Origin of the sequence: Actinomadura roseirufa (genome assembly GCF_900659635.1) — a bacterium.
GTDB lineage: Bacteria > Actinomycetota > Actinomycetes > Streptosporangiales > Streptosporangiaceae > Spirillospora > Spirillospora roseirufa.
In genome coordinates, this window is sequence record NZ_CAACVB010000012.1 from 1 (window position 1) to 55747 (window position 55747).

General features: G+C 73.5%; 52 protein-coding genes (1 of these 52 cut by a window edge). 21 read left to right on the plus strand and 31 right to left on the minus strand.

Annotated features, from left to right (window positions below; translation table 11 throughout):
• Nucleotides 1-726 (plus strand): hypothetical protein (locus E1291_RS41765; protein WP_207400548.1); only part of this gene is annotated, 726 nt, incomplete at its 5' end.
• Nucleotides 727-798: 72 nt separating this feature from the next.
• Here E1291_RS41765 and E1291_RS04435 read toward each other — a convergent pair.
• On the minus strand, nt 799-1713 hold the full coding sequence (locus E1291_RS04435) for a hypothetical protein (RefSeq protein ID WP_131736249.1): 915 nt from the start codon (nt 1711-1713) through the stop codon (nt 799-801).
• A gap of 386 nt (nt 1714-2099) precedes the next feature.
• Between E1291_RS04435 and E1291_RS04440 the strand changes: the two genes are divergently transcribed.
• Nucleotides 2100-2672: a flavodoxin domain-containing protein gene (locus E1291_RS04440; protein ID WP_131736250.1), complete on the plus strand. Its 573-nt coding sequence runs from the start codon at nt 2100-2102 to the stop codon at nt 2670-2672.
• Between the two features lie 35 nt (nt 2673-2707).
• On the opposite strand, the gene E1291_RS04445 is transcribed toward E1291_RS04440, so the two are convergent.
• From E1291_RS04445 to E1291_RS04495, 11 genes are all read right to left on the minus strand, one after another.
• Nucleotides 2708-3037 carry a hypothetical protein gene (locus E1291_RS04445; RefSeq protein WP_131736251.1) on the minus strand — a complete coding sequence of 110 codons (330 nt, stop codon included), beginning with the start codon at nt 3035-3037 and terminating at the stop codon, nt 2708-2710.
• Nucleotides 3034-3915, minus strand: a complete 882-nt coding sequence (locus E1291_RS43100; protein ID WP_207400549.1) for a hypothetical protein — start codon at nt 3913-3915, stop codon at nt 3034-3036. The genes E1291_RS04445 and E1291_RS43100 overlap by 4 nt, the downstream gene beginning before the upstream one ends.
• The gene (locus tag E1291_RS04455; RefSeq protein ID WP_242613941.1) at nt 3912-4265 is read right to left on the minus strand and encodes a PadR family transcriptional regulator; all 354 of its coding nucleotides are present in this window, start codon (nt 4263-4265) and stop codon (nt 3912-3914) included. Before E1291_RS04455 ends, E1291_RS43100 begins: the two co-directional genes overlap by 4 nt.
• Before the next feature lie 75 nt (nt 4266-4340).
• Nucleotides 4341-7610 (minus strand): DEAD/DEAH box helicase, encoded by a 3270-nt coding sequence (locus E1291_RS04460; protein WP_131736252.1) that lies wholly within the window; start codon nt 7608-7610, stop codon nt 4341-4343.
• Between the two features lie 202 nt (nt 7611-7812).
• Nucleotides 7813-8631, minus strand: coding sequence for an ABC transporter permease (locus tag E1291_RS04465; RefSeq protein WP_131736253.1), 819 nt, complete (start codon nt 8629-8631; stop codon nt 7813-7815).
• Nucleotides 8628-9581, minus strand: coding sequence for an ATP-binding cassette domain-containing protein (locus tag E1291_RS04470; RefSeq protein WP_207400550.1), 954 nt, complete (start codon nt 9579-9581; stop codon nt 8628-8630). Before E1291_RS04470 ends, E1291_RS04465 begins: the two co-directional genes overlap by 4 nt.
• Nucleotides 9578-10159, minus strand: a complete 582-nt coding sequence (locus tag E1291_RS04475; protein ID WP_131736255.1) for a MauE/DoxX family redox-associated membrane protein — start codon at nt 10157-10159, stop codon at nt 9578-9580. Before E1291_RS04475 ends, E1291_RS04470 begins: the two co-directional genes overlap by 4 nt.
• Nucleotides 10156-10587, minus strand: coding sequence for a lasso peptide biosynthesis B2 protein (locus E1291_RS04480; protein ID WP_131736256.1), 432 nt, complete (start codon nt 10585-10587; stop codon nt 10156-10158). The genes E1291_RS04475 and E1291_RS04480 overlap by 4 nt, the downstream gene beginning before the upstream one ends.
• The gene (locus E1291_RS04485) at nt 10584-10841 is read right to left on the minus strand and encodes a lasso peptide biosynthesis PqqD family chaperone (RefSeq protein WP_131736257.1); all 258 of its coding nucleotides are present in this window, start codon (nt 10839-10841) and stop codon (nt 10584-10586) included. The genes E1291_RS04480 and E1291_RS04485 overlap by 4 nt, the downstream gene beginning before the upstream one ends.
• Complete coding sequence (locus E1291_RS04490) at nt 10838-12658, minus strand: asparagine synthase-related protein (RefSeq protein ID WP_165494958.1); 1821 nt, start codon at nt 12656-12658, stop codon at nt 10838-10840. The genes E1291_RS04485 and E1291_RS04490 overlap by 4 nt, the downstream gene beginning before the upstream one ends.
• A 247-nt stretch (nt 12659-12905) precedes the next feature.
• Complete coding sequence (locus E1291_RS04495; RefSeq protein WP_131736259.1) at nt 12906-13025, minus strand: lasso RiPP family leader peptide-containing protein; 120 nt, start codon at nt 13023-13025, stop codon at nt 12906-12908.
• A 357-nt stretch (nt 13026-13382) separates the two neighbouring features.
• On the opposite strand from E1291_RS04495, the gene E1291_RS41770 reads away from it, so the two are divergent.
• From E1291_RS41770 to E1291_RS04520, 6 genes are all read left to right on the plus strand, one after another.
• Nucleotides 13383-13541 carry a hypothetical protein gene (locus E1291_RS41770; RefSeq protein ID WP_165494959.1) on the plus strand — a complete coding sequence of 53 codons (159 nt, stop codon included), beginning with the start codon at nt 13383-13385 and terminating at the stop codon, nt 13539-13541.
• 487 nt (nt 13542-14028) lie between these two features.
• Nucleotides 14029-15549 carry an APC family permease gene (locus E1291_RS04500; protein ID WP_131736260.1) on the plus strand — a complete coding sequence of 507 codons (1521 nt, stop codon included), beginning with the start codon at nt 14029-14031 and terminating at the stop codon, nt 15547-15549.
• 41 nt (nt 15550-15590) lie between these two features.
• Nucleotides 15591-16724, plus strand: a complete 1134-nt coding sequence (locus E1291_RS04505; protein WP_131736261.1) for an LLM class flavin-dependent oxidoreductase — start codon at nt 15591-15593, stop codon at nt 16722-16724.
• Between the two features lie 37 nt (nt 16725-16761).
• The gene (locus E1291_RS04510) at nt 16762-18039 is read left to right on the plus strand and encodes an acyl-CoA dehydrogenase family protein (RefSeq protein WP_131736262.1); all 1278 of its coding nucleotides are present in this window, start codon (nt 16762-16764) and stop codon (nt 18037-18039) included.
• Nucleotides 18036-19235 carry a GNAT family N-acetyltransferase gene (locus tag E1291_RS04515; protein ID WP_131736263.1) on the plus strand — a complete coding sequence of 400 codons (1200 nt, stop codon included), beginning with the start codon at nt 18036-18038 and terminating at the stop codon, nt 19233-19235. The genes E1291_RS04510 and E1291_RS04515 overlap by 4 nt, the downstream gene beginning before the upstream one ends.
• Before the next feature lie 55 nt (nt 19236-19290).
• Entirely contained in the window at nt 19291-20694 is a 1404-nt protein-coding gene (locus tag E1291_RS04520; RefSeq protein ID WP_207400551.1) for an LLM class flavin-dependent oxidoreductase, read from the plus strand.
• Between the two features lie 36 nt (nt 20695-20730).
• Here E1291_RS04520 and E1291_RS04525 read toward each other — a convergent pair whose 3' ends face one another.
• The gene (locus E1291_RS04525) at nt 20731-22041 is read right to left on the minus strand and encodes an NtaA/DmoA family FMN-dependent monooxygenase (protein WP_131736264.1); all 1311 of its coding nucleotides are present in this window, start codon (nt 22039-22041) and stop codon (nt 20731-20733) included.
• Nucleotides 22042-22104: 63 nt separating this feature from the next.
• On the opposite strand from E1291_RS04525, the gene E1291_RS04530 reads away from it, so the two are divergent.
• Nucleotides 22105-23130 (plus strand): LLM class oxidoreductase, encoded by a 1026-nt coding sequence (locus E1291_RS04530; RefSeq protein ID WP_131736265.1) that lies wholly within the window; start codon nt 22105-22107, stop codon nt 23128-23130.
• 4 nt (nt 23131-23134) lie between these two features.
• On the opposite strand, the gene E1291_RS04535 is transcribed toward E1291_RS04530, so the two are convergent.
• The 4 genes from E1291_RS04535 to E1291_RS04550 form a co-directional block, all read right to left on the minus strand.
• Nucleotides 23135-24355 carry an SfnB family sulfur acquisition oxidoreductase gene (locus E1291_RS04535; protein WP_165494960.1) on the minus strand — a complete coding sequence of 407 codons (1221 nt, stop codon included), beginning with the start codon at nt 24353-24355 and terminating at the stop codon, nt 23135-23137.
• 96 nt (nt 24356-24451) lie between these two features.
• Nucleotides 24452-25567: a hypothetical protein gene (locus E1291_RS04540; RefSeq protein WP_131736266.1), complete on the minus strand. Its 1116-nt coding sequence runs from the start codon at nt 25565-25567 to the stop codon at nt 24452-24454.
• A 118-nt stretch (nt 25568-25685) separates the two neighbouring features.
• Entirely contained in the window at nt 25686-26345 is a 660-nt protein-coding gene (locus E1291_RS04545; protein ID WP_131736267.1) for a response regulator, read from the minus strand.
• A complete protein-coding gene (locus E1291_RS04550) occupies nt 26342-27484 on the minus strand; it encodes a sensor histidine kinase (protein WP_131736268.1) in 1143 nt (380 codons plus the stop codon). The genes E1291_RS04545 and E1291_RS04550 overlap by 4 nt, the downstream gene beginning before the upstream one ends.
• Nucleotides 27485-27780: 296 nt before the next feature.
• Here E1291_RS04550 and E1291_RS04555 point away from each other — a divergent pair, with 296 nt between their 5' ends.
• Nucleotides 27781-29208, plus strand: coding sequence for an MFS transporter (locus E1291_RS04555; protein WP_242613942.1), 1428 nt, complete (start codon nt 27781-27783; stop codon nt 29206-29208).
• A 158-nt stretch (nt 29209-29366) separates the two neighbouring features.
• Here E1291_RS04555 and E1291_RS04560 read toward each other — a convergent pair whose 3' ends face one another.
• Complete coding sequence (locus tag E1291_RS04560) at nt 29367-30572, minus strand: hypothetical protein (protein ID WP_131736269.1); 1206 nt, start codon at nt 30570-30572, stop codon at nt 29367-29369.
• Nucleotides 30573-30813: 241 nt separating this feature from the next.
• Here E1291_RS04560 and E1291_RS04565 point away from each other — a divergent pair, with 241 nt between their 5' ends.
• Nucleotides 30814-31293 carry a flavodoxin family protein gene (locus tag E1291_RS04565; protein WP_131736270.1) on the plus strand — a complete coding sequence of 160 codons (480 nt, stop codon included), beginning with the start codon at nt 30814-30816 and terminating at the stop codon, nt 31291-31293.
• Between the two features lie 5 nt (nt 31294-31298).
• Here the strand turns inward: E1291_RS04565 and E1291_RS04570 are convergent, their stop codons facing one another.
• The 3 genes from E1291_RS04570 to E1291_RS04580 form a co-directional block, all read right to left on the minus strand.
• On the minus strand, nt 31299-31709 hold the full coding sequence (locus E1291_RS04570; RefSeq protein ID WP_131736271.1) for a ChaB family protein: 411 nt from the start codon (nt 31707-31709) through the stop codon (nt 31299-31301).
• 25 nt (nt 31710-31734) lie between these two features.
• Nucleotides 31735-34920 (minus strand): amidohydrolase family protein, encoded by a 3186-nt coding sequence (locus tag E1291_RS04575; RefSeq protein WP_131736272.1) that lies wholly within the window; start codon nt 34918-34920, stop codon nt 31735-31737.
• Between the two features lie 163 nt (nt 34921-35083).
• Nucleotides 35084-35980: an NmrA/HSCARG family protein gene (locus tag E1291_RS04580; protein ID WP_131736273.1), complete on the minus strand. Its 897-nt coding sequence runs from the start codon at nt 35978-35980 to the stop codon at nt 35084-35086.
• Nucleotides 35981-36065: 85 nt separating this feature from the next.
• Between E1291_RS04580 and E1291_RS04585 the strand changes: the two genes are divergently transcribed.
• Nucleotides 36066-36803: a TetR/AcrR family transcriptional regulator gene (locus E1291_RS04585; RefSeq protein WP_131736274.1), complete on the plus strand. Its 738-nt coding sequence runs from the start codon at nt 36066-36068 to the stop codon at nt 36801-36803.
• Nucleotides 36804-36818: 15 nt separating this feature from the next.
• On the opposite strand, the gene E1291_RS04590 is transcribed toward E1291_RS04585, so the two are convergent.
• Nucleotides 36819-37646, minus strand: a complete 828-nt coding sequence (locus E1291_RS04590; RefSeq protein WP_131736275.1) for an oxidoreductase — start codon at nt 37644-37646, stop codon at nt 36819-36821.
• 111 nt (nt 37647-37757) lie between these two features.
• Nucleotides 37758-38501: an SDR family NAD(P)-dependent oxidoreductase gene (locus E1291_RS04595; protein ID WP_131736276.1), complete on the minus strand. Its 744-nt coding sequence runs from the start codon at nt 38499-38501 to the stop codon at nt 37758-37760.
• A gap of 71 nt (nt 38502-38572) precedes the next feature.
• On the opposite strand from E1291_RS04595, the gene E1291_RS04600 reads away from it, so the two are divergent.
• The gene (locus tag E1291_RS04600) at nt 38573-39466 is read left to right on the plus strand and encodes a LysR family transcriptional regulator (protein ID WP_207400552.1); all 894 of its coding nucleotides are present in this window, start codon (nt 38573-38575) and stop codon (nt 39464-39466) included.
• A gap of 108 nt (nt 39467-39574) precedes the next feature.
• Here the strand turns inward: E1291_RS04600 and E1291_RS04605 are convergent, their stop codons facing one another.
• On the minus strand, nt 39575-39964 hold the full coding sequence (locus E1291_RS04605) for a hypothetical protein (RefSeq protein WP_131736277.1): 390 nt from the start codon (nt 39962-39964) through the stop codon (nt 39575-39577).
• A 561-nt stretch (nt 39965-40525) separates the two neighbouring features.
• Between E1291_RS04605 and E1291_RS04610 the strand changes: the two genes are divergently transcribed.
• Nucleotides 40526-41092 (plus strand): hypothetical protein, encoded by a 567-nt coding sequence (locus E1291_RS04610; RefSeq protein ID WP_131736278.1) that lies wholly within the window; start codon nt 40526-40528, stop codon nt 41090-41092.
• Here the strand turns inward: E1291_RS04610 and ppk2 are convergent.
• Complete coding sequence (ppk2, locus tag E1291_RS04615; RefSeq protein ID WP_131736279.1) at nt 41056-41859, minus strand: polyphosphate kinase 2; 804 nt, start codon at nt 41857-41859, stop codon at nt 41056-41058. The two genes, E1291_RS04610 and ppk2, sit on opposite strands and share 37 nt — an antisense overlap.
• Nucleotides 41860-41976: 117 nt before the next feature.
• Here ppk2 and E1291_RS04620 point away from each other — a divergent pair, with 117 nt between their 5' ends.
• Nucleotides 41977-42987, plus strand: coding sequence for an Acg family FMN-binding oxidoreductase (locus E1291_RS04620; protein ID WP_242613943.1), 1011 nt, complete (start codon nt 41977-41979; stop codon nt 42985-42987).
• A 7-nt stretch (nt 42988-42994) separates the two neighbouring features.
• Here the strand turns inward: E1291_RS04620 and E1291_RS04625 are convergent, their stop codons facing one another.
• The 3 genes from E1291_RS04625 to E1291_RS04635 all read right to left on the minus strand — a co-directional run bounded on the left by E1291_RS04625 (nt 42995) and on the right by E1291_RS04635 (nt 45486).
• Complete coding sequence (locus E1291_RS04625; RefSeq protein WP_131736280.1) at nt 42995-44494, minus strand: bifunctional aminoglycoside phosphotransferase/ATP-binding protein; 1500 nt, start codon at nt 44492-44494, stop codon at nt 42995-42997.
• Nucleotides 44495-44506: 12 nt separating this feature from the next.
• A complete protein-coding gene (locus tag E1291_RS04630; RefSeq protein ID WP_131736281.1) occupies nt 44507-44950 on the minus strand; it encodes a universal stress protein in 444 nt (147 codons plus the stop codon).
• A 104-nt stretch (nt 44951-45054) separates the two neighbouring features.
• Entirely contained in the window at nt 45055-45486 is a 432-nt protein-coding gene (locus E1291_RS04635; RefSeq protein WP_131736282.1) for a pyridoxamine 5'-phosphate oxidase family protein, read from the minus strand.
• A 276-nt stretch (nt 45487-45762) separates the two neighbouring features.
• Between E1291_RS04635 and E1291_RS04640 the strand changes: the two genes are divergently transcribed.
• Nucleotides 45763-46671 (plus strand): glutathione S-transferase C-terminal domain-containing protein, encoded by a 909-nt coding sequence (locus E1291_RS04640; protein WP_242613944.1) that lies wholly within the window; start codon nt 45763-45765, stop codon nt 46669-46671.
• 70 nt (nt 46672-46741) lie between these two features.
• Here E1291_RS04640 and E1291_RS04645 read toward each other — a convergent pair whose 3' ends face one another.
• From E1291_RS04645 to E1291_RS04655, 3 genes are all read right to left on the minus strand, one after another.
• Nucleotides 46742-47200: a cupin domain-containing protein gene (locus E1291_RS04645; RefSeq protein ID WP_131736284.1), complete on the minus strand. Its 459-nt coding sequence runs from the start codon at nt 47198-47200 to the stop codon at nt 46742-46744.
• 221 nt (nt 47201-47421) lie between these two features.
• Nucleotides 47422-47856 carry a winged helix-turn-helix transcriptional regulator gene (locus tag E1291_RS04650; RefSeq protein ID WP_131736285.1) on the minus strand — a complete coding sequence of 145 codons (435 nt, stop codon included), beginning with the start codon at nt 47854-47856 and terminating at the stop codon, nt 47422-47424.
• A 77-nt stretch (nt 47857-47933) separates the two neighbouring features.
• On the minus strand, nt 47934-48968 hold the full coding sequence (locus tag E1291_RS04655) for an LLM class flavin-dependent oxidoreductase (protein WP_131736286.1): 1035 nt from the start codon (nt 48966-48968) through the stop codon (nt 47934-47936).
• Nucleotides 48969-49175: 207 nt separating this feature from the next.
• On the opposite strand from E1291_RS04655, the gene E1291_RS04660 reads away from it, so the two are divergent.
• The 5 genes from E1291_RS04660 to E1291_RS04680 form a co-directional block, all read left to right on the plus strand.
• Nucleotides 49176-51911 (plus strand): family 78 glycoside hydrolase catalytic domain, encoded by a 2736-nt coding sequence (locus E1291_RS04660; protein WP_131736287.1) that lies wholly within the window; start codon nt 49176-49178, stop codon nt 51909-51911.
• A gap of 97 nt (nt 51912-52008) precedes the next feature.
• Nucleotides 52009-52983, plus strand: coding sequence for an ABC transporter permease (locus E1291_RS04665; RefSeq protein WP_131736288.1), 975 nt, complete (start codon nt 52009-52011; stop codon nt 52981-52983).
• Between the two features lie 5 nt (nt 52984-52988).
• Entirely contained in the window at nt 52989-53906 is a 918-nt protein-coding gene (locus E1291_RS04670) for an ABC transporter permease (RefSeq protein WP_131736289.1), read from the plus strand.
• Nucleotides 53903-55621, plus strand: coding sequence for a dipeptide ABC transporter ATP-binding protein (locus E1291_RS04675; RefSeq protein WP_131736290.1), 1719 nt, complete (start codon nt 53903-53905; stop codon nt 55619-55621). The genes E1291_RS04670 and E1291_RS04675 overlap by 4 nt, the downstream gene beginning before the upstream one ends.
• A 35-nt stretch (nt 55622-55656) precedes the next feature.
• Nucleotides 55657-55747: the beginning of an ABC transporter substrate-binding protein gene (locus E1291_RS04680; RefSeq protein WP_207400555.1), read on the plus strand. The gene runs 1547 nt beyond the window's last position; the window shows 91 of its 1638 coding nt (coding positions 1-91); its start codon is at nt 55657-55659; its stop codon lies off the right edge, out of view.

The window sequence follows — 55747 nt, forward strand, 5'->3', positions numbered from 1 at the left end:
GCACGTCCCGGCGGCCGTCCGGCCCTGTCCATCCTGCGCGGCGACGGCTCGGCGGCCGCCGCCCCCGTCCCCGGCCACGACCCGCGCAGCGCCCGCGTCGTCGCCGCCCGGGTCGAGCACATCGCCCGATGGACGCTGATCAAGGACGCGCGCGGACCCGCGTCCCCACTGGACGGCACGGTCCGGGTCGAGATCGTGCCCGCCGCCCCGCACGAGACCCTCGCTCCGCGCGCCGGCCGGGCCGTCCCGCCGAACGAGGCCGGTGAGATCGAACTCTCCTACGCCCGGACATCGGAGGGCTGGCGTCCCCCGGAGATCTTCATTCGGGTGCGCAACGACTCCGGACGGAGGCTCTGGTGCGCGCTGCTCGACCTGACCGACCGGTACCGCTGCCACAGCGCCCTGTTCCCCGGTGACTTCGTGGGCGCGGGACGGACGGCCGTGGCGGCCGAGGGCAGGCCCGTGCCGGTCTCCCTGCCCGCGGATCGTCCGATCGTGCCCGGCGCGGTGGTCCGGGACTGGTGCAAGCTCATCGTCTCCGCCGCCGAGATCAACACGCTCCCCTTCACCCTCCCCCCGCTGGACGAGGCGGGACCGTACCGCGGCGACCTCAGAGACCTTCTTGAGACCGGCCTCCGCGATATCGATCCCCACGGCCCTCGCCCGTCCGGAACCTGGTGGACGACGTCCATGACCCCCATCGTCACTCGCGTCCCCATCACCTGACCCACGCGGAGGAGGACCGGTGCCGCCGCCGGGCGCGCACCGATCCTCCGTCCTTGGTGGTCGGCCTCCCGGTCAGGGGACGCGCAGGTAGGCGAGGGCGAAGGTGGAGTCCCCGAGTACCCCCGCCGGCGTGTGGCAGTAGACGTCGATGAAGAGCTGGGGCGGGGCGGAATAGGAGTTGATGTTGCCCAGGTGACAGTAGCCGCCGTTCGTGCCGGTCGCGGTGATCTGGGCGCTGTCTCCCCGTTTTCCGATCCCGGTCCAGGTGAGGCGGTAGTGGCCGGCGGACAGGCGGTTCAGTGTCGGTGTCTCGCCGTTGGTGGTGAAGGTGTGCGCGGCGCTGATCGTCGGAGCGGCGGGGTCGCCGGTCGTGGCGACGTACGCGGCGGGGACGGCCGCATTGTGGTGGAGCCCCGTGTCGCGGACGTAGGACAGGTGCCAGGGGGCGTCGGCGGGCTGGGGAGTCGCGGACGTGGTGACGGCGAAGCACGAGACGGTCAGTTCGATCGCCTTGGTCGCGACCTGCGCGTCGGTGCGGGTGCACCGGACGGGTTCACCGCCGGCGGCGGTGAGCTGGACGTGGCCCGCGTCGGCGGCGAAGGGTTCGCCGGTGAGGGTGACGTGGTACAGCCCCGTGGACTGGCGGACGACGCGGGCAACTCCGCCGGCGGAGTTGAACGTGCGGAGGTTGAGGACGGGGTCCCGGGAGGCGCCGCCGCCGGGCGCGTCATAGTCGATGGTCGCGTAGGGGCCTCCGCCGCCGGTCGGCGTCGAGTCGAAGACGGTGAACCACCAGTCGACCGGCAGCCCCGTGTGGTCGAAGCAGCGGACGCTGACCAGCTCGTCCCCTCCGTCCGGCTCCTGACCCGTGATGGTGCACGTGCGTCCTCGATAGACGGTGCGATAGGGGGTCACGTGCGCGATGCCGGTGACCGATCCGATGCCGGGGAGACGCACCTGGTAGGCGCCGGTGCCGGTGCGGGTCACCGTGGCGCGCCGGCCGGCCGTCGCCGGGTCGAGGCGGGACGCCGCTCTCCACGGCGGACCTCAGCGCTCGTGTGGCCTCGGTCAGCGCCGCGACCTGCTGTTCGAGCGTCTCGATCCGGTGTTCGAGTGCCAATGTGGCCGGGTCGGCGGCCCCGATGATGATCTGCCGCGCCATGGCGAAGCCCCTTCGCCTCGTCGGGCCGCCCCGTGGCGGCCACCGCTCACCTTCCAGCGTCGGCTTCGCCGGGCACGGCTCCCAGGGCCCTTCGTCCCGCCGCCGCGGCCATCCGTCCCGTGCACATCGGACGATGTTCCCTACCCGCGGGGAGCGGCCGTCGAGAGGGTTGACGCATGCGGGCGGCGAAACCGTGTGGGACGGAGAGGTCATGAAAACCGAGAAGAGCGAGCGTTCGCAGGGCGTCACCACGAGGGTCCTGGTCGCCTTCGCCTCCGAGCGCGGAGGCACCGCCGAGATCGCCGAGTGGATCGGCGCCGAGTTGCGACGCGCGGGTGTGGACGCCGATGTCCGTCCCGCCGGAACGGTCTCAACGCTGGACGGGTACGACGCCGTGGTCGTCGGCGGTGTTCTGTACGAGGGGCGCTGGCATGGGGATGCGCGCCACTTCGTCCGCCGTCAGGCCAACGCCCTGGCCCGGCGGCCGGTGTGGCTGTTCAGCAGCGGCCCCTTGGACGACTCGGCGCGGGATCATCGGATCGAGCCGGTCCGGGGCGTGGCCAAGGCCGCCCGCAGGATCGGTGCCGAAGGGCACGTCACGTTCGGCGGCAGGCTGGAGCGCGACGCCCGCGGGTTCATGGCCGCCCAGCTCGCCCAGCGGATGGCCGGCGACCACCGCGACCGCGGCGCCGTCCGGTCCTGGGCGGCCGGCATGGCCGCACACCTCCGGACGCCCGGCAGCGCGCCTACCGGCACCCCGGGAAGAGCCGGAGCTTCGGGATGATCCGCCTCCGGCCCTGGTGGGTCTCGGGGCTGAGGCTACCGGCCGCCCCCGGACGGACCCGGCGGGGGAGGAGACGGGAGCCGAAGCGCGGGCCGGTCGGCCGGCGCCGCCGGGTGGGGCGGTGGGCCCACCGGGTTCACCGTAGGGTTGGGCGGTGCGCCGCGGAGGGCATGGATCACCTGGACCAGGCGGTCCGATCGGCCGGGATCGTCGAGCACCCAGCACAGCGCCCCCAACACGGCGGCGAGCATCACGGCCGCTCCCGACACCGCCGGGCCGCCGGCCATCGCGATCGCCGGAACCAGGGCCGCCAGGGCGCCCACCGCCCCGGTCGCCTTCACCGCGGACTTGACGGCCGGCCTCATGACACCGCCTGGCGTGTGCGGGAGACCTTGAGCTCGATGCGGAGGCTCGGGGCGCGGGTGAGCAGCCTGGCGGCGTAGCGGAACTGCTCGCGGCGGCCGGCGCCGGCCGCGGCCAGCTCCCACAGCTCGCTGCGGAACTCGTCGGAGTAGCGGGGCCGGTCGGCGGCCGGCAGCACCCGCACCGCCCACGCCGCCGTCCGCGCCGCCGCACCGGTCACCACCACGCCGGCCTGTTCCCGCGGCCGGGACGCGCTCGCGGGCCTGGGCAGTGAGCGCGCCTGCGGTCTGGCCATCAACCGGCGCGCGCATCCCACCGCACTGATCAGTTCCTCGTGGCAGCCGCGGGCCAGGCCGAGCGCGCGTGCGAGGGTGCGGGTGAGGATCCCGGCGAGGCCGCGGTCACGGTCGCGGTCGAAGTCGCGGGTCAGGTCGAAGGCGCAGTCGAGGGCGCGGTTGAGGGCCTCGGTGAGGTCGCGGGCGAGGCCGCGGACACGGGCGAGCACGCGCGCGACGCCACCGAGGCCGGCGAGGTCATGGGCGAGGTGGTGGGCCGGGCACGGGTCCAGGCCGCGGGCGGTGGCGTGGACGCGGTCCAGGTCGCGGTCGAGGTCGCGGACCGGGCCACAGGTGAGTTCCAGGGCGCTGATGAGGCCGCGGGCACGGTCGCGGTCACGGTCGTGGACGAGGGCCGGGTCGCGGTCGCCGATGAGATCGAGGTCGCGGGCAAGGTCACGGGCACGGGCCAGGTCGCGGTCGAAGCCGCTCACCAGACCTCTGGCGACGCCGGCGGCGCGGTCGCACGCGCGGGTGAACTGGGCCAGGAGGTCGTTGTCGGGGCCGGTCGGCGCGGCGGTGCGGTCCGGGGGCCGGGGGGTCACGCGGTGCCGCCCGTCGGGCGTGGCCTGAGCACCGGCAGGTCGGTGACCTGGGTGCGGGCCTCGGCCAGCGCGATCCGTGCGCGCTCGGCGCCATCGGTGGTCAGGCGGTAGTAGCGGCGGCGCGGCCGGCCCTCCCGGGCCGGGTCGATGTCCTCCCACCGCGACTCCAGCCAGTCCAGGGCCTCCAGCCTGGCCAGGATGGGATGCACCGTACCCGAGGGCAGGCCGGCCGCCTGCCCGATCTGCAATCCGTAGAACTCGTGTGCCGGCTCGGTCAGCAAGGCCCGCAGTACCAGCTGCGTCGGCAGCGTCATCCGGGGGCCGGACGCCTCGCGTTCGCGCCTACCCATGCACTAACTCTACCTAGCCCTAGGTAGAGAACAAGGGTGATGGGGTGATCGACATCGGCGCGGGCCGGATCCGGCTCAAGGGGTGGTCTGGTCGGTGGGGGTGGCGGGGGTCGCTCCCATGCGGTGGTAGACGCTCAGCCAGCCCGTCGCCTGGTAGTCGCCGCGGCGGCTGAACAGGGCGGCGCCCGGCGCGGGATCGTCCTCGGGGGCGGCGGCCGGGACGAGCAGGGGGAGCTGGTCGGCCTCGACGCGGGCTCGCGTGCGGGCGCGGCCGTTCCAGGTGGTGGCGACGGTTCCCGGGGCCGCGTTGACGAGGGCGTGGCCGGGGGAGAGCGTGAGCGCCGCGCCGGTGAGGCGGTCGCGCAGGAGCGTCCGGTAGCCGGCGGTGTCGAGGCGGCAGCCGGTCGGGGGAGCGCCGGCCGGCCAGTCGGGGTTGTCGACGCCGCGCCGCGTCGCGGCCTGCCACATCTGCGGGACGGCGGTCTCGGCGTGCAGCGGCGTCGCCATCTGCTCGCACATCCACAGCAGGCGGCCCGCGCCGCGCGGCGGCGCGAGCCGGCGCCAGCGGATCCGGCGGGCGAGGTCGGCGGCGACGACCGCGGCCCACGGGTGGACGGTGCCGAGGTAGCCCTGCCCGGCGAGCCAGTTCAGATAGTGGGGCGCCTCGTCGAGGATCGGGTACATCGCCGTCGCGGGGATCCCCGCGATGGTGCGGCGGCGCCCGGTGAAGGCCCCGGGCGAGTTGACGGCGGTGAGCAGCGTCGCCTTCGCCAGGTCGCCGGGCGCGTACGGGGCCTGGCCGGCGAGGCCGCCGCGGGTGAAGGCCCGCGCCGAGCCGATGCGGTCCAGACGCCCGCGGGCCTGCAGGAGCCGGGCGACGGCCGGGCGGACCTCGTCGGTGACGGGGGCGTCGGCCAGCCCGCCGACCAGCACCGACAGCAGGGAGATCAGCAGCGTCTCGGCCTGGAGGTGGCCCGGCGGGACCGGGGCCTGCTCCAGTTCCTCGCGCAGTTCGTGCCCGGTCTGGGTGGACACCATCAGCCGGGCGGTGAGCAGCCCGAGGTCGGTCACGGTGATGTCGGCGTCGTCGACCTCGTCCGGGTCGTCGGCCGTGTCCGCGCGGGGGAGGTCGGAGAGGCCGGCGGGCGGCGCGGTGGTGATGTAGTCGCCGTCGACGAGCGCGTCGACGGCGTCATTGAGCGGCTCCAGGCTGTGGACGCCCTGGTAGTGGGCGAGCGTCTGGATCCACCACGCCTCGGCCTCGCGCAGCGTCGCGACGCGGCCCTGCACCGCCTCGGCCAGCACGTGGTCGGCCAGCGTCGACACGATCTTGGACGAGACCTGGTAGCCGTCGACCAGCCGGGCCTGCCAGGACGGCCGCTCGTTCTCGTCGACGATCAGGTACGCCCAGCCCTCGGTCTCGCCGGCGCCGATCCGGCCCGCGCGCCCGAACATCTGCTGGATCTGGGCGACGTCGACCTTGTCGCGGCCGAGCGTGGTGTCGCGGACGACGACCGCGCGGGCCGGCAGGTTCACCCCCGCCGCGACCGTCGTCGTGGCGACCAGCACGTCGATCTCCCGGGCGCGGAACGCCCGCTCGGTCTCGCGCTTGTGCTCCCAGTCCTTGTAGTGCAGCCCGATGCCCGCCGCCGCGCAGACCTCGTGGACGCGGTCCATGTCGTCGGGATCGACCCTGGAGATGTCGGCGCCGCGGTCGGCGGCGATGGCGAGGGCGGTGAGGCGCACGCCGCGCCTGCTCCCGCAGAACACCAGCACGCTGCCGTCGTCGCGGGTGACCCGGCGGGTGATCCGGCACGTCAGCCGGGTCCGGGCGGCCTGGGCGGCGGCCCGGTCCGAGCCGGCGGGGATCGTGAGGAGCTGCCAGGTCAGCCGCGTCGGCCGCCACTCGATCGCCACCGGCTCGGCGCCGAGCCAGCCGGCGATCTCCTCGGCGTTGGCGACGGTCGCCGACAGCCCCACGATCCGCACCGGCGACCCGAAGCCCCGGACCCGGGCGAGCAGCGCCTCCAGCACCGGCCCGCGGCCGGGGCTGCCGAGCAGGTGCACCTCGTCGACGATCAGGCAGCCGACCTCGGCGATCGCCTCCCGCATCGACGACGCCCGGCACAGCGACTCGAACTTCTCGGTGGTCGCGACCCACAGGTCGGCGTCCCGGATCCGCTCGACGTCGGTGGCGTACTCGCCCGACAGCCGCTCCACCCGCAGGCCCCGGTCGCGCCAGGTCTGCAGTTCCCGGTCCAGCTCGTCGGTCAGGGACCGCTGCGGTACGAGCCAGGCGGCCTTGCGTCCCTCGGCGAGGATCGTGCGCAGCGCGGCGATCATGCCGATGACCGTCTTGCCCGCGCCGGTGGGCGCCGTCACCAGCAGGTGGCCGTCCCCGTCCCGCAGCCGCGGGGACGCCTGCGCCTGTGCCGGGTTCAGGGACGGGAACGGCAGGTAGGGCAGCCACGCGGCGGGCACGTGCGCGGCGGCCGGGACGAGCACCGGGGGCGCGACCTCGTGCTCATGGGCGTCCCAGATCACCTGGAACGCGTCCCGGGCGGCCGCCGCCGCGAGACCCTCGCTGGTCACCGGATGCAGCCCGGCGCCGTGGCCGTTCCCGAGCACGTTCAGGCGCGCCGATGCCGTCAGCCTCGCGTGCCCGCCGTACTCGTCCACTGAGGTGACCGTCTCGCCCTCCAGCCAGTACCGCACCGCCCGGAAGGGGACGCCCTGCCTTTCCAGCTTCTCGCGGACCGGCCCGAAGGAGTCGTCGTCGGGCAGCAGCACCCGGACGTCCAGGCCGGGCCCGCCCTGGGGGACGGGTTCGTGGGGGTCGTTGAGCTTCACCCACCGCAGCAGCCGGTCCTCGCGCGCCTCGATCTGGCCGGTGAGGTCCAGGGCCCTGTCGTCGGACGCGACGACCCGCGTCCCGCTCCGGCCGAGCAGGCTCCGCACGTACTCGTCGAGCCGGCCCTCGTGAATCGCCGTGACCCGCAGCCCTTGCCGACCGGGATCGTCGCGCTCTTCCCAGGGGGGAGAAAAGGACGGCGCCGCCACCGCCGGCCGGGGACGCGGGCGGCGCTCAAGCGCTTCCCGATACCTTTTCAGGCCCACGTCCCCGAGCGTGAAACTCGCCGGGCAGGCGCGGCAGATGAGGGCGACGTGCTGGTACTCCTTTCCGGCGCTGACATAGGGTTTGCGGAAGGAGAAGAGGCCGCCGCCGCATTCCGGGCAGGTCACCGCCACGTTCTCGCCGTAGCTCCAGCCCGGCTCCTCGAACCGGGCGGACGCCGGTTTCGGTCTCACCCCCCAGCGCACATAGGCGAGCTGCTCGACTGACATCTGCCCTGAGTCCACCCGACGGCCCTTACGCTTCCCGTTGGCTTCTCGGTTCCCCGGCCCGTGCCCGCGTCAGGATCTCACGCGTGGCCGCCTCCGCAAGGCATTGATCGCCATTGGGACCAGTATGCCCGCGCCGCAGTGGAATGTCCCGATGCTGCCGTCACCAAAGGCGCTCGGCGGTCCGTGTGCGAACCGGGCGCCTTCAGTGAATTCGGGAGAAGCCCCGTTCGGCGACGAAGAGCGAGACGACCGCGATGGACAGGCTCGCGGTCACGGCGATGACGGCGTCGAGCCCGGCCGCGCCGCGCAGGGTGAGGTCGCGGACGGCGTCGATCCCGTAGGTCATGGGGTTGATCCGGGCGATGAGGGAGAGCCAGCCCGGTAGCCCCTCCACGGGGGCGAAGGCGTTGGAGGCGAACATCAGCGGGAAGAGCATCGCCCCCGAGACGTTCTGGATCAGCTCCGCGCCGCGCAGCCAGCAGGCGATCGCGATGAAGATCCAGCCGAGCCCCCAGCCCAGCACGACCGCGACCCCGGCGCCCGCGATCACTCCGGCGACCCCGCCTCCCGGGCGGAAGCCGAACAGCGCCAAGGCCGCCAGCAGCAGGACGGTCAGCCTGAGCAGGCTGCGGATCAGCTCGGCGAGGCTGCGTCCGATGAGGACGGAGCCGGGCCAGATCGGCATCACCTTGAAACGGGCGACGATTCCGTTCCGCATCTCGTCCGAGAGGTTCGTCCCGGCCAGCATTCCCGACTGCAGCGAGGTGTTGACCATGATCGCGGGTGCGAGGAAGTCGATATAGCCGATTCCCTCGGGGAAATGGGAGCCGGCGGTCATTCCGGAGAAGACCTGGCTGAACATCGCGAGCATGAGGAAGGGCGCCAGAAGGCTGGTCGCCAGGACGCGCGGGTCGAGGACCAGGGCCCGCAGCGACCGGCCGGTGAGCGCGTCGATCTGCGTGACCAGGCGGCTGCCGGGCCAGGAGACGGGCCGCGGGACCGGTTCGCGGGCGGGGCTCATCGGACCGCCTCGGGGGTCGCGGCGGGGTCGGACATCAGGGCCAGGTAGACCTCGTCCAGCGTGGGGTCGGCGACGAGCAGCTCGTCCGGCTCCAGCCCGGCGTCGTCCAGGACGCGGACCAGGGCCGCCAGCTCGCCGGCGCGTTCGACGGGCACCGTGACGGCGCGGCGTTCCCCGGCGGGCGCCGGCCGGAAACCGCCGCGGCGGAGCGCGCGCCCGGCGGCCTCAAGGTCGGCAGCGGCGGCGAACCGCACGGTGGCCGAGCGCCGGCCCACCCGGTGCTTGAGCTCGGCGGGCGTGCCGCCGGCCACGACCCGGCCACGGGACAGGACGGTGATCGTGTCCGAGAGCCGGTCGGCCTCGTCCAGGTACTGCGTGGTGAGCAGGACGGCCGCGCCGTCCTGGACGAGGGCCCGCACGATCCGCCACAGGTCGAGCCGCCCGGCCGGGTCCAGCCCGGTCGTCGGCTCGTCCAGCAGGATCACCCGGGGGCCGTTCACCAGCGCCGCGGCCAGGTCGAGCCGCCGGCGCATCCCTCCCGAGTAGGTGCGGGCCGGGCGCGTGGCCGAGGCCGTGAGGCCGAACAGCTGGAGCAGCTCGTCCGCGCGGGCGCGGGCCTCCGCGCGGCGGGCGCCGAGCAGCCGCGCGAGGAGCACGAGGTTGTCGCGCCCGCCCAGCTGCTCGTCGATGCTCGCGTACTGGCCGGTCAGCCCGATCCTGCGCCGGACGTGCCGCGCCTGCCGCACGACGTCCAGGCCCGCCACCCGCGCGGTCCCCGCGCTGGGCCGCGCCCGGGTCGCCAGGACGTCCACCAGGGTGGTCTTGCCCGCGCCGTTGTGGCCGAGGAGCCCGTGCACCGTGCCCTGCGGGACCGTGAGGTCGACGCCGGCCAGCGCGACCACGTCGCGGTAGCGCTTGGCGAGGCCCCGCACCTCGATCGCGGCGCTCATCCGGGCTCCGCCGCCCGCCGCGTGCGGGAGGGGTGCCATCTCATGAGGATCCTGCCCGCGAGCGCGTCGTAGTACCGGACGAACAGCACCCCGGCGCAGGCTCCGGCGGTGATCGCCAGGGCCGCCGTGAGCGGTCCGGCGGCACGCGGCGGGGCGGCGGCCAGGACGAGGCCCGGCGCGGTGATCGCCAGCAGCAGCACGTTGCGGACGAGGACCGGGTACCCCAGCAGGGAGCTGCGCTCGCCGAAGCACGCGCATTCGGCGAACACCCCGCGCCGCATCGCGCGGACGACGGCGCCGGTGAAGACGGCCAGCAGCCCGCCTGCCGCGACGAGGCCCGCGGCGGGCGGAGTCAAGGGGCCGAGCAGGAGCAGCACGGCCGCGACCTCCATGGTCAGCACCGCCACGGCGACCCGGTGCGCGGGCCCGCCGGCGAGCCCGGTGATCCGCTCGACCGTCGTCCGGAATCGGGCGAACCCGTCTCGGCCGCGCAGCTTGCCGGTCACGGCGACGGTGAAGACCGTGCCCAGCGCCGCGCGCTCGGCGAGCACCACGCAGCCCATCACCGGGCCCGTCACGGGGCCGCCCCCTCGCGTCCGCCCGCCGGAATCTCCATGATCTTGCGGAAGGGCGGCATGTCCCCTTCACCGATGGCCACGCCGTCCACCTCCACCCAGGCGTGCGCGCGGAACGGCGAGGTCAGGACGCCGGTGCACCAGCTGGGCCAGGACCCGGACAGCCGGCACAGCAGGACGGTGGCGATCGAGCGCTGGAGGCATCCGCTGCCCGCGCAGCGGACGCTGACGGAGACGACGGCCGTGCGCGCCGCGAGCGCCTCCGGGCCGGTCGCGGGCCGCGCGCGGCGCCCGAGCAGGGTCAGGACCCGGTGCAGCCGATAGGGGGAGACCCGGGCGAGCGCCGCGGCGGCGGCGACCGCGCACCGGGCGGCCGCGGTGCGGCGCCGTGTGATCGGGCTCTTGGGCTCCAGCGCCAGGGGCATGCTCATCGGGCCACCATCCCGGCGTCCTCCAGGGACCTGAGCAGGGCGCGGACGTCGTCGGCCACCCGGTCGGCGGCCGAGGCGTGCCGCCGGGTCAGCTCCTTGATCGCCGCGTCGGCGCCGGCCCCCTCCATGAGCAGCCGCACGACGGTCGCGGCGGTCGCGTTGAGCTGCCAGTACCGTCCGCTCCGCTCGTCGAGCAGGACCATGCCGTGCTCGGTGTCGACCGTGCGGACATGGGGGGCGAGGGTGGTCTTCATGATGTTCCTCCCAGCGGGGCCGGTGCCCGTTCGGGCAGTGATCTGAGCCAGATCTCGCAGGACAGGGTGCGCTGGAGGAAGTTGATCCCCTGCGCGTTGGTGTGGACGCCGAGCACGGCGTCCCGGACGGCGTCGGCGTCGACCAGTCCCCGATCGGCCAGCAGCATGCCGTCGCACAGCTCCAGCAGCTCGGGCCTGGCGCGGCGCAGCCCCCGGTAGGCGCTCTGGCTGAACTCGGCCTTGGTGGTCCGGCCGAGGATCTCGCCGGGGACGACGCCGCGCATCACCGTGCGGAGCACGGGCTTGTACCCGTCGACCGCGCCGCGGTCCTGGACGCGCAGCGCCAGCACGGCGTCGATGACCTGGTCGTCCAGGTACGGCGCCTCCCAGCCGAGCCCGCAGGCGCCGGTGATCCGGTCGGTCTGGCGGGTGGCGTCGCCGCCCTTGCGCAGCCCCGTCAGGACGGCGTGGTCGCAGCGCAGTTCGGACATGGGCGCGGCGTCCGCGGTGGCGCGCACCAGCCGCCGGGCGGTCTCGACCGCCTCGGGACGCGCCCATCGCGGCATGCGGATCGAGGCGTCCCAGCCGATCTCGGGGCTGTCGAAGGGCTTGGGCAGCGGCGCGTCGAGGGTCCGCGCGCAGTCGTGCGCCCACGCGCCGTACGACCGGCGGCCGGCCATCTCGCGCAGCGTGGGAAGCAGTCTCCAGCGGAACAGCGAGCGGTCGAAGCGCATCCTGCGGTAGGCGGCCAGGGGGTCGCGGCGCAGCAGTGAGTGCAGGAAGGCCGGCCCCGCGAAGAACAGTTCGTCGCCGCCGTCCCCGGTGATGTGCGTCGTCGAGCCCTGCCCGGCGATGCGGCGGGCGAGGTGGCGGATCTGCTCGCGGACGTGCGCCCGCGCGTAGGGGGCCTCGACGTCGTCGTCCAGGTCGGCCATGTTGGCGAACATGGGCGGGACCTCCGTGGGCGGGAGCACGAAGTGCCGTGCGCCGGGGAGCGCGGCGGCGGCCCGGTCGGCCCACAGGCGGTCGTCGTTGCCGGCGTCCGGCGCCTCGCAGTGGAAGGTGAGCATGGACGGGGCGCGGGGCTCCGCCAGGAAGCAGAGGCTGGTGGAGTCGAGCCCGCCCGACAGGTCGGCGCTGAGGGTCCTGCCCCGCCGGACGCGAGACTCCACGGCGGCCGCCAGCGCCTCCAGTACCCTCCCGGCCCCCTCTGCCAGCGGCGTCAGCGGCGGCGGGGGACTCCACCAGCGGACCGGATGGACGGCGCCGTCCCCGTCGAGTTCGAGGTAGGTGCCGAGCAGAAGCGGCTCCACGCCCTCCCAGCAGCACCGTTCCCGGAGGGGATGGGGCGGGCTGGGCGTGAGCAGCCGGACGGCCAGAGCGTCCACGTCGACTCCGGCCCCCGTGAGACGTGCCAGGGCATCGGACCGGTTCGAGGCCACGCCCACGTCTCCGGTCCGGGTGTGGAAGATCTGCCGGGCGGCCGAGAGCGAGCCCTGTGCGCGCACCCGCCCGCCGACGGAGGCGAGCAGATGGAAGGAACCGGGCGACGCGCGGGCGAGCCCGTCCATGTCGCGCACCGTGCGGGCGCGAGACGACGCGTCGCACAGCGCGTCCCGCGACGCCCTCGTCGTGCCCAGGAGGACGACCTGATGGGAGCCCGCCCGGCCATGAACGAATTCGTGCGGCGGCCAGTCTCCGATGATCCAGGGACGTCCGGAAGCGTGCCGGAGCTCATGGGGATATGCGGATCCGCTCTGGATACGGGCGGCGACGGGCCCGGCCGCGGTGGTGTCGGGAAGCACAAAGAATTCCATGGGAGCCTCCTCGGGGCGCCGTACGGTGACCGCCATGGCGCGTCGGGTGCCGGATCTGAAAGGAGAACGAATTCATCTGGGAGCTCGCGTCCATGAAGCCGCATGCCTCGACCATCGCCGCGCATCACCCATTTCGAAGAGGCCATCATGTCGCGGCGGGAGAATCAGCCGGTCCGGTGCAGTCCAAGGCGCCCGCACCGGACCGGCCTTCAGTCGAGACCCCGCCGTGTCATGCTCCGCGGCACGGTCAGCAGGCGATCAGGCACTGGTCTCGCGAGTCATATCCCCAGGTCCCCTGCTTCAGGGTGATCTGGTTGAAGTCGCCGACCTCGGCCATCGCCGGGGGCTCATAGATGACGGCGTCCATTTCTGTCCTCCTTTCACTGATCGACGTGCGGAATTCGCATCGCCGAACCGATCGCCCCCGGGGAACCGCGTTCAGCCGGCCGGCTCATTGCGCGACCCGCCCGGTCTCCGGGGCGTTCGGTGACCATGCACGTCAATACTCTGCGTGATTGAGGGATGGCGCACAGCTATCGCAATGGTGACATCCGTGCTCCGCCGTCTTGCATCTGCGGGGCCCCTATACATCAGGGCCTGATAAGAACTGCGTCATGTGCAACAGAAGAGAAGGCAGGCCATGACCATTGGTTCGGCGGGAGTCCGCCGACCATGTGTGCGCGCATGACGATATAACCATTTAGCGGAATTATGGTTACCAGTCATGCAATCCGGGCCGGTGCAGATCTTTGAAGCGGCGACGGCGAGCACGGTCACGCCGCTCGGCCGCACGGGCGTCGGGCGCGCGGGGGCGGTGCCGTGGAACATGCCGGGCGTCCGGTGCGGCACGTGGTCCTTGACCGCGGAGACGTCGTCGGCGTGACCTTGACCACCTGCCGGTGGGTCGGGATTGAGCCCCCGTTGCTCTCCTGGGGACAGATGCGGACGGGTTCCGCGTCACCGGGATCCGAGGCTCCTCCTGGTAGCGGATCGCTACGGTGGCACCGGTTCACGGGGCGAGGGACGGGGCCGGCCGAGGCGGTCGGCGAGGCTTCCGATGTCCTCGTGCCGCCGCCCTTCGGACGGCCGGTCGGACGGGTCGCAGGTGGGGAGCTTCCGGAACGATCCAGAGATTCCTACTAAAAAGGTCTGATTTGTAGTAATCTCCCTCGCGTGTCCCCAGCAGCTGACCTCTATGGTCGGCGGTACCTCGATCTGTGCCGCCTGTACGGTTCGCGCTGTCGCTGAACCCTCCCGGTAGACGGGCGTCCCCGCGCCCGTCCGTGTCGCCGTCGCGACCCAGGTGCCCGGCGTGCCGTGGCGCGCCCACCATCCCCCTACTTCGGCCAGCACCGAGAGGTCTCACCCCCATGACCACAGACGAATCCATCCTGCGCGAGAACCCCCCACCCGTACCCGAGGCACCCGCGGAGGGCCTCCAGGCGGACGCGGTCTCCGGCCTCGGCGTCTTCGCCCAGGGCCTCGCCGCCGCCGCGCCCAGCGTCGCCGTCGCGAGCGTCCCCGGCTCGCTGTTCCTCGTCGCGGGGAAGGGCGCCTTCTGGGCGGGCATCACCGGTGCCGTCCTCGTGTACCTCATCGCCGCCACGATCGCGCTGCAGGCTCGCCGGACGGTGTCGTCCGGCTCGCTCGGCACCTACGCCGGCAACGGGCTCGGGCCGGTGGCGGCGTTCCTCACCGGCTGGGCGCTCATCATCGGCTACATCGGGTTCGCCGCCGGCGGCGTGCTCGGAGCGGTCCTGTACTTCAACTCGTTCCTCCAGGAGATCGGCCTTCACACCGACCATCTGGCGGTCAAGCTGCTCCTGCTGGTGGTCGCCTCCGCCGTGGCGTTCCTCATCCCCTACCGCGGCGTGAGCCTCTCGGTGAAGGCCGGGCTGGCCTTCGAGGTCATCTCGCTGCTGGCGATCTCCGTCATCGTGGTCGCCTCGTACGTCCAGTACGGCGCGCACCTGGACTCGAACCAGTTCAGCCTGCACCATCTCGGGCAGAACGTCACGCTGATCGCCGCCGTCTCCGCCGTCGGCTCGTACGCAGGTTTCGAAAGTGCCGCCTCGCTCGGCCATGAGGCGAAGGAGGCGCACCGGAACGTCCCGCGCGCGATCCTGCGGCTGGTCATCGGCCTGTCGATCGTCTACCTGATCGCCACCTACCCCGAGGTGCTCGGTTTCCAGGGCCCGCACAAACTGGACGCGGACAGCACCCCGCTGCCGGTGGTGGCCGACAACGCCGGCGTCCACTGGGTGACCTACGTCGTCGACCTGTCGCTCGGCACCGCGATGATCGTGTTCTCGTCGGCGGTCATCAACTCCGGCGCGCGCAGCCTGTTCACCCTCTCCCGCGAGCGGGCACTGCCGAGCGTGCTCGGCAGGGTGCACGCCGGTTTCCGCACCCCGCACGTCGCGATCGCGTTCGTGAGCCTGATCGGCTTCGTGGTCGGCCTGATCGGCACCGTCAACAACGTCGGCCGGTTCAAATGGGACGTCTACGTCAGCATCGTCTCCAGCTACTCCTACCTGTTCGCCTACCTCCTGGTGGCGATCGCCACCCCGCTGTGGCTGCGCAGGATCAGGTCGCTGGGACCCGGCAGCCTGCTCGTGTCCGTGCTCGCCGTGGCCGGGATCCTCTACGTGATCTACAAGAACCTGGTCCCGGTCCCGGAGGGCGCCTACCGGTACCTGCCGTACGTGTTCCTGCTGCTGATCGGGCTCGGGCTCGCGCGCTACCTGCAACTGCGCGTGACCCGTCCGGAGGTCGCGGCCAGGGTCGGGTCGATCCAGACGCTGTCGGAGGCCGAGCAGGAGCGGCTGGCCGGCCTCGGCATCCTCGACGCGGCCCGCGCCGGACGGCGCACTGAGCAGACGCCGGAGTAACCCGGCGTCCCCCACCACCCATCGGGAACGAGGAATCCACCGTGCCCATCCATCTGCACTGGTATCTGCCGACGAACGGCGACAACCGCGACATCGTCGGTTCCGGCGAGGGCTCGCAGAAGACGCTGTCCGCGGTCCGGTCGGGCTTTCGCCCGCCGACGGTGGAGTACCTCGGCGGCATCGCCCGCGCGGCCGAGCAACTCGGCTTCGAGGCGGTGCTCACCCCGACCGGGACCTGGTGCGAGGACGCCTGGATCACGACCGCCGCGCTGTCGGCGGTCACGACCCGGCTCAAGTTCCTGGTCGCGTTCCGCCCGGGGCTGGTCTCGCCGACCCTCGCCGCGCACCAGGCCGCGACGTTCCAGCGCATGTCGGGCGGACGGCTGCTGGTGAACGTGGTCACGGGCGGCGACTCGGTGGAACAGCGGCGCTTCGGCGACCACCTGGACCACGACCAGCGCTACGAGCGGACCGAGGAGTTCCTGTCGGTGTTCCGCGGCGTCGGCGACGCCGCGGAGCCGTTCGACTTCCACGGCGAGCACTTCGACGTCGAGCAGGCGGCGATCCCCTACGCCCCCTACGAGCCGCCGCCCGTCTTCTTCGGGGGCGCCAGCCCCGCGGCGGAGCGGGTGGCGGCCCGGGTGGTCGACACCTACCTGGCCTGGGGCGAGACGCCCCCGCAGATCGCCGAGCGCCTGGCCCGCGTGCGCGGGCTGGCCGAGGAGGCGGGCCGCACGCTGTCGTTCGGGATCCGCTTCCACGTGCTGAGCCGCGACACCTCGGCCGAGGCGTGGGCGGAGGCGGACCGGCTGCTCGGCCGGATCGACGAGTCCCGGGTGCGCGAGACGCAGCGGACGCTCGCGGCCAGCGAGTCGGTCGGGCAGCGGCGGATGCTCGCGCTGCACGGCGGCGACCGCCGCGACCTGGAGGTCTACCCGAACGTCTGGGCCGGTTACGGCCTGGTCCGCGGGGGCGCCGGCACGGCCCTCGTCGGCAGCCACGAGGAGGTCGCCGACCGGATCGAGGAGTACCACGACCTCGGCATCGACCACTTCATCCTCTCCGGGCAGCCGCACCTGGAGGAGGCGTACCACTTCGCCGAGGGCGCCGCCGCCGAACTGCGCGGCCGCGGGCTGCTCGCGCCCGCCGGCGGCGTGCCCGCGGCGCGCCCGTGACGTCCGGCTTCATCACATCCCATCGAAGGAGAACGACATGACCGCAGCTCCCGCAACCGACATCGCCTACTACGCCGGTGTCTCCGACGAGGAGTTCGCCGTCTGGGTGTCGACGGCCGAACGGGTCGCCGCCGAACTCGCCGAAACCGCGCTCGCCCGGGACCGGGCGAACCAGAACCCCGTCGAGGAGCTGCGCCTGCTCCGCGAGGCGGGCGTGCTGGGCTTCGCGGCGCCCCGCGAGCTCGGCGGGGGCGGCGGCAGCCTGACGCAGGCCCTGAAGCTGACCCGGATCATCTCCGCGGCGGACGGCTCGATCGGCCAGCTGCTCGCCTACCACTACTCCAACGGCGTCTGGACCCACATCCTGGGCACGCCGGAGCAGCGGGAGAGGATCGCCCGGGGCGTCGGCACGGAGGGCTGGTTCCAGGGCAGCGTGAGCAACCCCCGGGACCCCAGCGTCACCTGGGAGCGTGACGGCGACGACTACCGGATCAACGGCCGGCGGACGTTCGCGACCGGTGTCGCGGTCGCCGACCTGATCACGGTGCTGCTCTACGGCGACGAGCCGGTGAACCTGGTCATCCCGCCCGACCGCCCCGGGCTCTCCTTCGGCGACGACTGGGACAACCTCGGCCAGCGGCTCACCGCGAGCGGGAGCGTCACCTTCGACGGGGTCGTCGCGCACGCCGACGAGGTGCTGGCCGGGCTCGGCGACAGCGCGGCCGACCGGCGCCTGGACGGCCTGCGCGGCCTGTTCAGCCAGCTGATCTTCGTCCACCTGTACGTCGGCATCGCCGACGGAGCGCTCCGCGCGGCGGCCGGGTACGTGCGCGAGAAGGGCCGGCCCTGGCCCGAGGCCACCAGCCGGGACGTCACCGAGGACCCCTACCACCTGCAGCTCCTCGGCCGGCTGTCGGCCTCGATCGCCGCCGCGACCGCCCTCGCGGACGCGGCGAGCGGGGAGTTCGAGGCGGCCCTCGCGCTCGGCGCGGACCTCACCGACGAGCAGTGGGGACGGCTGGCGATCCTCACCGACCAGGCCAAGGCCGTCGCGACCGACGCGGTCCTGGACGTCACCCACAACATCTACCAGGCGACCGGCGCCCGCTCGACGGCGAACTCGGTGGGCCTCGACATCTTCTGGCGCAACGCGCGCACCCACACCACGCACGACCCGCTGCCCTACCGGCAGCGCGAGATCGGCCGGTACGTCCTGACGGGTGAGCTGCCCCTGCCCCGGCAGTTCGCCGACCTCGCCAAGGCCGCGGACACGACGCAGGGAACGGCGGCCCCCGCCGGCGGCGATCGGCGGTGAGCATCGAGATCAGGACGCTGACGACGGCCGAGGAGGTCAACGCGGCGTTCCGGGTGTTCCTGCGGGCCATGGTCGGCCTGCCGATCCGCGACGTCGACGCGACGGAGATCACGGAGGCGGGCCGCTTCCTCGGTGCCCTCGACGGCGACGAGGTCGTCGGGGGCGCCGACTCCTACACCAGCCGGCTCGTCGTCCCCGGCGGCGAGCGGGTCCCGCACGCGGCCGTCACCCACGTCGGCGTCCTGCCGACCCACCGGCGCCGGGGCATCCTGAGCCGGCTCATGGAACGGCAGCTCAAGGACGCCGTCGCCCGCGGCGGGGTCGTCGCCTCGCTGCGCGCCTCCGAGGCGGTCATCTACGAGCGCTTCGGCTACGGCGTCGCCTCCTCGGCGCGGCCGGCGCGGGTGAACCTCTCCCGGGCGCGGCTGCGCCCGGGGGTCCCGGCGGGCGGCGTCGTCCGGATCGCCGACCGGACGGCCACGGTCGACCAGCTGTCGCGCATCGACGAGCGGGTCGGCCGGCCCGGCGCGATCGACCGGCCGCCGGGCTGGTGGAGGCTGCAGAAGCACATCCGCGAGTCCGAGCCGGCTCCGTCCTACACCGTCGTGCACAGCACCGGCGGTGTGGACGACGGGTACGCGATCTACCAGCCCCGGGACACCGGTGCGTGGTTCACCAGCTCCGAGCGGACGGTGGCCGTGACCGACTTCGTCGCGGTCACCGACGACGCGCGTGCCGGACTGTGGCGGCACCTGTTCTCGCTGGACCTGGTCGACGTCGTCGCGTTCGACGCGCTGGCCCTGGACGACCCGCTGCCGCTGGCCTTCGCCGACCGGCGCGCGGTCGCCCTCGGCGCGCCCGCCGACGAGACGTGGCTGCGCCTGCTCGACGTCGAGGCGGCGCTGCGGGCGCGTACGTTCGGCGCCGAGGACCCCGTCGCGCTGCGGGTGAGCGACCCGCTGCTGCCCGCGAACGACGGCGTCTACGAGATCGGCCCGAAGGAGGTGCGGCGCACGTCCGCGCCCGCCGGCCTCAGCACCGACGTGGGCACGCTCGCGGCCGCCTACCTCGGCGGGACGCGGTGGCGGCATCTGGCGCTGACCGGGCGGGTCACCGTCCATGAGCCGGACGCCCTGCGGCGGATCGACGCGCTGTTCGCCACCGCCGAGCTGCCGTTCTCGGGCACCATCTTCTGACCCCGGACCCGCGGGGCGGGGGCGCCGCCCCCGCCCCGCAAAGTGGAGATCTGCGATGACCTCGCCCGATCCTTTGATCCTCTCGGCGTTCACCATGTCGACCGCGTCGCACAGCAACACCGGCCTGTGGCGACATCCGGACGACCGGACCGCCGACTACACCCAGTTGTCCTACTGGGTCGACCTCGCCCGGCGCCTGGACGCGAGCGGCTTCGACCTGCTGTTCATCGCCGACGCCGTGGGGCAACTGGACGTCTACGGGGGGAGCGCCCGCGAGGCCCTCGCCCGCGCCGTCCAGACGCCCGTCACCGACCCGCTCCTCGCGGTCTCGGCGATGGCGTCGGTGACCGAGCACCTCGGCTTCGGCGTGACGGTGTCGACGACCTACGAGCACCCCTACCTGCTCGCCCGCAAGTTCAGCACGCTCGACCACCTGACCGGCGGCCGGATCGGGTGGAACATCGTCACGTCCCTGCTGGACAGCGCGGCGCGCAACATCATCGCCCGCGACCGCCAGATCGCCCACGACGAGCGCTACGCGATCGCCCAGGAGTTCCTGGAGGTCGTGTACAAGCTGTGGGAAGGGTCCTGGGAGGACGGCGCGGTCCTGCGCGACCGGGAGAGCGGGCTGTTCACCGACCCGGACAAGGTCCATGACATCGGGCATGACGGGCAGTACTTCACGGTCCCCGGCGCCCATCTCGTGGAGCCGTCGCCACAGCGGACGCCGCTGCTCCTGCAGGCCGGGACCTCGACCGCGGGGCGCGAGTTCGCGGCCCGCAACGCCGAGCTCGTGTTCGCCGCCGACCCCCGGCCCGGGGTACTGCGCCGCAACATCGACGACATCCGGCGCCGGGCCGTGGAGTACGGGCGGGGGCCGGAGCACCTCAAGTTCCTCACCTCCGTGGCCGTGGTCGTCGACGAGTCCGACCGGGCCGCCGAGGCCAAGGCCCGCGACCTGCGGCGGTTCCGCGACGCGCGCGGCGGCCTGGTGCTGCTGTCGGCGATCAGCGGGGTCGACTGGTCCGAGTACGACCTCGACAAGCCGATCGGGGAGTTCGACACCGACGCCAGCCGCTCGGTGCTGGCCGCCTCGGCGGACGCGGGCGCGTCCGAGCGGCTCACGCTGCGCGACTTCGTCGACGGGCTCGGCGGTTTCGGCGGGGAGGCGTTCGTGGGCGGCCCGTCCACCGTCGCCGACGCGCTGGAGGCCTACGCCGAGAAGACGGGCGTCGACGGGTTCAACTTCTCCTACCTGGTGACGCCGGGCAGCTTCGACGACCTGGCCGAGCACCTCATCCCCGAGCTGGCCAAGCGCGGCCGGGTGCGGGAACGGGACGCCCCGCGCACCGTCCGGGACGCCCTGTTCGGCGCGGGGCCCCGGCTTCCCGCCGACCACCCGGGCAGCGCCTTCCGCCGGGACGGCGGTCATCGGGCCGAGCGTTCACCGGCCCGATGACCGTGCGCCCGCGTCCGGCGCTCGTCGGCCCCGCGCTCAGGCGGTGAGCGCGGCCACGGCCGCGTCGGGCGTGGGCGACGCGGCGGCGAAGTGCTCCCTCAGCGTGCGGGTCTCGTACTCGTGCCGGTAGAGGCCCCGCTCGCGCAGCAGCGGCACCACCTCGTCCACGATGACCTCCAGCCCGTCGATGAGGCGGTCGGGCTGGAGGTTGAAGCCGTCGATCGCGCCGGACCGGAACCAGTCCTCGATGTGGTCGGCGAGCTGCTCGGGCGTCCCGACGAATCCCGCGTGCCCGGACCCGGTGTAGCGGGTCTGGCGCAGGTACTCGCGGACCGTCGGGCCGGTCCGGCGGATCTGCTTGATGATCGACTCGCGGAAGCCGATGCTGCCGGAGAAGGTCTGCGAGTCGATCGGACCCGACAGGACCTCCTCGGGGAAGGGCTCGTCCAGCTCCAGCGTGGACGCGTCGAACCCGATCGCCCCGGACAGCCACTGGGTCGAGTACGCCGCCGGGCTGAGATCGTAGAGCTCGTCGCTGCGGCGCCGGGCCTCCTCCTCGGTGCTCCCGAGGCTCAGCAGCAGCCCCGGAAGGATCTTGACGTCGTCCGGACGCCGGCCCGAGGCGACGGCGTTGCGCTTGACCTCGCGGTAGTGCTCGATCGCGCCCTCCTTGGTCAGCTCGGCGGCGAAGACGCCCTCGGCGAACCGGCCGGCGAGCCGCCGCCCCTTCGGCGAGCCGCCCGCCTGCAGCAGGACGGGCCGGCCCTGCGGCGACGGCGGGACCCGCAGCCGGCCGTCCAGGTCGAAGAACCGCCCGTGGTAGGCGACCGGCTTCCCGGTGCGGGCGGACTCCCACAGCGCGAGCACGGCCTCGACGAACTCCTCGGCGCGGTCGTAGCGGTCGTCGCGGCCGGGAATGTCCGGCAGCCCGAAGTTGCGGGCGGAGTCGGCGCCGCGGGTGGTCACGAAGTTCCAGCCCGCGCGGCCTCCGGAGAGCAGGTCGAGCGAGAGGAGCCGCTCGGCCAGCTCGAAGGGGTCGTTGAAGGTGGTCGACGCGGTGACGACCAGGCCGACGTTCCGCGTGGCGGTCGCGACGTGCGCCCAGTCGATCGTGGGTTCGAGGCGGCCGTTGTTGGCGTCGTGGGACGGGTCTCCCAGGGCGGGCCCGTCGGCGAGGAAGACCGCGTCGAGGGTTCCGCGCTCGGCGAGGCGCCCGATCGTCTCCCAGTACCCGGGATCGACGAAGGCGTCCGGCGCCAGCCGGGGCGTCTGCCACGCCGAGGGCAGGTAACCGAGGACCAGGACGTTGACGCCGAGCAGTACATGGCCGGTGCGTGGTGGGGACACGGTCGTTCCTCTCGCTGCTAAACTTAATTAATCCTACCTGAAATACATGAATAGGGGTGTCCGATGCCCGGTCACGACCGCTCGCCGGCCCATCTCGCACTGGCGCTGACGGGCGACCAGGCCCTGACCGTCCTGGCGGACGACGCGCTCCCGGCGCTGCTCGACGGCGGGCCCCTGGCGTTCACCGTCGTCGGGACGGACCGGCTCGCGCCCGGCGAGCCGGACGACCGGCGCACCGTGGACCCGAGCGTGGCCGTGGCGGCGCTGGCGGGCCGCACCACCGGCGCCGCCTTCCTCGCCGCGTCCTCGCCGGAGCGCGACCACCCGTACAACCTCGCCAGGCGGATCACGTCCCTGGGCCACCTGTCCCGGGGCCGCACCGGCGTGGTCCTCGGCCAGGCCGATCCCTTCGTGGCGGCGGGCGCCGGGCGGGCGCGCGGGAACGGTCCCCTGCTCACCCGCCCCGCCGGGACCGAGGCGACGCGCGACCTGGCCCTGGCGACGCAGAAGCTCGAGCAGACCTGGCCGTACGACGCCATCGTCGCCGACCGCGAGCAGCGGATCTTCGCGCGCGGCGACCGGATCCGCGCCGCCGCGCACCGGGGCGTCTACTCGGTGGCGGGCCCGCTCACGCTTCCGGCACCCCGCGACGGCGCGTCCGTCCTGGCGTGGTGGGCGAGCGCGGTGGACGAGCTGGAGGCCGCCGTCGAGGTGTCCGACGTCCTGATCGTCCCGCATGGGCGGGAATGGGCGTCCGCCGTGCGCTCGGCGCTCGACGCCGTGCCCGGCCGCCGGTTCGCCGATCCCGACCGGCGGCCCCTCGTCTTCACGGTGGTCGACGTCCCGCCGGGCGCGGCGGCCGGCGAGGTCCGGACGTCGATCGGCGCCGTGCCGGAGACGATCGTGGACGGCGTCGTGCTGCGCCCCACCGGCCCCGACCCGCGCGAGGCCATCGAGCTGGCCGCGCGCCTGGACGCCGGCCGGGAACGGGCCGAGGGCCCGCTGCGCGCCCGGCTGGGACTGCCGGAGGCCGCCGACCTGCTCGCCGGCGGCCCCGGCGTGTTCCCGGTGCCCGTTCCCCGGCCGTGACCCGCTAGATCAGCGGGTGGCGCGGGGGGTTGACCCCGTTCAGGAGGTGGTTGCCGATGTGGACGTACTTCCAGCGGGCGGGGTCGTGCAGGGAGTGCGTGCGGACGTTGCGCCAGTGGCGGTCCAGGCCGTGGCGCGCGTCCGCGGCGCTGGTCCCCGCCAGTTCCAGGACGTCGGTGGCGATCTGCACGGCGACCTCCTGCGCGTACGCCTTGGCCTCGGCGACCGCCAGCGACGCGGCGGCGGTGTTCTCGTCGGTCAGCGCCAGGGCCGCCTGGGCGGCGTCGATGGCGCGGCCGGCCCGCTCGAACAGCGCCTCCAGCGCGTGCAGCAGCGTCGTCAGGCGGCCGAAGCGCAGGACGACGTGCGGCTCGTCCGACACCTTCTCCACGCCGGACTCGAACCACGGACGGGAACGTTCCCGGACGAAGGCGGCGCCCTCCTCCAGGGCCGCCCGCGCGATGCCGACGTCGATGGCCAGGTGCAGCAGCTGGTCGTAGGCCCCGAGGACGAGCGGCGGCGGATCCGCCGGAAGCGGCCCGTGATGCAGGACGTGCTCGGCGGCGACGCCGACGCCGGTGAACACGATCGATCCGCTGGCGGTGGCCCGCTGCCCGAAGGCCGTCCAGTCGTCGCCGAACTCCAGCCCCCCGGCGTCGCCCGGGACGAAGGCGGTGACCGGGAGGTTCTGGTCGCCCTCCACCGAGGCAGCCACGCCGATCCACTGGGCGCCGAGCGCGCCGGTGGTGTAGTACTTGCGGCCGTCGAGCCGGTAGCCGCCCGCCGGGTCCGGGACGACGGTCGTGCGCCGGTCGAACACGTGCTTGGTACCGCGTTCGGCGGTCGCGTTGCCGATCCGCGCGCCGCCGGCCACCTGCCCGTAGAAGAACTCCTTCTGCTGCTCGGTGCCCGCCTCGCCGAGCACGGCCAGCAGCACGAAATGCGCGAGCACCAGCTGCGCCACCGTCGGGTCGGCCTGGGCGATCACGCGGAACACCTCGCCGACCGTGCTCGCGGCGACCCCGCCGCCCCCGTGCTCGCGCGGGACGGAGATGGCCAGCAGCCCGCTGGCGGCGAGCTCGTCCAACTCGGCGGCCGGGTGCAGCGCGCCCTGGTCGCGTTCGATCGCGCCGGGGGCGATCCGGGCGGCGAAGGCGCGCGCCGCCTCGACCGCCGCGGCGTCGTCGAGCACGGGCGGCGCCGCCGCGGTGCTGGTCAGGCTCATCGATCTCTCCTCGCCGACGTAATCTTCACAATGTAGGTAGGGTATACCTGAAATCGCGTCCCACGGCGAGGCGGGCGGTGGCCGGCGACCCGCTGGTCAGCGGCCGGCCGGGGTGAGCAGGACGCCGAAGGTGCGCCCTCCGAAACCCTTCGTGGCGACACCGACGATGGCGCCGTTCTCGTTGATTCCGGTGGCGGTGGTGATGTGGTAGCCCGAGTTCGGCGGGATCAGCGTGTCCAGATCGGTCGCGACGCCGTTCTCATAGACGAACCCGCCGCTCCTGTCCGAGCCGACGATCGTGCCCTTGTCATTGATCGCGTTCGCGGAGGCGTTGGCGATTCCGGTGGCGGAGACGTTGAGATCGGTCACGGTTCCCTTGGCGAAAACGACGGCATGGGTGATGCCGCGCTCCTTTCCCGTGGTCGTGGTGGAAACGCCCACGGCCACCCCGGCGGAGTTGACCGCCTTGGCCTCGGCGTAGGTTCCGCCGGGCAGTGTCCCCAGATTCTCGATCTGGCCGTTCCGCCATTGGACGGCGGGGAAGACGTCCGTCAGGGTGGCCCCGCCCACCACCAGCCCGTCGTCGTTGACGGCGTTCGCGCGGGCGTGCTGCCCGCCGGGAAGAGCGGGCAGCCTGGTGAGCGCGGTGCCCTTCACCGTCCAGGCGCTGGTCCGGTTGTTCGCGTCCAGGGTCTTGCCGGAGATCTGGCCGTTGTCGCTGATCCCGGTGGCCTCCACGTCGGAGAACCGCAGGTCGGCGTCCACGCCCAGGTCCGCCCCCGTGGGACCCGGGGCAGGCCACCTGATCGGGCGGTTGTGGCCTTTGAGGGGATCGGTGAAGAGCAGATCTCCGACCACCACTCCGGAACGGTTGACGGCGCGCGGCGTGGTGTACTGCTCGTGATTGCCGGGGTCGCTCGGCGTGGCCAGGAACGCGAGCGTGTTCGTCCCATGCTCGACGACGAAACCCTGCCCGTTCTGCGCGCCCGCCTCCTGACCGACGCCGATGATGTCCCCGTCGTCGTTGATTCCCAGATAGCGCTGGGCCTCGGCCGGGCCGACGGTCAGCACGTACCGCTGCGCGGCGGCGGCGTGCGCCGGCGCGGACAGGCCGCCGCCGGTGACCGACAACGCCGTCACGCCGGCGACGGCGGCGACACCGGCCGCTTTCGCGCCGATCCGGAAACGGGCCCCCACTGTGTTCCTCGACAAAGGAACGCTCCTTCATGCTCGGCCGGTCCGATGACCGGCTTCCGGCGAAGGGACGGCGACGTCGTCCGCCCTCTCGGCATGAGATAGGCGCGGGGGTTACACGGGGGCTCGGCGCCGGTCACCCCTGCCGGGGGGTGACGAGGCCCGACTCGTAGGCGAACACCACCAGCTGGGCGCGGTCCCTGGCGTACAGCTTGGTCATCGCCCTGCTGACGTGCGTCTTCGCGGTGGAAAGACTGATCACCATGTGGGCGGCGATCTCGTCGTTGGACAGGCCCCGGGCCACCAGCGCGGTGGCCTCGCGCTCGCGGTTGGTCAGCACGTCGAACCCCGCGGGCTCGGCCGCGGGCCGGCGGGCGACGTACTCGCCGATCAGCCGGCGGGTGATCGACGGGGACAGCAGCGCGTCGCCGCGGGCCGCCACCCTGACGCCCTGCAGCAGGTCGGCGGGCTCGGTGTCCTTGACCATGAAGCCGCAGGCGCCGGCGCGGAGCGCGTTGAAGACGTACTCGTCGAGGCCGTAGTTGGTGAGGATCACGACGTGGACGCCGCTGAGCCGCTCGTCGGCGGCGATCAGCCGGGTCGCCTCGATCCCGTCCATGACCGGCATCTGGACGTCGAGGAGCACGACGTCGGGCCGGTGCTCCAGGGCCAGCGCGACGCCCTGCCGGCCGTCCGCCCCCTCGGCCACCACCTCGATGTCGTCCTCGATCTCCAGCAGGGCCCGGAAACCGCCGCGGATGAGCGCCTGGTCGTCCACGAGCAGTACGCGGATCATGATCCTCCTACCAGCGGGAGCTCAGCGCGCACGGTGAACCCGCCCCCGGGGCGGGGCTCGGCCCGCAGCCGGCCCTCCAGCGCGGTGACGCGCTCGCGCATGCCGAGCAGCCCCGTACCGGGCACGGGCGGCGCCTCCGGGTCGGCCATGCCATCGTCGTCGACCTGCACGACCAGTTCCGCTCCCGAGTAGTCGATGCGCACCGCCGCGGCCGCCCCGCCGGAGTGCCTGGCGACGTTGGTGAGCGCCTCCTGGACGATCCGGTACGCGGCCCGGTCCACCTCGGCCGGCAGCTCCCGGCGCGTCCCGCAGATCGTCACCGTGGCGGGCAGCCCGGTCGAGCGGGCCCGTTCCACCAGGTCGCCGAGCCGGTCGAGGCCGCTGGCCGCGGTCTCGCGGTCCGAGCCGTCGGTGTCGCGCAGCACCTCCAGGGTGGCGCGCAGCTCGCGCATGGCGTCGCCGCTGGCCTCCTGGATGGCCAGCAGCACGGGGGGCACCTCCTCACCGCGCCTGCGGGCCAGGTGAACGGCCACCCCGGCCTGGACCTTGACGATCGAGATGCTGTGGGTGAGGGAGTCGTGCAGCTCCCTGGCGATGCGCAGCCGCTCCTCGCCCGCGCGGCGCAGGGCCGCCTCCTCGCGGGTGCGCTCGGCCTCGGCCGCCCGCCGCTCGGCCTCCTCCAGGTACGCCTGCCGGTGCCGGGTCACCGTCGCCAGCACGCCGGCCGCGACGAACCAGCCGACCAGCAGCGCGGTCCCCTGGAGATCCTCGGCGGATCCGCCCCCGTCGGCCAGTCTCGCGGCCAGATCGGCGGTCAGGAAGGCCACGCCCGCCAGGGCCGCGGCCAGGTCGTGGCCGGCCCGCACCGCGGCGAACACCGACACCAGCACGGGAAAGGCCGCGGGCGGCCCCGGCTGGACGTGCACGTCGACCGCGAGCATGCAGGCCGTGGAGACGAACAGCGACACCAGCGGGGCCCGCCGCCAGGCGACCAGCACGACCGAGCCGGCGAGGGCGGCGGCGAGATCCAGCGCCCCCGCGCCCGGCGTGACGAGCACGACGACCGTGAGCACGACGGCCTTCACCGTGGCGAGCAGACCGTCCTCGACGAGCAGCCGCCGCTGGTCCAAGAACCTCATTCGCGCAGATTAAGCGATTCTCGGCCCAGGGTCGTCCACTCCACGTCGCAGTCGATGACTACTCCCCACGATGTAGCCGGCCCGGCACTGCCCCCCGGGTGCCGGGCCGAGGAGTCGTCCCCGGCGGGACGACCGCCGCCCGGCCCGAAGGCCACGATGTGCGGCATGTGCGAGCACCCAGTCGAGGGCGCCTTCCGCGGTGTGAGCCCGCGCGGCCGCCCGCCGTCGCCCCGCACGTCCGGAACCGGCAGGAACGGGGCCGCGGCCGCGGGCACGGAGCAGAGGAGCGAGATCCGTTGACGAGCATCGAATCGGCGAGCCGCCGGCCGGCCGCCGCGCCGGCCGCGCGTGCGGCGCTCACCCTCACGGCGGTGGCCGTCGTGCAGTTCATGGTGTCCCTGGACCTGTCGGTCGTGAACGTCGGCCTCCCGAAGATCGCCGCCGGCCTCGGCTTCGGTGAGGTGGGGCTGACCTGGGTGATCCACGCCTATGCCCTGACATTCGGCGGGCTCCTGCTGCTGGGCGGCAAGGCCACCGACCGGTACGGCCGCAAGCGGACCCTGCTGACGGGCCTCGGCCTGTTCGGCGTGGCCTCGCTCGCCGGGGGCTTCGCCCAGGAGCCCGGCCACCTGGTCGCCGCCCGGGCCGCCCAGGGCATCGGCGCCGCCGCGGCGGCCCCGGCCGCGCTGGCCCTGCTGACCGCGACGTTCCCCGAGGGCCGGGCCCGCGTCCGCGCCTTCGGCATCTGGAGCGCGATGAACGCCGCCGGGGCCGCCCTCGGCGTCCTGATCGGCGGAGTGCTCACCCAGTACGCCGGCTGGCGCTGGGTGATGTTCGTGAGCGCGCCGATGGCCGCCGTCGCCTTCTCCATGGTCTGGCGGGGCGTCACCGCCGAGCCGCCGCCGTCCCGCGGCCGCCGCCCGGACGTCCTCGGCGCGGTCCTGGCCACGGCGGGCATGACCCTGCTGGTGTTCGGCGTCGTCCGCACCGACCAGTACTCGTGGACGTCGCCGGTCACCCTGGCGACCCTGGCGGCCGCCGCCGCGCTGCTGGCCGCCTTCCTCCAGGTCGAGCGGACCACCACCCGCGAGCCGCTCGTCCGGCTCGGCCTGCTGGCCAACCGCGCGGTCGCCGGCGTGAACGCCTGCAACCTCCTGGTCGGCGCGGCCATGGCCGCGTCCTTCTACTTCATCTCCCTCTACCTCCAGCGGGTCCTCGGCACCGGGCCGGCGCTGACCGGCGTCATGTTCCTGCCACTCGCGCTCGGGGTGGTCGCCGGGTCCGTCGTCGCCATCAAGCTCGGCTACCGGCTGGCCCCCTGGAAGCTCCTGGTCGTCGGCGGGCTCCTGACCGCGGCCGGATTCGGCTGGTTCGGCCTGATCAGCGCGGACGGCTCCTTCGCGGCCGACGTCCTCGGTCCCTCGATCGTCGCCAGCATCGGCTTCGGCCTCTGCCTCGGGCCGCTCGTCTCCCTCGCCACCGCCGGGGTCGCTGCCCACGAGACCGGCACCGCGTCCGGCCTGCTCGCCAGCTCGCGCCAGATCGGCGCCTCGCTCGGGCTCGCCGCCCTGGGCACCGCGGCCCACCACCGCAGCGGCTCCGCCCGCACCCCCGAGGCCCTCAACGACGGCTACGCGCTCGGCCTGGCGCTCAGTGCGGTGCTCCTGGCCGCGGCGGCGCTCATCGCCCTCACCGTCCTGCGCCGGACGGACGCGCCGGAATGACCGTCACCCCGATCGACCTCTTCGGGAACTCCATCCACCTGCACCAGGACGGGCAGGGGCCCGTCCCACGTGCCTTACCGCCTCACCGTCACGGGAAGGACGACTGGACCCGAGTCTGCGGATCGCCGCCGAACCGGATCCCCGATGCGGACCCACGGTCACACCCTCGGCTTGTCGCGCAGCCTCGCGACCGGGTGGGGGCCCACCGTCGCCAGCCGGTAGCCGCCGCCGAACTCGTCGCGGTGCTCGTCGATGACGCGTTCCCGCGCAGGACGCGCGGCATTGATCTTGTGCTGGTACTCCTCGAACCGGCGGTGCGCCTCCTGCACGTAGCCGGTGCCGAGGGTGGTCCAGTCGATCTGGGTGGCCAGCAGGTCGCGGACCAGCCGCTTGTTCGGCTCGAAGGCGACCGGCTCGGGCAGCGAGGGGGCGAGCACGGACTCGGGGTCACGGCCGTCGTACCGGCGCATGAGGTCGCAGGCGATCCGCAGGTGCTCCAGCTCCATGTTCAGGTGCAGCTCCCAGATGTCCTTGACACGCCGGTCGGACTCGGTCTGCATGAACGAGTAGTACAGGTAGCACTCGTTGTACTCGTGGTTGACGAGGCGCTCCCACCAGGTCTCGCCCGGGTCGACCAGCGACTCGTAGTGCGTGACGTGCTCTTCCTCGACGAGACCGATCTCCTGGTAGAGCTGCCGGGCGATCGGCTCCATGTACATCGGGCCGACGTTCATGTAGAAGTTCATCGTCTGCTGCTCGGCCGACATGATGGTCAGCGCGTGCAGCTTGGACAGGGGCGCCGCCGCGGCCCGGTCGTAGGGTTCGCGGACGTTGTCCAGGGGGTCGCGGTGCTGGAGGCGGCCGGGGCGTCCCGGCATGACCTCGGTGAGATGGTCGACGACCTTCTCGGCCTTGCGGTGCTCGATCATCTCGTACAGGTTGGCGTACCGGTACAGATGGTCGAAGTCCTCCAGCAGGCCGAACTGGTAGGACTGCCTGAGGTAGGGGTCGGGCTCCTGGCGGGCGACCCAGCCGGTGAGGTCGACGGCGACCTGCTCGTAGCTGAGCGTGGTCTCCAGCACCGACGCCTGGCCCGGCAGCAGCCAGTTGACGACCTTCTGCTGCTGTGCCTCGATGTAGCGGACCCGGGCCAGTCGCCGTTTGACCTCCACGTCCGGACAGACTCGGGCGAGATGGTGGCTGAACATGATCGCCTCCACCTCGATGCCGTTCATGGTGATGATCCGGCATCTGGTGTAGGGATCGGACTCTTCGGGATCGGTGGGCGCGACGTCCAGCTGGTCCCAGTTGCGCAGCTGGTCGTCCAGCGGGATTCCACGGTGTTCGAGCGGGTTGAAGGCCACCAGGCCCACCTTTCCTGTGGAAGCTGACCGAGGCGATGCCCGCTCCGCTTACCCGAGGCGATCGGCTCTGCACTCTTCTCGGGACCGAAACACAAGGTCGTGCGAGAAGCCGGAGGGACCGCTTTGGCCGTATTGGCCCGCGGAAGGCCTGGCCGTCCGCGCCGTCCCGTCCTGCTGTCTCGTCCCGCCGTCCTGTCCCGTTCGGCGTCGAGGCGGGGCCGCCCCGGTCGCGCGAGTACCGATGTTTGGCGCGGGTGGCCCGGGTACCCGGCGGTGGCAGGTCGACCGGGACGCGTGGCCCGCCGTCCACGCGTCCCTGCTGCGGTCGGAGATCCTGATCCTCGCGTCGCCGACGTGGGCCGGGCAGCCGTCCTCGATCGCGCAGCGGGTCGTCGAGCGGATGGACGCGATGTTGTCGGAGACCGATGACGACGGCCGCCCCGTGGCGTTCAACCGGGTCGCGGGCGTGGTCGTCACCGGCAACGAGGACGGCGCGCACCACGTGATCAACAACCTGAGCGGCGCGCTCACCGAGTTCGGCTACACGATCCCGGGCCAGGCGTGGACGTACTGGAACCGGGGCCCGGGACCCGGCCCCAGCTACCTGGACAGCGAAGAGGGACGGGACTGGTCGCACGGCACCGGGCGGGCGATGGCCTCCAACCTGGTGGCCGCCGCCTCGGCGCTGGGCCGGAACCCGATCCCCGCTCCGCCGTCCTGAGCGGCTCAGCCCTTGCGCTTGTTGCTCTTGCCGATCGCCTTGACCAGCTCCCTCTTGGACATGGTCGAGCGGCCTGAGACGTCCAGCCGCTTGGCGATGTCATAGAGGTGCTGCTTGGAGGCGTTGGCGTCCACACCGCCCGCGGTCTTGCGCGAGGTGCCGCGGCCGCCCTTCGCCCGGGCGTCGGACGGGCCCTTGGCGCCCTTGGGCTTCGGTTCCCAGTGGTCGCCGACCCTCTCGTGGGTGTGCTTGAGGGCCGAGTAGGCGACGCGGTGGGCGCGCTGCCCCTCCCCGTACTCCTTGGCGGCCGAGTCGTGCGCCTTGGCGTAGGTGCGCTGGGCCTTGGCGTCCGACCGTTTGATCGTGTCGGGGAGCTCGGTCTTCTTCACCCGGCCCCTGCTCGTGGTCTTCGGCATCGTGCTTCACCTCCCGATATGTGCCCTACGGGTCGGATACCCCGCATTGGCAGGAATCCACGCGGGTCCTGGCCATGCGGAGCCAGGCGGCGTGTCGCGCCGGAGGGTGCTCGGCGGGCGGGTGGACCGCGGTGAGGTCGGCCCGGTGGTGCGGGACTCCGCCGCGGATGACCAGGACCGTGTTCACGAGGGTCGAGAAATCGGTGAAGGGGTCGCCGTCGACGACGGTCAGGTCGGCGATCATGCCGGGCCGGACGGTACCGAGGTCGCGGTCGACGCCGAACAGGCGGGCGGGGGCGACGGTGGCGCTGTGGAGGGCCTGGCCGGGGGTGAAGCCGTGGTCGTGCAGGGCGCGCAGGGCCAGGTGCAGGGACAGGCCGACGGGCACCAGCGGGGAGTCGGTCCCGAGGACGAGGGTGGCGCCGGCGGCGGCCAGGCGCCGGTAGTTCCCCATTTCCTTGGCCAGAGCGCGGGTCTGCCCGCTCGTGGGCGGCGTCCCGGCACGCTGGTCGACGGTGGCGACGTCCCAGGGCGGCATGAGGGCGCGGACCCGCGGATCGCGGGCGAGGGCGGGGTCGTCGCCGAGCATGACCTGCGCGGTGAACGGCGTGATGATCAGGGCGAAGGTTCCGTCGGCGTATTCGGCGATGAGGTCCTGGTGGATCTCGCCCCTCGGGGTGGTGGCGTGTCCGTAGGGGAGGCGCTGCGTGGCCTGCAGATGGGTGGTGAGGTCCTGCCCGGCGTTGCGGCCGGGAGAGCACAGGTGGCTGCCGGACGGTACGCCGAGGCGGTGCGCGGCTCGGGCGGCCTGGGCCATGACGGCGCCGGAGGCGCGGACGTAGGTCTTGACGAAGTCGACGTCCACGGCGGTGGCGCGGTCAAGCGTGCGCTCGACGCCCGCCTCGGTGCGGTGGGTGCGGCCCATCGTGTACGCCGTGCGGGAGCCGTCGATCAGCTCGGCGCAGGCCAGCAGCCGCGGTGCGGTGGAGTCGCCGGACTCGGCCGATTCGCGCAACCGTATCGCCTCGTAGAGCGACCCGCCCAGGCACACGGTGGTGGTGATGCCGTAGGCCAGCGACAGCAAGTTCTGCCGGGCGCCGTAGGTGGCCTGATACGGGTGGGTGTGGCCGTCGAACAGGCCGGGGAGGACCGTCCGGCCGGAGGCGTCGATGGTCCGGTGACCGGGCCGCCGGGCGCGGTGGGGCACGACGGCGGTGATCCGGCCGCCGCTGATCAGGACGTCGACGTCGTGGCGCGGGGGAGCGCCCGTGCCGTCCCACAACTGCCCGGCGTGGACGCGCAGTGCCTCGCCGTCCCGCGAGGGGCCGCGCCGGGACGGGCCGCGCACCCGCAAGGGGACGGGGATCGTGCGGCGCGCGGTGACCGCACCGGTGGAGTCCAGCGACAACAGGCGCAGGCTGCCGCTGGACAGGTACAGCAGAGTTCTGGAGTCGCGGGCCCAACTGGGGTGGTCGGCCGGCTCGCCGGTGAGGCGGTGCGGCGGGCCGGCGGGGGCCCCGGCGGCGGTGACGGGGAGCAGCCACAGCGCCGACTCGGTGACCAGCGCCATCCAGCGGCCGTCCGGCGACCAGGCCGGCCCGCAGGCGACGCGGTCCGACAGCGACTGGTGGTCGGCGGGCAGGTGACGGGTCTCGGCGCCGGTGCCGGTGTCGATGACCCGGATGAGGTTGTAGCCCTCCCGGAAACGCTGGTTGAGCCGGTTCCGGTCGCAGAAGGCCACGAAGCGGCCGTCGGGCGACCAGGTGGGGGTGCCGGGCAGCTCGTGGGCGGTCAGCGGCCGGGCCAGGTGACGTCTCGTGCCGGCGGCCGGGTCGAGCAGCAGCAGGTTCCCCTCGAGGTCATGGCAGGCCAGCCGCGCGCCGTCGGGGGAGGGCACCGGATGCACCAGCCCGGCCGCCACCTCCTCATCGCCTCCGGCGTCCAGGTGAAGCCGGTGGACGGCGGCCAGGCCGCCCTTGTCGGTGCAGTACAGCAGGCTGCGGCCGTCCGGCGACCACGCGGGCATCTGCACATAGTGGACGGGTTCGGCTCGCACGGCCTCGCGCGGCGGGCCGTCCAGCGGCATCACCCACAGTGTGTTGAGCGCGACGAAGGCGACGTCGCGACCGTCGGGCGACAGCACGGGAAGGTGGATCCCGCGCACCTGAGCAGGCCGTCCTTCGTGAAGGGCCACGCGCTCCAGGTCGTGCTTTTTGGGCCTCCAGCGGGGCCGCCGCACCGGCAGCCGCGCGGTGAAGGCGATCTGCTCGACCGATCCCGTGCTCAGGGTGCGGATGCGGACGTGGCCGTCGCCCAGGTACAGCAGCCTGTCCTCGTCCAGCCAGCACGGCGGGGCGGCCGCGAGATCCTCGCCGGAGACGACGATCTGCCCGTCCACCAGCAGGTCCGCCTCCGAGGCGGGCATGGCCGCCGAGTCGGTCGCGCCGATCAGCAGCAGGCAGGCGACCCGGCCGGACGGCGAGACCGACGGGCACAGCAGGCGGCCCGCGCCCGTGGTGTGGACGACCCGGGCGGGGCCGCCGGCCGCCGGTATCCGGACCAGTGACGCGCCGCCGTCGGTGCCGCCGCCCGGCCGGTGGGCGGCGCGGACGCATACCAGCCACCGGCCGTCCGGCGACCACGCGGGATCGAGGTCCTCGAAGTCCCCGCCGGTGAGCCGGGACGGCGGGCCGCCGCGCGGGTCCATCGTCCACAGCCCGAAGGCCGAGCCCGCCACGGCGTCGCCGCCGCGTTCGGACGAGAACGCCAGCCGCGTGCCGTCGGGCGACCAGGCCGCGCCGCGGTCGTCCCAGGGCCCGCCGGTCAGCTGCCGCAGCCCGTGCCCGTCGGGCCGCATGGACCACAGGTGGAAGCCGCCCCCGTGATAGGCGCCCAGCGCCACCAGGCTCCCGTCCGGGGACAGGACCGGGCGGGTCGCCTCCAGGTCCCAGCCGGTCAGCGGCGTCGCCGGGCCGCCGCGGCGGGGGATCCGCCACAGCACCCCCTGCACCTCGGCGATCAGGTCGCCGTCCGGGCCCGCCGTCACCGACCCGCCGGTCGCCTCGGTGTAGGTCAGGACCCGGCGTCCGCCGCGGCCGGAGGCGGGGACCGGGACCGCCACGCCTCCCGGTGCCACCGGCGCCAGCGCGGCGGCCAGTCCCGCGGCGGACCGTCCCAGAAAACCCCGCCGGCTGAACCATTCTGTCTGCATTTGTGGCCATTTCCCTTCATGACCGGCCGGGCCTGTGACCTCATTAAAGTCGGTCGGCCCGAGCCCGCATCGGGAAATCACCGGCCCGGGGACGGGAGGCCGGGGGCCGCGGAGTTCCGTGCTCTGAAATGGCCGCGTTGTATTTCCGAAATGCCGCGACTTGTCAGGCCGGCAGGGATTCCAGCTGCGCCAGGAGCAGGTCCTTGCCGGTCCGGTCCAGCCAGGTACCGAAGTCGATGAGGCCGGGGTGGGCCTCGCGCAGCGGGGCCAGGTCGGTGTCGAAGTAGCGCTCGCCCGCCCAGGTGAAGACCTTGGCGGCCTCGGGGACGTGCTCCCACAGCGTGTCGAGAGGGACCTCGGTGTGCGGCACCGTCCGTCCGGCCGCCGCGCCCAGTGCCGCGGCGATCTGCGGGGCCGTCAACCTGTCCCCGGTGATCTCGATGGACTCGCCGACGTACTCGCCGGGGTCGGCGAAGGCCAGCGCGGCGAACGCCCCGGTGTCGTCGATGGCGATGAGCTGCATGACCAGGTCGTCATGCCAGGGGACGTTGAGCGAGCCCTCCTGGAAGAACCGCGCCGGATTGACGAAGTCCTCCATGAACCCGGCCGGGCGCAGGATCGTCGCGGGGACGCCCAACTCGCGGATATGGGCCTCGGCCTGCCATTTCTCGATCGGTCCCCAGCCCCGCTCCACGTAGTAGGCGTTCTGGCTCTCGGCGCCGCCGACCGAGGAGTAGACCAGGTGCCGGACGCCCGCGGCCTTGGCGGCGTCCGCGACGTTCTTGGCCTGGGCGAGCTCGTCGGGGTTGGCGGACTGGACGCTGTAGACGCCGTGGGCGCCCTGGGCCGCCGCCTCGATCGAGTCGCGGTCGTTCAGGTCGCCGCGGACGAGCTCCGCGCCCGCGGCGGCGAGCGCGGCGGCCGCCGTGGTCGTGCCGTCCCGGACGAAGGCCCGGACCCGCCAGCCGGCGGCGAGCAGGTGGCGGGCGGTGGCACCGCCCTGATTTCCGGTGGCGCCGGTGACCAGGACGGTCTTGGTGGTGTCGTCGGTGGTGGTCATGGCGTGACCATATGACGATTTTTGAAAATCAGTCAACTATCATCGTGAGTTGACGCGATTCGCCATCTGGTCATATGGTCCGCGTGTGAGCGCCCCGACCGAACGTCTCCGGAGCCCCGGCCAGCGTGCCGAGCGGGCCGGGCGGATCCTCGACGCGGCGGCCGACCTGCTGCTGCGCCACGGCTACCGGCGGGTGACCATCGATGACGTCGCCGCCGGCGCCGGCATCGGAAAGGGCACCGTCTACCTGCACTGGAAGACCCGTGAGCAGCTGTTCGGCGTGGTGTTCGCGCGCGAGCTGCTCTCGGCGGTGGACGAGCTGCGCCTGGAACTGCGGCGGGATCCCCGGGCGGGCCTGCTGCACCGCTTCGCGCGCGCCTACTTCCTGGCCATCGTGAGACGCCCGCTGCTGCGCGGGTTCCTGCTGGGCGACCCCGAGATGCTCGGCAGGCTCACCGCCGCGCCCGGCACCGCGCGCGACGCCCGGCACGCCGCGACGCTGGCCGGGTATCTCCGGCTGCTCTCCGAGCACGGCCTGCTGCGCGACGACATGGACGCCGACGAGGTCGGCCACGCCTACCAGGCGACGTTCGAGGGCTTCCTGCGGGCCGGGGACGCGCCCGGGGACGCGGCGGGCGACGCGGCGTCCGTGGACGGCCCCGAGAGGCGGGCCGACCTCCTGGCGCGGACCGTCCAGCGGGCGTTCGAGAGCGACGCCCCCGCCTCCGACGCCGCCCTGGCAGAGGTGGCCGCCGCCACCGCCGCCCTCCTGGGCGACCTCATCGACGCCGACCGCGCCGAGTTCGACATACCCGAGCTCTGACGAGAACGCCGCCTCTCACTCCGCCAGGCGGGTGTCGCGCGCCGTCTTCTCCCACCGGGTGATCTCCGCCCGGACGCCGTCGAGGTGGCCGAGGACGGCGTCGACGGCGTCGTCTCCGAGCGGCAGCCGCAGCGGGGTCTCGTCGGCCTCCAGCGCGGTGAGGATCGCGGCGGCGGCCTTCGCCGGGTCGCCGGGCTGGGTGCCGTCGCCGGTCTCGGTCATCCGCCGCGTCGGCCCGACGGTGGCGGCGTAGTCGTCGATCTCCGCGCTGACGCCGAGGTTGCCGAACAGCCGGGTGCGGAAGGCCCCGGGCTCGACGACGAGGACCTTGACGCCGAGCGGACGGACCTCGTCCGCCAGCGCCTCCGACATCCCCTCCAGGGCGAACTTCGTCGCGCTGTAGGCCGAGAACCCGGCGAAGGACATCTGCCCGCCCATGCTGCTCATCTGCACGATCGCCCCGGACCGGCGCCGGCGCATGTGCGGGAGGACCGCGCGGACCAGGGCGGCGGGACCGAAGACGTGGACCTCGAACAGCGCCCGCAGTTCGGCGTCGGTGGTCTCCTCGGCCGCCCCGACGTGGCTGCGGCCCGCGTTGTTGACCAGCACGTCGATCCGCCCGTGCCGCGCCACGACGTCCTCCACCGCGGCCTTGATCCCCGCGCCGTCGGTGACGTCCAGCCGGAGCGCCTCGACCCGGCCGGGGTGCGCCGCGACCAGATCGTCCAGCGCCTCCACGCGGCGGGCGGCCGCGACGGCGATGTCGCCCGCCGCGATCGCGGCCTCGGCGATCGCGCGGCCGAAGCCGCTGCTCGCACCCGTGATCAACCAGACCCTGTCCATCGGAACCTCTTCCCGCTCACCTCGTGACCTCGTGCACGACCCACCGTCGCCCACGGTGCCCGCGGCCGTCCAAGACCCGCTGTGATTACCGATGGCTATACCCGCGGCCGATCACCACGGCACCGCGCCCTCGTCGTCGAAGAACCCGCCGGTCGGGCCGTCGGCGCCCAGCGTCGCCAGCCGCTCCACGATCGCGGCGCCGTCGTCGGCCGAGCGGGTGAGCGCGAGGCCGAGATGCCGCGTGAAGTCCGTCGCGCACGGGCCGGGCGTGCAGGCGTTGACCAGGATGCCCCGCTCCCGGAGATCCCTGGCGTACTGCACGGTCAGCGCGTTGAGCGCCGCCTTCGACGGCGGGTACGCGACGTGGCCCGGCAACCGGGACATGTAGTGGCCCGGGTCGGTCATGAAGGTGAGCGAGCCGACGCCGCTGGACACGTTGACCACGCGGGCCGCCGGTGAGCGCGACAGCAGCGGCAGCATGGCGTCGGTCACCGCGATGACGCCGAGGACGTTGGTCTCGAAGACCCGCCTGACCAGCTCCAGGTCGGCCGTCCCCGGCGAGGTCCGCCCGGGGAAGCCCGAGACGCCGGCGTTGTTGACCAGCACGTCCAGCCGGCCGAAGCGCTCGCCGATCTCCCCGGCCACCGCCTCGATCGTCGCCGCGTCGGTGACGTCGAGCGCCACGGCCCGGAGGTCACCGCCGTCCGCCCCGAGCGCCTCGGCCGCCTCCGCACCGCGCGCACGGTCCCTGGAACCGATCAGCACCGTCATCCCGCGACCCGCGAGCCGGCGGGCGGCGGCGCGCCCCAATCCCTTGTTCGCCCCCGTGATCAGGGCGATCGTCCCGTCGTTCATGAGGGCGACCCCATCACCGGCCGCCCGGCGCCGGCAATGCCGGAACGGGTCCCGGCCGATACCCTCACGGTATGGACCGGCTGCAGACGCGCGAGCTGGAGTACTTCGTGGCCGTCGCCGAGGAGCTGCACTTCGGCCGGGCGGCCGGGCGCCTCGGCATCGCGCAGCCGCCGCTGTCCCGGGCCATCGGACGCCTCGAACGCCGCGTCGGCGTGCCTCTGCTGGAGCGCGACAGCCGGCGGGTCGCGCTCACCCCGGCCGGCGAGGTGTTCCTCACCGAGAGCAGGCGGGCGCTGGAGGCGGTCGACGCGGCCGCGCGGCGCGCCCGGCGCGCGGGCCTGCCCTCGTCCCGGCTCGTCCTGGTGATGAAACCCGGCGGTGACTGCGGCCTGCTGCCCGAGATCCTGGCGGCCTACGAGTCCGCCCCGGACGCCGTCCCGGTCGACATCGCCCTGTGCTCGGCCCACGAGCGCGCCGGGATGATCCGCGACGGCCGCGCCGACGTCGGCCTGCTGCATCGCGTGAACGCCGACCTGACCGGTCTCGACACCGAGGATCTCCGGACCGAGGACCAGGTCGCCGTCCTCCCGCGCGGCCACCGCCTGGCGGGCCGTGCGAGCGTCCGGCTGGCCGACCTGGCCGGGGAGACCATGCCCCGATGGTCGGCCGGTCGCCGCGACGACCCGGGCGAGCTGCGCGTACGGGACGCCGGGCAGCTCATGCAGCTCATCGCGCTCGGCCGCGCGGCGGCCGTGCTGCCGGCATCCGTCCGCGGCCAGCTCCGCGACGACCTGACCTGTGTGCCGGTGACCGACGCCCCGCCGACCACCCTCGTCCTGGCCTGGCCGCGAGGGCGCCGGTCCCGTGCCCTCGCGGCGTTCGTGCGAACCGCGGCCACCGTCGCCACCCGCCCGCCGCCCTCCGGAGAATCGCCCCTCGCGGCGACTCCGGAGAGAACGGCTTGACCCGCGTGTGAGAAACGGCGGAAACCGCCGCGACGCTCCCAGGCGCGGATGCCGTCCCGCTGTACGAAAGGTCTCGTCTCGGCGAAGTCGGATCAGCGGGCGAGCGTCCTATGAATTGCCGCCCGACCGGCAGTAGTACTGGTGCGCGGCCGTTGTGGAGGTGTTCGTCGCGTCGGTCACGGTGAGTTGCACGGTGTAGTACGAGTAGACGTTGCAGATGCCCGCGGCGTACAGCGTGTGCGGGTTGCCGTTGAGGATCGCCGTCCGCGTGATCCCGCCGTTGGTGACCGACCAGTTCCAGGTCGCCGGTTCCGTGCCGCCGCTCCACGTCGCGTCGCAGCTGAAGCTCGTCCGGCCGAGCTGCTCGCAGATCAGCGAGGTGATGGCCGGCGGGCCCGCGGCGTCCGCCGGCCGGACGGCGGCCGTGGTCGCCGCGACGGCCAGCAGCGTGACGGCGGATCCCACCGCGCATCTGCGAATCCGATTTCCGAATCTCATGGGGCGCTCCTCTTGTCTCGACTCTGACGAATGACCGGTCGACGGGGGTGGCGGGTCAGCTTTGGAGCCGGGAACTCGGCGTCAATCTAATCTCGCATCGGTGCCGCGTCCACAACGGTCGAACTGGAAATGGCCGTCCGGCGTGCGGTCGGTGCTCATGGATCGTTCCAATTCCAGAGGACGTTCCGTGCGCTGCGGAACCGTTGCCCACCTCTCCGTGAATTCCTCCAGCCCGGCAGCCTGTGCGGGAGAAGTGAGGAGACGAAAGTTCGGATGCGAATGTAGGGCAATATCGGGCGCTTGTTCCGGTGCGAACTGTCGGTCTGAAACGCGCTGGAGCGTCCGTCCGGAGCTGCTCGATGGAGGCCCGGCCGTGGACGGGGCGCCTCCCTACGGCGCGGGCCGGGCCGACGGCGGAGCGCAGGGGCATTAGGGCGGCGTTAAGCCTGGCGCCGGGTGCGCTAAGGGTCCATCAAGAGGGCTTATCTCGGTACGGCCCCGGCCGTTGACTGGGAGGCGATCCCCGCTGGGACGGGGTGCCGGACCCTCGGGAGGCTCGCGATGGATCGCCTGGAGTCGGCGGCCTGGCCGCTGGCCGCCGGTGTGCTGTGCGTGTTCGTCCTCGCGGTCGTGCTCAAGGACGCGGCGTGGCAGGTCGGCTTCGCGGCGGTGGCCGCGTCGGTCGCCGGGGCCGCGCTCGCCGCGTCGCCCGCCGTGGGCGCCGCCGTCGGCCTCGCGGGCTGGGCGTTCGTCACGGGGTTCGACGTGGGCAAGGCCGGGGAACTGTCGTTCACCGCCGACGATCTCCTCCGGGCGGCCGTGCTCGTCCTGCTGGGCGGCGTCGGGGGCGTCGCCGGCCGGTGGATGGCGGACTCCGCCGGCCGGGTGTCCGGCCGGCGCGGCTCGGACCTGGCGGCGCGACCCGCGAACGAGGCGCACCGGGTGCCGGAGCAGCGGCGGGGCCGGGTCGCCGACGCGCCCGTCCCTTTCGCCGAACCGGCCGCCGAGCGGACCGGCCGGGTCCGCCCCGGCGGTGACCGCGCAGCCGACCCCGTGGGCGGCGAGGAAGACCCGGCCCTCCGGGGCGAAGGTCAGGTGGACAGGCCGGCCGAATGGTCGGGGACGTAGGTCTGCATGTCGCGGGGCGGCCGCTCGTACCCCTTGGCGGCGGGGCGTTCCGGCAGGTGGAGCCGGGGCCGCTCCACCTCGTGGTAGGGGACGGTCGACAGCAGGTGGGCGATCATGTTGATCCGCGCCCGCCGCTTGTCCTCGCTCTCCACGACGTACCAGGGCGCCTCGGGGATGTCGGTGTGCAGGAACATCTCGTCCTTGGCGCGGGAGTAGTCCTCCCAGCGGGTGATGGACTCCAGGTCCATCGGTGACAGCTTCCAGCGCCTCATCGGGTCCTCGAGGCGTTTGCGGAAACGTCGCTCCTGCTCGGCGTCGCTCACCGAGAACCAGTACTTGCGCAGCAGGACGCCGTCCTCGACGAGCAGGCGCTCGAAGATCGGGCACTGGTGCAGGAACCGCATGTACTCCTGCTTGGTGCAGAACCCCATGACGCGTTCGACGCCCGCCCGGTTGTACCAGGAACGGTCCAGCAGCACGATCTCGCCCGCGGCGGGCAGATGCTCGACGTAACGCTGGAAGTACCACTGCGTGCGCTCGCGGTCGGTCGGCACGGGCAGCGCCACGATGCGGACGACACGGGGATTGAGGAACTCGGTGACCCGCTTGATCGTGCTGCCCTTGCCGGCCGCGTCCCGTCCCTCGAACACGACGACGAGGCGGACGCCCTCGGCGCGCACCCACTCCTGGAGCTTCACCAGCTCCTCCTGGAGGCGGGACAACTCCCGCTCGTACACCTCACGTGGCAGCCGCTTGACCTTGGTCATGAGTGATCCTAACTCCCGCGCCGCCCGGGGGACGAACGCTCGGCGACGGATGGACCTTCGGCCCTGTCGCAGGTCAGGGCCGGGTGGTGGGCTGGAGGGGAGAGAAGGGAGCGACCGATGCACAGTGCAGGCAAGGCCCCCGCCGAGATCTCGGACGCCGTCCGCGGCGCCGTCGGGGACGCCGTGCGGGCGCCGTCGGTGCACAACACCCAGCCGTGGCGGTTCGGTGTGCGCGGGACGCGGATCAGCGTGCGCGCGGACGTGGACCGCCGCCTCGGCGTCGCCGACCCGGCGGGCCGGGAGATGCTGATCAGCTGCGGTGCCGCGCTTTACAACCTGCGGTTGTCGCTGCGCGAGCACGGCTACGAGCCGGCGGTGCGGCTGCTGCCCGACCCGGACCGTCCGCATCTGCTGGCCGACGTGGAGATGGAGGACGCGGAGGGGACCGTGGAACCGGCCGTCCACCGGGAGTACGCGCAGATCGGGCGGCGCCACAGCCACCGCGGCGGATTCCGCTCCGATCCGGGGCCGGAGGGCCTGCCGGGGGCGCTGCGGCGGGCGGCCGAGATGGAGGGGGCCCGGCTCGTCCAGGCCGTCGACCCGCATGTCAGGGGCGCTTTGGCCGCGCTCACCGACGCCGCCGAGCACGTCCAGCGGCGCACGCCCGCCTACGCGACCGAGATCGCCCGCTGGGCGCCGCCGCCCACGACGGCCCGCAGGGACGGCGTGCAACCCGCCGGCTACCCCAACCGGACGCCCCGGACCGAGCCGCACTTCCCGCCCCGGGACTTCGCCCGCGGCGAGGGGTGGGGCGTGGAGTCCGCGGGCGGCGGCGGAGAGGCCCAGGCCGGCATCGTGCTGCTGATCGTCACGCCCGAGGACGATCCCGAAGCGTGGCTGCACGCCGGGCAGGCGCTGGAGCGGGTCCTGCTGCTGGCCGCCGAGCACGGCCTCGCCGCCGCCTATCACACGCAGGCGCTGCAGGTCCCCGAGCTGCGCTCGTTCATCCAGGCCCACTTCTGCGGAAACGCCCATCCGCAGATGCTGCTGCGCCTGGGCGTGCCGGAAGGAGAGGAACTGGCCAGCGTCCGCCGCCCCGTCGAGGAGGTCCTGATCGAGGAGATCTGACAGCGACCTAGTCCGGGGGGAGGACGGGGCGGCGGGGCCAGACGTGGTCGGCGCCGTGAGGCCGGACGGCCCGAAGTGCTTTTTCGAGGGTCTTTGGAAGAAGGCCGGTGGTGTCGATCGAGGTGGCGTCCGGCCAGGCGTCACTCTGCGCGGCCATGATCGAGGCGATGCGGGCGTCGGCGTCGGAGGCGGTGCGCTTCCGGTCGCGGATGCGGTCGGCCGCGAGGTCCGCCGGGGCGTCGCAGCGCAGGGGGACCAGCCCGGCGTGCTCGTCCCGGGCCGCCGTGGCCGCCAGTTCGCGCTCGGGCGCCCCGGTCCACGAGGCGTCCAGGATCGCCGTCTCGCCCAGCCGGAGCAGCCGGGCGGCGCGCTCGATCAGCTCCCGGTAGGTGCGCCGGGTCCATTCGGGCGTGTAGACGCCGGTGCCGTACGGGGCGGCCGCGGAGGTCTCGGGTGGCAGCCCCGCGAGCTCCTTGCGGATGCGGTCACTGCTGAGCAGCGCGCAGCCGAGCCGGTCGGCCAGTGCGCCGGCCAGGGACGTCTTCCCCGTTCCGGGCAGGCCGCCGACGAGGATCAGGTCGACCTTCCCCGCGCGCAGGTGACGCAGGGCCACCTCGGCGTGGTCGCGTGCCTCCGCCGCCGCCCGCTCGTCCCCCTGCGCGTGGCGCAGGCAGGCGACCTTGGCGCGGACGAACGCGCGGTAGGCGACGTAGTGGTGGCGCAGCGAGGACGGCGCCGGATCGCCCGCGAAGCCGGTGTACCACCCGAGGAAGCGCTCGGCGAGGCCCGGGGCGCCGAGGCGTTCGAGGTCCATGGCGAGGAACGCGGCGTCGTCGAGCCCGTCCAGCCATCGCAGGCGTTCGTCGAACTCCAGGCAGTCCAGGATCCGCGGGCCGTCGTCCAGGCAGAAGATGTCGGTGGCGAGCAGGTCGCCGTGACCGTCCACGACCCGGCCGGCATCGATCCGGCTCTCGAACAGGGGCTCCCGGCCCTGGAGGAACGCGGTCGCGAGCTCCTCGATCTCGGTGGCGGCCGGGCCGTCGACGACCTGCCCGTGGAAGGGCCTGACCTGCTCGAAACCGTCGTTCCAGCGGGACCGCACGGCGTCCCGCGTCTCCTGCGCCGAGATCCGCGGGCCGCGCGGGGCGCGCGTGTGCCAGGCCGCCAGGATCCGCGCGGTGTCGCGGAGGGCGTTCTCGACCGGCTCGCCGGCCCGGACGAGGTCCGCCAGGCGCCGCCCGGCGGGCATCCGCCGCATCGCCACCAGATGGTCGCAGACTTCCCCGTCCGGGCCGCGCACGTCGGCGACCCCGAGGTAGACGTCCGGGGCGAACCGCCGGTTCAGCCCGACCTCCTCGTGGCACGCGCGTTCACGCAGCTCACGGGTACTGAAGTCGAGGAATCCCAGGTCGACGGGCTTCTTCAGCTTGTAGGCCCGGTCCCCGACGAAGAAGACGACACCGCTGTGGGTCTCGCTGACGGCGGCGTCGCCCGTGCGGCCGGTCATCATGCCGTGCCGTCAGACCGGTTCGGTGGGGGCGGTGGTCTGGTCGGCGCAGATCACGAGGGAGCAGCGCACCCGGTCGCGGACCTCGGGCACGGTGTCCCCGCCGAGCAGGTTGCCGTTCTCGGAGTGCGCCCGGGCGCCGACCACCAGCACCTCGGCGTGGGCCGCGGCCTCGGCGAGCGTCTCGCCGGGGGTGCCGTAGACGATCCGGAGCCGGGTGGTCAGGTGCTGCTCGCGGGGAACGACGTCGGCGACCAGCTCGCGCAGCTCCAGCCACTCCCTGGCGGTGCGCAGCACGCGCGGCGCCGTGCCGTGGCCGGGGTCCAGCACGCGGATGACCTCCAGGCGGGCGTGCCGCTCGTGGGCCTCCCGCGCGGCGCGGCGCAGCGCGGCCATCGAGTTGGGGGATCCGTCGACGCCCACGACGACGGTGCGGTGTTCGGGAACGATCTGCATCGGTGACCTCCCTGAGTCGCTTACAGCCTGGCAGCCGGCGTGCTGGGAGGGGCAGTGCCGGGCGTCCCCGGCCGCCGGGACCTTCGGCCCGTCCGGCGCCGGCGTCAGATCCGCTCGCGGGCGACGCCGCCGCGGTGGACGGGGATCCTGCGGCCGGTGACCTCCTGGATCGTGAGCCGGACGAGGAACGGCTTGGCCGAGCGGTCCCACGGGGTGAGGGGGAGCCCGCCGAGGCGCCGGATCTCCGCCGGATCGGTGACGATCTCGGCGGGGCCGGTGACGACGACGCTCCGGGCGGTGCGCAGCGCGGGTTCGAGGTCGTCGGCCTCGAAGGTGAGCGGGCGGCCCGCGCGGACGGCCTCGAGCTTGGCGCCTTCGGCGGTGCGGAACACCACGGCGTCGCCGTCCAGGACGAAGTTGACCGGGAGGAGGGCGGCACGGCCCGTGCCGTCGGCCCACGCGACCCGGCCGACCTGGACCTCGCCGAGGAGTTCGCGGCAGGCGGCCTCGTCCAGCTGGGTGAGGGCTTCGTTCATGAGTGCCTCGATCCGGAGTGCCACTCCGAAGAAGGGCGGTGAACCGGCTGATGTCCTCTTCCATCTTGCCCCACGCCCGTCCTACTCACCTCGCGGGGGCCGCCGACGGCGGAGCGTCCCAGATTTAGGATAAAAACAGTAGGAATAGTTGATTATCGGCCGTCCCCATGGTTCGCTATGAGCATGCCTCTTTCGACGGAACCGGCCGATGCCCCCACCTATGCCGACGCTGTGGACCTGGAAGTGCACGGTGTTTACGGAGCCAACGCACTGAGTGTGAAGAAAGGCGGCTGGAATCGCCCTCGATACCCATTCCAGGGACGGATCACCGCCGACGGATCGAGTGGATACCGTGCCGAGCCGGGCCGCTACCACCTTTACATCTCGCACCGCTGCCCGTGGGCGCACCGCAGCGCCATCGTCCGCCGCCTGAAGGGCCTTGAGGACGTCGTCTCCCTCTCGTACGTCGATGACGAGCGGGACGGGCGCGGCTGGGCGTTCCGGGAGAAGCGCGGCGCGGACCCCGTCAACGGATTCCGGTTCCTGCGCGAGGCGTACGAGGCGACCGAGCCCGGGTACGAAGGTCACGTGTCCGTCCCGGTGCTCTGGGACCGGGAGAGCGGGCGGATCGTCAGCAACAACTTCCCCGACATCACCCTCGATCTCGGCACCGCGTTCGAGGAATGGGGCGACCCGGACGTCCGGCCCTACCCCGTGGAACTGCGGGAGAAGATCGACGAGCTCAACGCCTACATCTACGACAACGTCAACGAGGGCACCTACCGGGTCGCCGGCGCCCACACGAACGACGCCTACACCGAAAAGCGCCGGCGCGTGATCTCCGCCCTGGAAACGCTGGACGAGCGGTTGTCGGACCGCCGTTTCCTGCACGGTGACTCGATCACCGAGTCCGACGTCCGGCTGTGGGTGACGCTGGCCCGGTTCGACCTGACCTACAACCCCTTCGCCAAGATCAGCGAGCGCCGGCTGACGGACTTTCCGAATCTGTGGGCGTACGCCCGCGATCTCCACAGCCTGCCGGCGTTCCGCGAGACCACCGACTTCGGCGCGTTCTCGCACCTCGGGCCGCCGTTCCTGGACGAGGCCGTGACGAACCGCATCGAGGTCGAGCCGTACCGGGCCGACTGGGACGAGCCGCAGGACCGGGCCTCACTCGCCCGCTGACCGGCGCGGCGGGGGCGGGCCGTCCCGCCCCCGCCGGCGCGGGCGCCCGCCGGGCCCCGCGGCGCGGCCGTCACTTCTCCGCCGGGCGCTCCACGTCCGCCCAGAGGCTGGGCAGGTTGACCACGATGCCCTCCTGGGTGCTGCGCGCGATCACCACGACCGCCTCGTCGTCGGGGGAGGGGTTCTCCTCGCGGTGCGGGAGGTAGGGCGGGACGAAGATGTAGTCGCCCGGCCCGGTCTCCACCCGGACCTCCTCGTCGCCGTCGGCGAAGACGAACACCGGATGCCCGGACACGATGTAGATCGCCGTCTCCGCCTCGCCGTGGTGGTGGTCGCCGGAGCTGGTCGCGGGCCCGACGTGCGTGCGGCCCATCCAGAGCCGTTCGGAGCCCACGCTCTTGCCCGAGATCGCCTCGTACCTGCGCATCCCCGGGGTCTGCGCGGTGTCACCGCCCAGATCGGCGCCGCGCACATGCTCGATGCGCCCATGCCACGCCGCCGTCCCCCGGGCCTGACCGCCGTCTCCCATACCCTGTGCTCCCATCGTCCCTATGCCGACCTGCCCAACGGATCGCCCACGATCCCCGAGGGATCGAGACCCGCTGCCCTGAACCGTCACGCGAGCGCGCGACCTGACCGGCGGGGCGATGCCGAAGGCGAGCCCCGCCGGGAAGATCGCGAAGCGATTCGCGCTCGCACAAGCCCGGTCACGGAGCGAGCGCCAGCGAGCGCAGTGGGCCGGGATCGCAGTCAATCCAGCGAGCCGCCGGGCGAGCGTTCCCGGGCCGGTCTCGCGATGAACGCCCCACCCTCGTTGTCGTCGTAGGCGGCGCGGGCGGCGGTGATCTTCTCGTGGTTGTTCTCCGCCCAGGCCGACAGGGCCCGGGTGGAGGCGAAGAGCTCCTCGGCCACGGGCGTGGCCGTGTACTCGACCTGCGGGGGGACGGTGGGGTGGACGGTCCGGATGATGAGGCCGTCGCGTTCGAGGGTCCGCAGGGTGAGGGTGAGCATGCGGCGGCTGATGCCCGGAATCGAGCGGTGCAGCTCGGCGAACCGGATGGGGCCGTCGCTCGCGGCCGCGATGATCGCGATTCCCCATTTGCTGCCGACCCGGTCGAGGGCGTCGCGGAACGCAGCGCACGTGTCCGGCTCGACGTCGTCGGGCAGCCGAGATCCTGCGGCCATCGGGCCCCCTTCCCAGGTGCGGACGTTTCACCCTGACACGCGATCCACCGCGCGGGCAAGCCGTCCCCCCGGTCCGGTCAGCCCGGCGGGTCGGGCAGCGCGGCCCGCAGCGCCGGGGCCACCTCGGTGGCGAACAATTCGAGGGAGCCCCAGTGGTCCGCCTCGGACAGCCCGTCCGAGTCGACGCTGAAGACCGTGAGCGAATGGCCGAAGATCTCGTGCTGGCGATGCACCTTGTCGATCACCTGTTCCGGGCTGCCGACGAGCGCGGGGGAGTGTGCGACGAACTCCTCCACGGTGGGGTGGGAGGGCCCGCCGCCGAGGCTGCGCTGGAGGGCGGCGTGGCGTTCGTAGGCGGGGCGGTGGGCGGCGATCGCCGCCTGTGAGGTCTTCGCCACATGGAAGGCCGGCGTCCCGGCGCCGGTGAAGAGCCGGTCGGCGGGACGGCCGTGCCGTGCCCACTCGGCGCGGTAGTGCTCGACGAGGGGGCGCGCGCTCTCGCTGGAGGCGCCCGCGTTGGAGAACACCACGGGGTCGCCGTACTCGGCGGCCAGCGCCACCGACTCCGGCGACGACGAGCTGCCGTGCCAGATCCGGGGCCGCCCGCGCGGCGGGCGGGGCAGCGTCCGGACGCCGTCGAGGCGGGGCCGCCGCCCGGCGGGCCACGACACGCTGTCCCTGGTCCAGAGCTCGTGCAGGAGGCTGAAGTTGTCGCCCAGCGCGGGCCGCTGCTCCGCGGGGGTGAGGCCGAACAGCGCGCCGCCCGGTCCGGCGCCCTTGCCCACGATCAGCTCCAGCCGCCCGCCGGACAGGTGGTCGAGGGTCGCGTAGTCCTCGGCCACGCGCACCGGGTCGAGCATCGACAGCAGTGTGACGCCGGTGAACAGCCGGATCCTGCTGGTCAGCGCGGCGACGTGCGCGAGGACGACCGGCGGCGCGCTGGACAGGAACGGCCAGTGGTGGCGCTCGCCGACGCCGAAGCCGTCGAAGCCGAGCTCCTCCATGCGCACCGCGGTGGCGACCGTGCGCCGGAAGCTCGCCCCCGCCGCGGACGCCTCGTCGTCGCCCGCGGATTCCAGATGGCGGATGGGCGCCACACCGAAGAACTTCACTTTCGTTACCGCCGCATTTCCGTTCGTGCCCGCCGCGTTTCCGTCCGGACGGAACAGGGGGGAGTTCGCCTTCTTCTACGGTCGCCAAACGTACGCGGCGGAGAGCGCCGGGAAAAGAAGGAACATTGCTGTTACCACCCTGTCCCGTGTTTTCCTGAGCGAACCTGCGATCCAGCTCGGGCCGCCGGAATGGGTGAGGGGTGAGACGTGTCCGCGCCGACTGATCTGCGGGTCGAGCACCGCGCCGCGCCGCTGGGGCTGACCACGCGGGCGCCGCGGCTCAGCTGGCGGCTGCCGCCGGGCACCCGGGTCCAGCGGGCCTACCGGATCCGGGGCATGGCGGGCGGCCGGCCCTGGGAGACGGGGTGGAGCGGATCGGACCGGAGCCTGTTCGTTCCCTACGGCGGGCCTCCGCTCGCGTCCCGCCAGGCCGTGCGGTGCGCCGTGCAGGTCCGGACCGACGCGGGCCAGAGCGCCTGGTCCGAGCCGGTCGAGTGGGAGATGGGGCTGCTCGCCCCGGACGACTGGGTGGCGACCTGGATCGGGCCCGCGGAGGCGGAGGTGCCGCCGCCGGGCTTCCGCCCCGGCTACCACCTGCGCGGCGAGTTCACCGCCGGGCGGGGGATCGTGCGCGCCCGGGCCTACGTCACGGCGCACGGGCTGTACGAGCTGTTCCTCAACGGTGCGCGCGTGGGCGACGCCGAGCTCACGCCGGGCCTCACCGCCTACCGCGACCACCTGCACGTTCAGGCGTACGACGTCACCGGGCTGGTCCGGGAGGGCGGCAACGTGCTCGGCGCGGTGCTCAGCGACGGCTGGTTCCGCGGGCGCACCTGCTACCACCGCCTTCCCGACGGGTTCGGCGACCGCACGGCGCTGCTGGTCCAGCTGCACGCCGACCACGAGGACGGGACGACGACGGTGGCCGGGACGGGGCCGGACTGGCGGTCGGCCGTCGGGGCGACCAAGGCCGCGGACCTGTTCGACGGCGTCGCGGTCGACCTGCGCGACGAACCGGCCGGTTGGAGCGATCCAGGCCCGGCGGCGGCCGGTGACTGGTCGCCGGTCGAGGTGCGGGAGCGGGTCACGGCCCGGCTGGTGTCGTCGCCCGCCCCGCCGGTGCGGCGGCTGCGCGAGCTGCGGCCCGTCGCGATCACCCGTCCGGCGCCCGGTCGGCAGGTGATCGACTTCGGGCAGAACATCGGCGGCCGGGTCCGGCTGTCCGACCTCGGCCCGCGCGGCACGGAGCTGTCACTGACGCACGCCGAGGCGCTGCGGCCGGACGGCGACGTCGACACCTCCAGCGGCGAGGCGACGCTGCGCTGGTACGCGCCGCCGCGCGGGGTGCAGGGCGACCGGGTGGTCTCCGGCGGCCGGGAGGGCGGGGCGTTCGAGTCGCGGCACACCCGGCACGGCTTCCGCTACCTGCGCGTCGACGGGCACCCCGGCGAGATCGCCGCCGACGATGTCGTCGCCGTCGCGGTCGGCTCCGACCTGCCCCGCACGGGCTGGTTCCGGTGCAGCGACGAACGCGTGAACCGGCTGTACGAGATCGCCCTGTGGACCTACCGCAACCAGGCGTGCGACATCCCGACGGCCGAGATCACCAGGGAGGTCTCGGGGTGGACCGACTGGGGCTGGAACATCCTCGGCGCCCGGCTGCTGCACGACGTGTCCGGGCTGAGCGTGAAGTGGCTGGCCGACCTCGCCGCCGACCAGTGGCCGGACGGGACCGTGCGCAACTACGCGCCCGATCCCCTCGGCCCGGACAGCCTGACCGCGCGGTTCGCGATCCCGCACGGTCAGGCGGGGTTCGGGGACTCGGCCGTGACGGTGCCCTGGGAGGTCTGGCGGGCCTACGGCGACGAGGACGTGCTGGAGCGGCAGTACGCGTCGATGACGGCCTGGGTCGACCGCGTCGCGGCGGTGGCGCGCGATGAGCGGCATCCCGTCCGGCGCGCGGCGCGTCCCGTGCCGGCGTCGCACGAGGAGTTCCTCTGGGACACCGGTTACCACTTCGGGGAGCATCTGGAGCCGGGGCCGCCCAAGCGCCCGGTGACCCTGGGGAGGCGGCGGCTCGCCGGGCTGACCGACCTCGAATCCTTCACCGCCGCCGTGGTGGAGGAGATGAAGGCCCGCGACCACGCGGCCTTCGCGACGGCGTACTTCCACCGCTCCGCCCGGCTGCTGTCCCGGATCGCCGGTGTCCTCGGCCGGGACGGGGACGCGGCGCGGTACGCGCGGCTCGCCGTGAACGTCCGCGCCGCGTGGCAGGCCGAGTTCATCGCGGCCGACGGAAGCCTGACGTGCGACACCCAGGCGACGCATCTGCGCGCGCTGGCGTACGGCCTGGTCCCGGACGGGCTGCGCGCGCGGACCGCGGCCCGGCTGGTGGAGCTGATCCGAGCCGCGGGCACGCGGCCCGGCACGGGCCTGCCGACGACGCATCTGCTGCTGCCGGTGCTGGCCTCCAACGGCCACCTCGACCTGGCCTACGAGCTGCTGCTGCGCGGCGGCACGCGCTCCTGGATGTCGGTGATCGACAACGGCGGCACCACGTTCTGGGAGATCTGGGACGGCATGACCCCCGACGGCTCCACGATGCTGGCACTGAACATGCCCACGCGGGCGAGCGTGGTCGAGTTCCTGCACGGGCACGTCGCCGGCATCCGGCTCGACGACGACGTCCCCGCCTACCGGCGGTTCCGGGTCGCGCCCCAGCCCGGCGGCGGGCTGACCTGGGCCGAGGCGCGGTACGAGAGCCCCTACGGCCGGATCGAGGTCGCCTGGCGCACGGCGGGCGGCCGGTTCTCCGCCGAGGTCACGGTGCCGCCCGGCACGACGGCCCGGGTGGTGCTCCCGGGCGGGACGGCCGCCGAGGCGGGGCCGGGCTTCCACACCTTCGCCGAGGAGCCCTCGCCCGTGGACTCAGGGGTGGCATAGGGGGTTGCCAAAGGGGGTTCCACCGCACCTTCGACGGCAGCCTGGTGCACTGACCAGAATCGCCGGGGCCGCCGGCGCGAGGAGGGTTTTCGGATCGATGGCGCGGTATCTGTTGGGACGGGTGCTGCAGGGCGCGTTCGTGCTCTGGGCGGCGTACACGCTCTCGTTCGCCGTCCTGTTCGCGCTGCCGAGCGACCCGGCCGCGATCGTGGCCGGAACGAGCAACAGCGTGACGCCGGAGCAGCTCGACGCGCTCCGGCACGAGCTGGGCATCGACCGGCCGCTGACCGAGCAGTACCTGACCAAGCTGGGCGGGGCGCTGCACGGGGATCTCGGCCGCTCGACGCAGTCCGGCGAGGCGGTGTCCTCGGTGATCGGCGGGGCGGTGCCGCCGACGCTGGCGGTGACCGGCGCGGGGTTCGTCCTCGCGGTGGCCCTCGGCACCGGGCTGGCGGTGCTGGCCACCGTCACCGGGCACGGCCGGCTCGGGCGGGCGCTGCTGAGCCTGCCGCCGCTGGGCGTCGCGATCCCGTCCTTCGTCGTGGGGCTCCTGCTGCTGCAGTGGTTCTCCTTCACCTGGAACCTGTTCCCGGCCATCGGCGAGGGCGGCTGGCGCGGCATCGTCCTCCCGGCGGTCACCATCGCCGTCCAGCCCGCCGCGCTGATCGCGCAGGTCCTGGCCAAGAGCATGGGCGACGAGCTGGGCAAGGACTACGTGGACGTCGCGCGCGCCAAGGGCGCGGGACCGTTCCGGGTGAACGTCCGGCACGTGCTGCGCAACGCGGCGCTGCCCGCGCTGACGCTGACCGGGCTGCTGGTGGGCGGGCTGCTCACGGGCGCGATCGTGGTCGAGGCGGTGTTCTCGCGGCAGGGGCTCGGGCAGATCACCCAGGGCGCGGTGTCCGCGGAGGACCTGCCGGTCGTCCAGGGCATGGTGCTGCTGGGCGCGCTGGTCTTCGTCACCGTCAACATCGGCGTCGACCTGCTCTACCAGGTGCTCGATCCGCGTCTGGCGGTCGAACGCCGGACGGGCCGCAGGTCCGCGCTGTTCGCGTTCGCGGGCCGGGGGTGAGCCGGATGTCCGTCACCGACCTGGCCCCGCCCGCCGGCGGGCGGTTGCCCGAACCCGAGTCCGCGCGCGGGCCGGGGCTCCGCCTCAGGGCGGGCCTGCGCGGCCTGGCCGGCCTCCTGCGCCGCCGCCCCGGACTGGTCCTCTCCCTCCTGTGGGTGGGCGTGGTGGTCGTCGCGGCCGTCGCGCCGTCGCTGTTCGCGCCGGGCGACCCGCTGGCCGTGGACACCGCGGCGCGGCTGCGGGCGCCCTCGCCGGACCACCCGTTCGGCACCGACCGGCTCGGCCGCGACCTGTTCGACGAGACCGTGCACGGGACCGGCCGGACGCTGCCGGCGGCGGTGCTGGCGACGGTGATCGGCCTCGGCGCCGGCTCGGTGCTCGGCCTGCTGGCCGGGTTCCTGCGCGGCGCGGCCGATCTGGTGATCATGCGCCTGGTCGACGTGCTGCTGGCCGTCCCCGGCCTCCTGCTGGCGCTGATGCTGGTCTCGGTGCTCGGCAAGGGCGACACGGTCGACGTCGCCGTCGCCATCGGGGTGGCCGCGATCGCCAGTACGGCCCGGGTGATGCGCGCCGAGGTGCTGCGCGTGTCGGGGAGCGGGTTCGTGGAGGCGGCGCGGACGGGCGGGGCGCGCCGGGTGCGCGTCGTGCTGCGCCACGTCCTGCCGAACTCGATGGGCCCGGTGTGGGTGCTGACGATGCTGCTGTTCGGCGAGGCGATCCTCGGCGTGACCACGATGAGCTTCCTCGGGTTCGGCGCCCAGCCGCCGACGCCCGAGTGGGGCTCGCTCGTCTCGTCCGGGCGCGACTTCCTCGGCAGCGCGTGGTGGCTGTCGATCCTCCCGGGCACGGTCGTCGCGCTGACCGTGCTGGCCGCCAACCGGGTGTCGCGCGCGCTCGACGGTGAAAGGACCGGCCTGCGATGAGCCCGCATCTCCTGGAGGTCGACGACCTGGCGGTGCACTACCGCGCGCGGCGCTCGGTCGTCCGCGCGGTGGACGCGGTCAGCTTCACGGTCGGGGAGGGGGAGACGGTCGCGATCGTCGGTGAGTCCGGCTCGGGCAAGTCCACCACGGCGTACGCGCTGCTCGGCCTGCTCCCGCGCTCGGCCGCGCCGGCGCGCGGGCGGATCGTCTTCGCCGGCCGGGACCTCGTGGGGCTGCCCGAACGGCGCTGGCGCGAGCTGCGCGGCCGTGAGATCGCGCTCATCCCGCAGGACCCCGGCACGTCCCTCAACCCGGTCCAGCGGATCGGCGCGCAGGTCGCCGAGGCCCTGCTGCTGTCGGGGGAGGCCGGTGAGGGCGCCGGCCGGGACGCCGTGCGGGCCCGCACCCTCGAACTGCTCGCCGACGCCGGGCTTCCCGAGCCGGAGCTTCGCGCGCGGCAGTATCCCTCGCAGCTGTCGGGCGGCATGCGCCAGCGGGCCCTCATCGCGATCGCGATCGCGGCCCGGCCCCGGCTCATCGTGGCCGACGAGCCGACCAGCGCGCTCGACGTCACCGTGCAGCGCCGCATCCTCGACCACATCGGCGGGCTGATCCGCGCGTCCGGCACCAGCATGCTGCTCATCACCCACGACCTCGGCGTCGCGGCCGAGCGCGCCGACCGCATCCTGGTGATGCGCTCGGGCTCGATCGTGGAGCAGGGCGCCCCCGAGGAGGTGCTGGCGAACCCGCGCGACCCCTACACCAGGACGCTGATCGAGGCGGCGCCGAGCCTGTCCGGGGCGCCGCGCCCGCGCCGGGCCGGGCCGGCGGTGATCCCCGGTGGAGCGCCCGGCGACCCGTTCGCCGAGACGTCCCCCGACCTCGCGGCGCGGACGGGGCAGGACCGGGCCGACCCGGCGCCCGGCGGACCGGACGAGCCCGTCGTGCGCGTCGAGGGCCTGGTCAAGGAGTTCCGGCTGCCCCGCTCCTCCGGCGCCCCGGGCACGGTCCGGGCGGTCGACGGGGTGAGCTTCGCGATCCCCCGGGGCCGCACCTACGGGCTGGTCGGCGAGTCGGGATCGGGCAAGTCCACGACGGCGCGGCTGATCCTGCGGCTGGCCGAGCCGACCGAGGGGCGGGTGCTGCTCGGCGGGGAGGACGTGACCCGGACGCGGGGCGCGGCGCAGCGCCTGCTGCGCCGCCGGATGCAGATCGTCCACCAGAACCCGTTCGCGTCGCTGGACCCCCGGCGGACGATCGAGCAGACCGTGACCGACCCGCTGGCGTCCTTCGGGCTGGGCTCGCGGGCGCAGCGCCGCCGCCGCGCGGCCGAGCTGGTCGACCTGGTCGCGCTGCCGGCCTCGGTGCTCCGCCGCCGGCCGGCCGAGCTGTCGGGCGGGCAGCGGCAGCGGGTCGCGATCGCGCGGGCGCTGGTGCTCAACCCCGAGCTCGTGGTCTGCGACGAGCCCGTGTCGGCGCTGGACGTGTCGGTCCAGGCGCAGATCCTCGATCTGCTCGCCGCGCTCCAGGCGGAGCTCGGCGTGAGCTACCTGTTCATCTCGCACGACCTGGCGGTGGTCCGGCACATCGCCGACGAGGTGGGCGTGCTGCACCGGGGCCGGCTGGTCGAGTCCGGCCCCACCGAGGAGATCTTCGCGCGGGCACGGCATGCCTACACGCGCGAGCTGCTCGACGCGATCCCCGGCCGCCGCTGAGGCGGCCGGTACGAATGACAAGGAGAACCTGCCCCGTGTTCCGCACAAAATCGGTCGGAAATATTAAGATTGGGACGGCCGTCGCGGCCACGGCCCTCGCGCTGGCCGCGTGCGGCGGCGAGGCGT

What these genes read in the sequence shown, in the direction of transcription:
- E1291_RS04440 (WP_131736250.1), top strand. Translation starts at nt 2,100, where the DNA reads ATGAAAACCGAGAAGAGCGAGCGTTCGCAGGGCGTCACCACGAGGGTC.
- E1291_RS04445 (WP_131736251.1), bottom strand. Translation starts at nt 3,037, where the DNA reads ATGAGGCCGGCCGTCAAGTCCGCGGTGAAGGCGACCGGGGCGGTGGGC.
- E1291_RS04455 (WP_242613941.1), bottom strand. Translation starts at nt 4,265, where the DNA reads ATGGGTAGGCGCGAACGCGAGGCGTCCGGCCCCCGGATGACGCTGCCG.
- E1291_RS04460 (WP_131736252.1), bottom strand. Translation starts at nt 7,610, where the DNA reads ATGTCAGTCGAGCAGCTCGCCTATGTGCGCTGGGGGGTGAGACCGAAA.
- E1291_RS04465 (WP_131736253.1), bottom strand. Translation starts at nt 8,631, where the DNA reads ATGAGCCCCGCCCGCGAACCGGTCCCGCGGCCCGTCTCCTGGCCCGGC.
- E1291_RS04470 (WP_207400550.1), bottom strand. Translation starts at nt 9,581, where the DNA reads ATGAGCGCCGCGATCGAGGTGCGGGGCCTCGCCAAGCGCTACCGCGAC.
- E1291_RS04480 (WP_131736256.1), bottom strand. Translation starts at nt 10,587, where the DNA reads ATGAGCATGCCCCTGGCGCTGGAGCCCAAGAGCCCGATCACACGGCGC.
- E1291_RS04485 (WP_131736257.1), bottom strand. Translation starts at nt 10,841, where the DNA reads ATGAAGACCACCCTCGCCCCCCATGTCCGCACGGTCGACACCGAGCAC.
- E1291_RS04490 (WP_165494958.1), bottom strand. Translation starts at nt 12,658, where the DNA reads ATGGAATTCTTTGTGCTTCCCGACACCACCGCGGCCGGGCCCGTCGCC.
- E1291_RS04495 (WP_131736259.1), bottom strand. Translation starts at nt 13,025, where the DNA reads ATGGACGCCGTCATCTATGAGCCCCCGGCGATGGCCGAGGTCGGCGAC.
- E1291_RS41770 (WP_165494959.1), top strand. Translation starts at nt 13,383, where the DNA reads ATGCAATCCGGGCCGGTGCAGATCTTTGAAGCGGCGACGGCGAGCACG.
- E1291_RS04500 (WP_131736260.1), top strand. Translation starts at nt 14,029, where the DNA reads ATGACCACAGACGAATCCATCCTGCGCGAGAACCCCCCACCCGTACCC.
- E1291_RS04510 (WP_131736262.1), top strand. Translation starts at nt 16,762, where the DNA reads ATGACCGCAGCTCCCGCAACCGACATCGCCTACTACGCCGGTGTCTCC.
- E1291_RS04520 (WP_207400551.1), top strand. Translation starts at nt 19,291, where the DNA reads ATGACCTCGCCCGATCCTTTGATCCTCTCGGCGTTCACCATGTCGACC.
- E1291_RS04530 (WP_131736265.1), top strand. Translation starts at nt 22,105, where the DNA reads ATGCCCGGTCACGACCGCTCGCCGGCCCATCTCGCACTGGCGCTGACG.
- E1291_RS04535 (WP_165494960.1), bottom strand. Translation starts at nt 24,355, where the DNA reads ATGAGCCTGACCAGCACCGCGGCGGCGCCGCCCGTGCTCGACGACGCC.
- E1291_RS04545 (WP_131736267.1), bottom strand. Translation starts at nt 26,345, where the DNA reads ATGATCCGCGTACTGCTCGTGGACGACCAGGCGCTCATCCGCGGCGGT.
- E1291_RS04550 (WP_131736268.1), bottom strand. Translation starts at nt 27,484, where the DNA reads ATGAGGTTCTTGGACCAGCGGCGGCTGCTCGTCGAGGACGGTCTGCTC.
- E1291_RS04565 (WP_131736270.1), top strand. Translation starts at nt 30,814, where the DNA reads ATGTTTGGCGCGGGTGGCCCGGGTACCCGGCGGTGGCAGGTCGACCGG.
- E1291_RS04570 (WP_131736271.1), bottom strand. Translation starts at nt 31,709, where the DNA reads ATGCCGAAGACCACGAGCAGGGGCCGGGTGAAGAAGACCGAGCTCCCC.
- E1291_RS04575 (WP_131736272.1), bottom strand. Translation starts at nt 34,920, where the DNA reads ATGCAGACAGAATGGTTCAGCCGGCGGGGTTTTCTGGGACGGTCCGCC.
- E1291_RS04580 (WP_131736273.1), bottom strand. Translation starts at nt 35,980, where the DNA reads ATGACCACCACCGACGACACCACCAAGACCGTCCTGGTCACCGGCGCC.
- E1291_RS04590 (WP_131736275.1), bottom strand. Translation starts at nt 37,646, where the DNA reads ATGGACAGGGTCTGGTTGATCACGGGTGCGAGCAGCGGCTTCGGCCGC.
- E1291_RS04595 (WP_131736276.1), bottom strand. Translation starts at nt 38,501, where the DNA reads ATGAACGACGGGACGATCGCCCTGATCACGGGGGCGAACAAGGGATTG.
- E1291_RS04600 (WP_207400552.1), top strand. Translation starts at nt 38,573, where the DNA reads ATGGACCGGCTGCAGACGCGCGAGCTGGAGTACTTCGTGGCCGTCGCC.
- E1291_RS04605 (WP_131736277.1), bottom strand. Translation starts at nt 39,964, where the DNA reads ATGAGATTCGGAAATCGGATTCGCAGATGCGCGGTGGGATCCGCCGTC.
- E1291_RS04610 (WP_131736278.1), top strand. Translation starts at nt 40,526, where the DNA reads ATGGATCGCCTGGAGTCGGCGGCCTGGCCGCTGGCCGCCGGTGTGCTG.
- ppk2 (WP_131736279.1), bottom strand. Translation starts at nt 41,859, where the DNA reads ATGACCAAGGTCAAGCGGCTGCCACGTGAGGTGTACGAGCGGGAGTTG.
- E1291_RS04620 (WP_242613943.1), top strand. Translation starts at nt 41,977, where the DNA reads ATGCACAGTGCAGGCAAGGCCCCCGCCGAGATCTCGGACGCCGTCCGC.
- E1291_RS04625 (WP_131736280.1), bottom strand. Translation starts at nt 44,494, where the DNA reads ATGACCGGCCGCACGGGCGACGCCGCCGTCAGCGAGACCCACAGCGGT.
- E1291_RS04630 (WP_131736281.1), bottom strand. Translation starts at nt 44,950, where the DNA reads ATGCAGATCGTTCCCGAACACCGCACCGTCGTCGTGGGCGTCGACGGA.
- E1291_RS04635 (WP_131736282.1), bottom strand. Translation starts at nt 45,486, where the DNA reads ATGAACGAAGCCCTCACCCAGCTGGACGAGGCCGCCTGCCGCGAACTC.
- E1291_RS04645 (WP_131736284.1), bottom strand. Translation starts at nt 47,200, where the DNA reads ATGGGAGACGGCGGTCAGGCCCGGGGGACGGCGGCGTGGCATGGGCGC.
- E1291_RS04650 (WP_131736285.1), bottom strand. Translation starts at nt 47,856, where the DNA reads ATGGCCGCAGGATCTCGGCTGCCCGACGACGTCGAGCCGGACACGTGC.
- E1291_RS04665 (WP_131736288.1), top strand. Translation starts at nt 52,009, where the DNA reads ATGGCGCGGTATCTGTTGGGACGGGTGCTGCAGGGCGCGTTCGTGCTC.
- E1291_RS04670 (WP_131736289.1), top strand. Translation starts at nt 52,989, where the DNA reads ATGTCCGTCACCGACCTGGCCCCGCCCGCCGGCGGGCGGTTGCCCGAA.
- E1291_RS04675 (WP_131736290.1), top strand. Translation starts at nt 53,903, where the DNA reads ATGAGCCCGCATCTCCTGGAGGTCGACGACCTGGCGGTGCACTACCGC.